The organism is Sphaerochaeta sp., assembly GCA_022482495.1.
Classification (GTDB): Bacteria; Spirochaetota; Spirochaetia; order Sphaerochaetales; family Sphaerochaetaceae; genus RUG023.
Genome location: JAKVPA010000003.1, coordinates 115343 through 173013, shown reverse-complemented (window position 1 = coordinate 173013; position 57671 = coordinate 115343). Strand labels below are relative to the sequence as shown.

Annotated in this window: 56 protein-coding genes, 2 tRNA genes and 3 pseudogenes (2 of these 61 running past the window's edge); 44 read left to right on the top strand and 17 right to left on the bottom strand. The window is 56.1% G+C overall.

Translation table 11 applies throughout. The annotated features are described in order from the left end of the window. The 4 genes and pseudogenes from LKE28_04945 to rsmA form a co-directional block, all read left to right on the top strand. Positions 1–1272: the 3' portion of a phospho-sugar mutase gene (locus tag LKE28_04945; protein ID MCH3907595.1), read on the top strand. 429 nt of this gene lie to the left of the window's left edge; 1272 of the gene's 1701 nt are visible here — the last part of the coding sequence; the start codon falls outside the window, past its left edge; its stop codon occupies positions 1270–1272. Then, complete coding sequence (locus LKE28_04940; GenBank protein MCH3907594.1) at positions 1272–2024, top strand: hypothetical protein; 753 nt, start codon at positions 1272–1274, stop codon at positions 2022–2024. Before LKE28_04945 ends, LKE28_04940 begins: the two co-directional genes overlap by 1 nt. A 770-nt stretch (positions 2025–2794) precedes the next feature. After that, a pseudogene (locus tag LKE28_04935) lies at positions 2795–3424 on the top strand (ComEC/Rec2 family competence protein). Between the two features lie 142 nt (positions 3425–3566). Beyond that, positions 3567–4460, top strand: coding sequence for a 16S rRNA (adenine(1518)-N(6)/adenine(1519)-N(6))-dimethyltransferase RsmA (gene rsmA, locus LKE28_04930; protein MCH3907593.1), 894 nt, complete (start codon positions 3567–3569; stop codon positions 4458–4460). On the opposite strand, the gene LKE28_04925 is transcribed toward rsmA, so the two are convergent. Both LKE28_04925 and pta read right to left on the bottom strand, forming a co-directional pair. Further along, a complete protein-coding gene (locus LKE28_04925) occupies positions 4402–5790 on the bottom strand; it encodes an MATE family efflux transporter (protein MCH3907592.1) in 1389 nt (462 codons plus the stop codon). The genes rsmA and LKE28_04925 overlap by 59 nt on opposite strands. An 88-nt stretch (positions 5791–5878) precedes the next feature. Then, entirely contained in the window at positions 5879–6880 is a 1002-nt protein-coding gene (pta, locus tag LKE28_04920; GenBank protein ID MCH3907591.1) for a phosphate acetyltransferase, read from the bottom strand. Positions 6881–6999: 119 nt separating this feature from the next. On the opposite strand from pta, the gene LKE28_04915 reads away from it, so the two are divergent. Genes LKE28_04915 through LKE28_04905 form a run of 3 tightly spaced genes read left to right on the top strand, consistent with a single transcriptional unit; the run spans position 7000 to position 9075 of the window. After that, positions 7000–7731, top strand: coding sequence for a prephenate dehydrogenase/arogenate dehydrogenase family protein (locus LKE28_04915; GenBank protein MCH3907590.1), 732 nt, complete (start codon positions 7000–7002; stop codon positions 7729–7731). Then, complete coding sequence (locus tag LKE28_04910; protein ID MCH3907589.1) at positions 7728–8303, top strand: hypothetical protein; 576 nt, start codon at positions 7728–7730, stop codon at positions 8301–8303. The genes LKE28_04915 and LKE28_04910 overlap by 4 nt, the downstream gene beginning before the upstream one ends. After that, positions 8215–9075 (top strand): radical SAM protein, encoded by an 861-nt coding sequence (locus LKE28_04905; protein ID MCH3907588.1) that lies wholly within the window; start codon positions 8215–8217, stop codon positions 9073–9075. The genes LKE28_04910 and LKE28_04905 overlap by 89 nt, the downstream gene beginning before the upstream one ends. Here LKE28_04905 and LKE28_04900 read toward each other — a convergent pair. Together LKE28_04900 and LKE28_04895 are read right to left on the bottom strand one after the other, a co-directional pair. Next, positions 9027–9950 carry a serine O-acetyltransferase gene (locus LKE28_04900; protein ID MCH3907587.1) on the bottom strand — a complete coding sequence of 308 codons (924 nt, stop codon included), beginning with the start codon at positions 9948–9950 and terminating at the stop codon, positions 9027–9029. The two genes, LKE28_04905 and LKE28_04900, sit on opposite strands and share 49 nt — an antisense overlap. A 32-nt stretch (positions 9951–9982) precedes the next feature. Then, positions 9983–10516, bottom strand: a complete 534-nt coding sequence (locus LKE28_04895) for a biotin transporter BioY (GenBank protein MCH3907586.1) — start codon at positions 10514–10516, stop codon at positions 9983–9985. A 73-nt stretch (positions 10517–10589) separates the two neighbouring features. Here LKE28_04895 and LKE28_04890 point away from each other — a divergent pair, with 73 nt between their 5' ends. Both LKE28_04890 and argS read left to right on the top strand, forming a co-directional pair. After that, positions 10590–11612, top strand: a complete 1023-nt coding sequence (locus LKE28_04890) for a biotin--[acetyl-CoA-carboxylase] ligase (GenBank protein MCH3907585.1) — start codon at positions 10590–10592, stop codon at positions 11610–11612. Next, entirely contained in the window at positions 11605–13425 is a 1821-nt protein-coding gene (gene argS, locus LKE28_04885; protein MCH3907584.1) for an arginine--tRNA ligase, read from the top strand. The genes LKE28_04890 and argS overlap by 8 nt, the downstream gene beginning before the upstream one ends. On the opposite strand, the gene LKE28_04880 is transcribed toward argS, so the two are convergent. Then, entirely contained in the window at positions 13394–14560 is a 1167-nt protein-coding gene (locus LKE28_04880; protein ID MCH3907583.1) for an AraC family transcriptional regulator, read from the bottom strand. The genes argS and LKE28_04880 overlap by 32 nt on opposite strands. Positions 14561–14578: 18 nt before the next feature. Here LKE28_04880 and LKE28_04875 point away from each other — a divergent pair, with 18 nt between their 5' ends. From LKE28_04875 to LKE28_04855, 5 genes are all read left to right on the top strand, one after another. After that, positions 14579–15043 (top strand): hypothetical protein, encoded by a 465-nt coding sequence (locus tag LKE28_04875; protein ID MCH3907582.1) that lies wholly within the window; start codon positions 14579–14581, stop codon positions 15041–15043. Positions 15044–15053: 10 nt separating this feature from the next. Then, the gene (locus tag LKE28_04870; GenBank protein MCH3907581.1) at positions 15054–16211 is read left to right on the top strand and encodes an extracellular solute-binding protein; all 1158 of its coding nucleotides are present in this window, start codon (positions 15054–15056) and stop codon (positions 16209–16211) included. Between the two features lie 154 nt (positions 16212–16365). Further along, positions 16366–17250, top strand: a complete 885-nt coding sequence (locus LKE28_04865; GenBank protein ID MCH3907580.1) for a sugar ABC transporter permease — start codon at positions 16366–16368, stop codon at positions 17248–17250. After that, complete coding sequence (locus LKE28_04860) at positions 17235–18056, top strand: carbohydrate ABC transporter permease (protein MCH3907579.1); 822 nt, start codon at positions 17235–17237, stop codon at positions 18054–18056. Before LKE28_04865 ends, LKE28_04860 begins: the two co-directional genes overlap by 16 nt. Positions 18057–18061: 5 nt before the next feature. After that, on the top strand, positions 18062–18688 hold the full coding sequence (locus LKE28_04855; protein MCH3907578.1) for a hypothetical protein: 627 nt from the start codon (positions 18062–18064) through the stop codon (positions 18686–18688). 9 nt (positions 18689–18697) lie between these two features. Here the strand turns inward: LKE28_04855 and LKE28_04850 are convergent, their stop codons facing one another. After that, positions 18698–19270 (bottom strand): TetR/AcrR family transcriptional regulator, encoded by a 573-nt coding sequence (locus LKE28_04850; GenBank protein MCH3907577.1) that lies wholly within the window; start codon positions 19268–19270, stop codon positions 18698–18700. A 135-nt stretch (positions 19271–19405) separates the two neighbouring features. Between LKE28_04850 and rplU the strand changes: the two genes are divergently transcribed. Genes rplU through rsfS form a run of 7 tightly spaced genes read left to right on the top strand, consistent with a single transcriptional unit; the run spans position 19406 to position 23187 of the window. Then, a complete protein-coding gene (gene rplU / locus LKE28_04845) occupies positions 19406–19723 on the top strand; it encodes a 50S ribosomal protein L21 (protein MCH3907576.1) in 318 nt (105 codons plus the stop codon). 12 nt (positions 19724–19735) lie between these two features. Then, positions 19736–20029, top strand: a complete 294-nt coding sequence (gene rpmA / locus LKE28_04840; GenBank protein ID MCH3907575.1) for a 50S ribosomal protein L27 — start codon at positions 19736–19738, stop codon at positions 20027–20029. 16 nt (positions 20030–20045) lie between these two features. Continuing rightward, positions 20046–21101 (top strand): GTPase ObgE, encoded by a 1056-nt coding sequence (gene obgE, locus LKE28_04835; GenBank protein ID MCH3907574.1) that lies wholly within the window; start codon positions 20046–20048, stop codon positions 21099–21101. Between the two features lies 1 nt (position 21102). Continuing rightward, positions 21103–21735, top strand: a complete 633-nt coding sequence (gene nadD / locus LKE28_04830) for a nicotinate (nicotinamide) nucleotide adenylyltransferase (GenBank protein MCH3907573.1) — start codon at positions 21103–21105, stop codon at positions 21733–21735. Next, complete coding sequence (locus tag LKE28_04825; GenBank protein ID MCH3907572.1) at positions 21704–22288, top strand: HD domain-containing protein; 585 nt, start codon at positions 21704–21706, stop codon at positions 22286–22288. The genes nadD and LKE28_04825 overlap by 32 nt, the downstream gene beginning before the upstream one ends. Continuing rightward, complete coding sequence (locus LKE28_04820; GenBank protein MCH3907571.1) at positions 22285–22839, top strand: hypothetical protein; 555 nt, start codon at positions 22285–22287, stop codon at positions 22837–22839. Before LKE28_04825 ends, LKE28_04820 begins: the two co-directional genes overlap by 4 nt. A gap of 3 nt (positions 22840–22842) precedes the next feature. Beyond that, positions 22843–23187 carry a ribosome silencing factor gene (gene rsfS / locus LKE28_04815; GenBank protein MCH3907570.1) on the top strand — a complete coding sequence of 115 codons (345 nt, stop codon included), beginning with the start codon at positions 22843–22845 and terminating at the stop codon, positions 23185–23187. Here rsfS and LKE28_04810 read toward each other — a convergent pair whose 3' ends face one another. The 6 genes from LKE28_04810 to LKE28_04785 all read right to left on the bottom strand — a co-directional run bounded on the left by LKE28_04810 (position 23188) and on the right by LKE28_04785 (position 28833). Beyond that, positions 23188–24513 (bottom strand): MATE family efflux transporter, encoded by a 1326-nt coding sequence (locus LKE28_04810; GenBank protein ID MCH3907569.1) that lies wholly within the window; start codon positions 24511–24513, stop codon positions 23188–23190. It abuts the gene before it with no gap. A 28-nt stretch (positions 24514–24541) separates the two neighbouring features. Next, a complete protein-coding gene (locus LKE28_04805; GenBank protein ID MCH3907568.1) occupies positions 24542–25333 on the bottom strand; it encodes an ATP-binding cassette domain-containing protein in 792 nt (263 codons plus the stop codon). Continuing rightward, complete coding sequence (locus tag LKE28_04800; GenBank protein MCH3907567.1) at positions 25333–26283, bottom strand: ABC transporter permease; 951 nt, start codon at positions 26281–26283, stop codon at positions 25333–25335. The genes LKE28_04805 and LKE28_04800 overlap by 1 nt, the downstream gene beginning before the upstream one ends. A gap of 72 nt (positions 26284–26355) precedes the next feature. Then, positions 26356–27345, bottom strand: a complete 990-nt coding sequence (locus LKE28_04795; protein MCH3907566.1) for an ABC transporter substrate-binding protein — start codon at positions 27343–27345, stop codon at positions 26356–26358. 101 nt (positions 27346–27446) lie between these two features. Further along, entirely contained in the window at positions 27447–28457 is a 1011-nt protein-coding gene (locus LKE28_04790) for an ABC transporter substrate-binding protein (GenBank protein MCH3907565.1), read from the bottom strand. 94 nt (positions 28458–28551) lie between these two features. Further along, positions 28552–28833, bottom strand: coding sequence for a hypothetical protein (locus LKE28_04785; protein ID MCH3907564.1), 282 nt, complete (start codon positions 28831–28833; stop codon positions 28552–28554). 105 nt (positions 28834–28938) lie between these two features. Here LKE28_04785 and LKE28_04780 point away from each other — a divergent pair, with 105 nt between their 5' ends. The 10 genes and pseudogenes from LKE28_04780 to tyrS all read left to right on the top strand — a co-directional run bounded on the left by LKE28_04780 (position 28939) and on the right by tyrS (position 39164). Further along, positions 28939–30078 (top strand): hypothetical protein, encoded by a 1140-nt coding sequence (locus LKE28_04780; GenBank protein MCH3907563.1) that lies wholly within the window; start codon positions 28939–28941, stop codon positions 30076–30078. Positions 30079–30086: 8 nt separating this feature from the next. Continuing rightward, complete coding sequence (locus tag LKE28_04775) at positions 30087–30632, top strand: cob(I)yrinic acid a,c-diamide adenosyltransferase (GenBank protein MCH3907562.1); 546 nt, start codon at positions 30087–30089, stop codon at positions 30630–30632. 101 nt (positions 30633–30733) lie between these two features. Beyond that, positions 30734–31372 carry a capsule biosynthesis protein CapC gene (locus LKE28_04770; GenBank protein MCH3907561.1) on the top strand — a complete coding sequence of 213 codons (639 nt, stop codon included), beginning with the start codon at positions 30734–30736 and terminating at the stop codon, positions 31370–31372. Between the two features lie 9 nt (positions 31373–31381). Beyond that, positions 31382–32632, top strand: a complete 1251-nt coding sequence (locus tag LKE28_04765; GenBank protein MCH3907560.1) for an ATP-binding protein — start codon at positions 31382–31384, stop codon at positions 32630–32632. A 2-nt stretch (positions 32633–32634) separates the two neighbouring features. Further along, positions 32635–33264 (top strand): RloB family protein, encoded by a 630-nt coding sequence (locus LKE28_04760; protein MCH3907559.1) that lies wholly within the window; start codon positions 32635–32637, stop codon positions 33262–33264. A gap of 4 nt (positions 33265–33268) precedes the next feature. Further along, a complete protein-coding gene (locus tag LKE28_04755) occupies positions 33269–34162 on the top strand; it encodes a helix-turn-helix transcriptional regulator (GenBank protein ID MCH3907558.1) in 894 nt (297 codons plus the stop codon). A 9-nt stretch (positions 34163–34171) separates the two neighbouring features. Further along, positions 34172–35026 carry an alpha/beta fold hydrolase gene (locus tag LKE28_04750; GenBank protein MCH3907557.1) on the top strand — a complete coding sequence of 285 codons (855 nt, stop codon included), beginning with the start codon at positions 34172–34174 and terminating at the stop codon, positions 35024–35026. A gap of 73 nt (positions 35027–35099) precedes the next feature. Further along, positions 35100–36575, top strand: coding sequence for a glutamate--tRNA ligase (gene gltX / locus LKE28_04745; protein ID MCH3907556.1), 1476 nt, complete (start codon positions 35100–35102; stop codon positions 36573–36575). A 12-nt stretch (positions 36576–36587) separates the two neighbouring features. Next, a pseudogene (locus tag LKE28_04740) lies at positions 36588–37911 on the top strand (glycine--tRNA ligase). Between the two features lie 2 nt (positions 37912–37913). Next, complete coding sequence (tyrS, locus tag LKE28_04735) at positions 37914–39164, top strand: tyrosine--tRNA ligase (GenBank protein MCH3907555.1); 1251 nt, start codon at positions 37914–37916, stop codon at positions 39162–39164. 116 nt (positions 39165–39280) lie between these two features. On the opposite strand, the gene gdhA is transcribed toward tyrS, so the two are convergent. Both gdhA and LKE28_04725 read right to left on the bottom strand, forming a co-directional pair. Beyond that, positions 39281–40642: an NADP-specific glutamate dehydrogenase gene (gene gdhA / locus LKE28_04730; GenBank protein MCH3907554.1), complete on the bottom strand. Its 1362-nt coding sequence runs from the start codon at positions 40640–40642 to the stop codon at positions 39281–39283. Between the two features lie 219 nt (positions 40643–40861). Beyond that, positions 40862–42148, bottom strand: a complete 1287-nt coding sequence (locus LKE28_04725; GenBank protein MCH3907553.1) for an amidohydrolase — start codon at positions 42146–42148, stop codon at positions 40862–40864. Positions 42149–42210: 62 nt separating this feature from the next. Between LKE28_04725 and LKE28_04720 the strand changes: the two genes are divergently transcribed. The 10 genes and pseudogenes from LKE28_04720 to udk all read left to right on the top strand — a co-directional run bounded on the left by LKE28_04720 (position 42211) and on the right by udk (position 52119). Further along, positions 42211–42984 carry a single-stranded DNA-binding protein gene (locus tag LKE28_04720; protein ID MCH3907552.1) on the top strand — a complete coding sequence of 258 codons (774 nt, stop codon included), beginning with the start codon at positions 42211–42213 and terminating at the stop codon, positions 42982–42984. Between the two features lie 12 nt (positions 42985–42996). Continuing rightward, a complete protein-coding gene (gene ispE / locus LKE28_04715; GenBank protein MCH3907551.1) occupies positions 42997–43878 on the top strand; it encodes a 4-(cytidine 5'-diphospho)-2-C-methyl-D-erythritol kinase in 882 nt (293 codons plus the stop codon). 50 nt (positions 43879–43928) lie between these two features. Further along, positions 43929–44000, top strand: a tRNA-Gln gene (locus LKE28_04710). An 87-nt stretch (positions 44001–44087) separates the two neighbouring features. Continuing rightward, complete coding sequence (locus LKE28_04705; protein ID MCH3907550.1) at positions 44088–44774, top strand: 50S ribosomal protein L25; 687 nt, start codon at positions 44088–44090, stop codon at positions 44772–44774. Beyond that, positions 44774–45335: pseudogene (pth, locus tag LKE28_04700) on the top strand (aminoacyl-tRNA hydrolase). Before LKE28_04705 ends, pth begins: the two are co-directional and overlap by 1 nt. Continuing rightward, positions 45307–46629 (top strand): tRNA lysidine(34) synthetase TilS, encoded by a 1323-nt coding sequence (gene tilS / locus LKE28_04695; GenBank protein MCH3907549.1) that lies wholly within the window; start codon positions 45307–45309, stop codon positions 46627–46629. Before pth ends, tilS begins: the two are co-directional and overlap by 29 nt. Before the next feature lie 155 nt (positions 46630–46784). Continuing rightward, positions 46785–48623 carry an ATP-dependent zinc metalloprotease FtsH gene (ftsH, locus tag LKE28_04690; protein MCH3907548.1) on the top strand — a complete coding sequence of 613 codons (1839 nt, stop codon included), beginning with the start codon at positions 46785–46787 and terminating at the stop codon, positions 48621–48623. Between the two features lie 31 nt (positions 48624–48654). Then, positions 48655–50472 (top strand): translation elongation factor 4, encoded by a 1818-nt coding sequence (gene lepA, locus LKE28_04685; protein MCH3907547.1) that lies wholly within the window; start codon positions 48655–48657, stop codon positions 50470–50472. A gap of 11 nt (positions 50473–50483) precedes the next feature. Continuing rightward, positions 50484–51500: a galactose mutarotase gene (locus LKE28_04680; protein MCH3907546.1), complete on the top strand. Its 1017-nt coding sequence runs from the start codon at positions 50484–50486 to the stop codon at positions 51498–51500. A gap of 4 nt (positions 51501–51504) precedes the next feature. Beyond that, positions 51505–52119 (top strand): uridine kinase, encoded by a 615-nt coding sequence (gene udk, locus LKE28_04675; protein ID MCH3907545.1) that lies wholly within the window; start codon positions 51505–51507, stop codon positions 52117–52119. Here the strand turns inward: udk and yidD are convergent. Then, entirely contained in the window at positions 52106–52381 is a 276-nt protein-coding gene (gene yidD / locus LKE28_04670; protein ID MCH3907544.1) for a membrane protein insertion efficiency factor YidD, read from the bottom strand. The two genes, udk and yidD, sit on opposite strands and share 14 nt — an antisense overlap. A gap of 118 nt (positions 52382–52499) precedes the next feature. Between yidD and LKE28_04665 the strand changes: the two genes are divergently transcribed. From LKE28_04665 to LKE28_04655, 3 genes are all read left to right on the top strand, one after another. Then, positions 52500–52670, top strand: a complete 171-nt coding sequence (locus LKE28_04665) for a hypothetical protein (protein MCH3907543.1) — start codon at positions 52500–52502, stop codon at positions 52668–52670. Positions 52671–52815: 145 nt separating this feature from the next. Further along, positions 52816–55590 carry a 5'-nucleotidase C-terminal domain-containing protein gene (locus LKE28_04660; protein ID MCH3907542.1) on the top strand — a complete coding sequence of 925 codons (2775 nt, stop codon included), beginning with the start codon at positions 52816–52818 and terminating at the stop codon, positions 55588–55590. Between the two features lie 194 nt (positions 55591–55784). Continuing rightward, a tRNA-Asn gene (locus LKE28_04655) sits at positions 55785–55857 on the top strand. A 47-nt stretch (positions 55858–55904) separates the two neighbouring features. On the opposite strand, the gene LKE28_04650 is transcribed toward LKE28_04655, so the two are convergent. Beyond that, positions 55905–56930 carry a 2-hydroxyacid dehydrogenase gene (locus LKE28_04650; GenBank protein MCH3907541.1) on the bottom strand — a complete coding sequence of 342 codons (1026 nt, stop codon included), beginning with the start codon at positions 56928–56930 and terminating at the stop codon, positions 55905–55907. A 181-nt stretch (positions 56931–57111) separates the two neighbouring features. Then, positions 57112–57671: the 3' portion of a UDP-glucose 4-epimerase GalE gene (galE, locus tag LKE28_04645; GenBank protein ID MCH3907540.1), read on the bottom strand. 430 nt of this gene lie beyond the right edge of the window; only the last 560 of its 990 coding nucleotides appear in the window; its start codon lies off the right edge, out of view; it ends in the stop codon at positions 57112–57114.

Genomic DNA, 57671 nt, shown 5'->3' with positions numbered 1-57671 from the left:
ATCGTCATCACGGCAAGCCATAATCCCGCCATCTACAACGGATACAAGGTGTACTACAGCGACGGGGGACAGGTGACGCCGCCCCATGACACCGGCATCGCCACACGTGCCAATGCCGTGACGGCTGATCAGATCAAGCGGATCAGTGAAGCGGAAGCGCGAAGCACCAAGATGTTGAAAAGCGTCTCCCCCAAGGTTGATCAGGCATACTACCACATGGCGCTTGCCAGCCTCCGTAGGCCCGCCTTGGTTCAGGGGAGCCCCATTACCGTGGCGTATACCCCGTTGCATGGCACCGGCAATGTTCCGGTCACCCACTTGCTTTCCCTGTTGGGGATCCGGACGGTGGTGGTCAAGGAACAGCAGCTCCCCGATGGCGCGTTTCCTACGGTGAAGCTTCCCAATCCGGAGAGCGCCGAAGCGATGAGCCGTGTCATCCAGCTGGCCAAAAAGGAAAAGGCGGATATTGTCATCGGCACCGATCCGGACGCTGACCGGATGGGGTTGGCAATCCCAAAGAACAAGGAAAAGACGGAGTACCAGCTGCTTACCGGAAACCAGATCGGTGTGTTGCTCTGCGACTATCTGATCCATACCGCCAAGGAACTCCACAAGGATAGCCGTACCCCGATGGTGGTCAAGAGCATCGTGACGACCGATCTGATCAAACGCATCACTGAGGCGAATGGTGGCGTGGAGAAGGATGTGCTGACCGGATTCAAGTACATTGCCGAGCAGATCGACCATCTGGAGAATCCCCGGAGCAAGGATCGCTATTTCCTGTTCGGATGTGAGGAGAGCTATGGCTTCCTCACCGTTCCGTCCGTCCGGGACAAGGACGCTGTCTCCAGTTCGTTGGCCGCGGTGGAGATGATGTGTTATTACGCCCGCAAAGGAATGACGTTGCAGGATCGCCTGAACGAGATCTACCAGGAATACGGGTACAGCGCCGAAGCGGTGTTCAATCGGGACTATCCGGGACAGGAAGGAAAGGAAACGATGAAGGGAATCATGGCGGGGATGCGGGCGCTGAAGGACGGCGACCAGATCGCCGGCCGGAATATCTTGCGGATGACCGATCTGCTTGCCGACGGCACCGGGCTTCCCAAGAGTGATGTGGTGATCATCCACTTCAAGAGCGGGGAGAAACTGGTGGTGCGTCCGTCGGGAACCGAACCGAAGATCAAATACTACCTGTTCCTCTCCGGCAAGCGGGAAGAGCTGGAGCCAAACGTCGAAGTGATCAAGGCGGAATTTGAGAGGGCGCTCTGATGCGTGCCTACCGTATCCTTCGCGACAATGGAGAGGCGATGTACGTCACCCCGTATCTGGGGGAAGGCAAGGTGGACGCCACCGAGGCGGTGACCATCCAGAGCGACGCGCCGCTTTCTCCTATGGAGAAGGATAAGGCGAGCATCGCCCTGTTCGCCGACATTGACTGGTCGGTGGAGACGTGGATCATGGAGAAGCGATACGTGCCTCGTCTCCTCTTGACCGCCGGGGTGTTCCTCATCGTCTACTTCATCGGTGCGCTCGCCGTCCGGGACCCCATTCCGATGGTGGATGAGCTGGTGGTCAGCCTGGTCATCTCCATTCTGTTCTGGAGGTTCCTCTCCCGCAGGGACGTGGCCTCCGCATTGGCACGCAAGGAAAAGAACGAACTGAAGGAGAAAGCATCTTCGGCGACGGTGGTCATCGACTCCACGTTGATCGTCGTGGAGAACTTCCTCACCACGCTGGGCGGGATGGATCATGATGATCTGGCCGATGCCATCATCCAGGGAAAACTTCGGTTTTCCTGGCCGGAACCGGAGCTGAAACCCCTGATGATCGCCTACGCTTCCGTCCATCAAAAAGAAACGTATGATTGGCTTGAGCGGTTGGGCGGAAAACTTCGTAAGCCGGAACTGCAGGCGATCCGCCTTTCCGATGCCATTCTGGGAAAGAAGGTCGATGGCCCGCTCTTGGGTCTTTTGGTAGCCATCCCTGCCACAGAAACCAAGTTGGGAAGGATCCCTTCCTAGAAAATCCGTACGGCATACACTCTTTGATCACGATCACCAGAGATCGGGACGATGTCCTCATTCTATACATCACATGACTTATCCAAACGATATATTTCCAAATAGAACATCAAACCGGAAAAATGTTACCGTTGTTGATACAATGATGAGGATTTCCTGGTATGCTCGTTATGAGCTGTTGGGTCCTTGGGGTCGCCACGCCTGTCGTCATTGCGTTGGGTGTCTTTCTCGCTTTCGTAGCCAGTCCGCTCCTGGGACATCCGTTCGTCCTGTGCTGTGGATTTCTGGCGCTCCTTTCGTTGGGATTTCTTCTTGCACCGCGTCTTCGTCGAACGATGACGGTCGGCGCGTTTCTCTGCTACAGCCTGTATGTGACGCTCTCCTGGGCGGACGCCCAGGGACAGCTTTCCCTAGGCTTGCCGCAGGTGGAGGTGGTTGCCCTCACCGGGATTCTTGAGGATGACAGCAGTCTTACCCGTTCTGGAGGCCAGGTGCTTCGGGTTCGCCTGGTTGATTGTTCCGGCAGATGGGGCCAGACGGCATCCGCCAAAGGGTTGGTTTCGGTGATGATCCCCCAGGATACCACGCTTCCCTATGGGACGACGCTGAATGTCAGGGGAAGCTTCAAGGATCCCGCCTTCTTTGTGGCGAAGCAAACCCAGGTGCTTCGCATTCCCCGCTTTGGGGAAAAGCGTCATACCCTGATGCGACGTGTCGGTTTGGCGCTTTCTCGTCGGGTGCCGGACCCTCGCTCCCGATCGCTGGCCGGGATGCTGCTCCTCGGACAGAGCGACAGCGCTTCGTTTCCGTTGAAAGACCTTGCCCTGAAGAGCGGATGCAGCCATATCCTGGCTCTCTCCGGCATGCATCTGGGCTTCGTCATCGCCTTGGGAAGCGCGCTGTTGGGAAGGATCTTCGGGTATCGGATCGGGAGGATCGCGGGCTTGGCGTTGGCGGCGGGGTTTTTGGTGGTGGTTGGGCCGAAACCCTCGTTGATGCGGGCCGCGCTCCTCTCGGGATCGCTTGCCGTCATCGGGAAACGGAAGTTTGCCGTGGTATACGGTTGGTGGGCTTCCTTGGTCTTGCAGGCTTGGTTGTTTCCGTGTTCCGTCAAGACGCTGGGGTTCGTGCTGAGTCATCAGGCATTCGGAGCGTTGGTCGCCGCCCGCTTCCTTGCCCCGTTGTTCCATCCATTCCTCGCTCCGATTTTCAGGGGGATGATGGCGGTGGCGTTCACCGCTCCTGTCACGCTGGTTGTCATGGGGAACGCCAATCTTCTTTCCGTCGTGCTGACCGATCCCACGTCGTTGTTGATCAAACTGATCCTGTATTTGTCCCTGTTCTCCTTGACTCCGCTTCCTGGAGTTCCGTGGGTGTTGCAACAGGCCACCAACCTCCTGGTGCGGATGCTCTCCTGGGGAGTAGTGGTGGGCGGGGCCATCGATTGGAACGGGTACGGAGTGTTCCTCGGGGTTCTGTTGACCTGTTTTCCGCTCCTCGGCTATGCTAAGCTGATTGTAGAGAAGGTGAGGAAACAACGGTATGATCTGGAACTTCAATTACGATTCCCCTGGGGCGATCAAGCTGCTCTTGGAAGCCCAGGATCTGGCGATGTGCAAGAAGTTCGGGCAGAATTTCCTCACTTCGGCGTCCATTCGAAGAAAAATCGCCGACGCGCTCGTCATTGGGGAAGGAATGAAGGTGTGGGAAGTCGGCCCGGGCATCGGGTCGCTGACCAAGGAACTGCTTGACCGTGGGGCGTCGGTGACGGCCTTTGAGATCGACCATGGGTTCTGCCGGGTGCTTCGGGAATTCGCGTTTCCCGGAGAGGATCGGTTCGAACTGGTGGAAGGGGATGTCCTGAAGACAATGGGGGAGCGGACGGATGTCCCCCAGCGGATCTGCGGAAACCTGCCGTACAACATCGGGTCGGTGCTGCTTGCCCAGGTGATGGAAAGTCCGCTGCGTCCTGATCTGATGGTCTTCACGTTGCAGAAGGAAGTGGCGGAGCGGATCTGTGCCGCCCCCGGTTCAAAAGAATGGTCATCCCTTTCGTTGCTCTGTCAGATGGACTATCAGCCATCGGTGCTGTTTGCCATCAAACCGGGGAGTTTTTATCCCGAACCCAACGTGCAGAGCAGCGTGCTTTCGTTCCGGCGCAGACCGGAAGGACGCATTCCCGCCGAATTGAAAGCGACGTTCCTGATGCTGGTCCGGGACTTGTTTGCCCAACGGAGGAAGACGGTCCGGAACAATCTGCTTCAGGGAAAATGTGGTGGGATGATCCTCTCCGGTGGCGTATCCGCCGTGTTGGAGAGAAGCAGCATCGCCCCGTCCCGTCGCGCCGAAGAGCTGGGATGGGACGAGTTGCTCTCCCTTACCCGGACGTTTTCCACCTACGTTTCCAGCTCCCCTTCCGATAGTACACCCAGCTGACGATCCCACGGACCGTCATGTCGGTCATCATGGCGATCCAGATCGCTTTCAGTCCCAACCCTGTGGTTTTCAACAGAATCGCCGCGAAGGGGATACGCACCACCCACATGCCAAGCAGGGAGATCAAAAAGGGGATTCTGGTATCCCCGGCGCCACGGAGGACGCCGAAGATCAACTGTGAGAGGCCGAATCCCGGCTCTCCGAACGCTTCGATGCGCAGCACGGTGGCTCCCAGGAGGATCACCGCGGCATCGGTGGTGAAAATACCGATCAATTGCGGGGCGAAGACAAACATCAACGCGCCCATGGTGGTCATCAGAATGAAACCCCACCGCACACAGGTGTCAGCATAGCGTTTGGCAAGGGATTCGTTGTTCGCTCCAAGGGCCTGGGCCACCAACGTGGTGGCCGCCGTGGCGAAGCCGGAGGGTGGCAGGAACGTGATCTGCTCGGCGGTGTTGGCCAGGTAGTGGGCGGCGAGCGCCGTGATGCCAAGCCGTGTGATCATCGCCGTCAAGGCGATCTGTCCCAGACTCAACGTTGACCGCTCCAGCGCGATGGGCAACGAGAGGATGATGGCGGTTTTCTGCACCACCGGGTCGAATCTCCAGCTTCCTTTTTCCAGATGGATGTTCCGCTGGGGCTGTTTCAGCGAGGCGAACAGCAAGATCGCCGTGATGGTCGCCGCGATGGAGGTGGCCATCGCCGCGCCGGCGACGCCTTTGCCCAGACCGGGGACGAAGAATCCGAACAGATGGAAGCCAGGGAAGATGAAGAACAGGTTCAGGATGATGTTGCACAGGTTGTTCAACGCGTTGAGGTACAGCGGTGTCCTGGTATCCCCGGAGAGGCGCAGCATGGCGCTCAGACCGATCATCAGCATGGTGGGGAGGTACCCCGCGGCGATCCACCGCATGTATCCGGTCGCCTCGGCCTGGATGGCCGGATCGGCATGCAGCCAGGAAGGAAGGTACCGGGCGATGACCAGCATGATCAGTGAGATACCCAGACCGAACAGGCTCTGGCAGGCCAAGGCCTGGCGCACCACGCTCTTGGCGATCCCCCGGTTTCCCGCTCCCAGATGGCGTGCCATCAGGACGGCGAAGCCGATGGCGAGGGCGTTCATCAGGCCGTTGATCAACCAAATGGTGGAGGAATTGACCGAGATGGCGGCGGTCTCCGCCGCCCCCAGGGAGCCGACCATCGCCGAGTCAACGTAATTGACCATCACTTGGAGCACTTGCTCCAAAATGGCAGGCCAGGCCAACGACCAGATGATGCTCCCGATCGGCTTGGTCGTATCCAGCACGTTGACTTCATGTACCTTCATGGTGACCATCCTAGCGAAAAAGCATGTTCGTGGCTAGGACAAAAAAGGCCGTACCGAGAGGGTACGGCCCGATGGGTTTGGTATGTGGTTATTTCGCCGCGGCTTGGCTGAGCGTGATGGCGCTGGTGACGACGATGTCGTCCACAGAGCATCCACGGGACAGGTCGGAGCACGGTTTGGCGAAGCCCTGGAGCACGGGACCATAGGCTTCCGCACCGGCAAGGCGCTGCACCAGTTTGTAACCGATGTTTCCCGCCTGCAGGTCGGGGAAGATCAACGTGTTGGCGTGTCCGGCAACCTTACTGCCCGGAGCCTTCTTGGCTGCGACCGTCGGCACGATGGAGGCGTCAAGCTGCAGTTCTCCGTCGACGTTCAGATCGGGGTCCTTCTCCTTCAGCATGGCCAGAGCGCCGGTGACCTTGTCGATCAACTCTCCTTTGGCGGAGCCTTTGGTGGAATAGGAAAGCAGCGCGATGCACGGCTCCACTTCCAGGAAGGTGCGGCAGGATACGGCTGATTCCTCGGCAATGTCCGCCAGCTGTTCACTGGTCGGGTTGGGGATGGTGGCGCAGTCACCAAAGATGAAGGAACCGTTGGCTCCATACTCCTTCTTGTCCGTCACCATGACGAAGCAGGAAGAGGCATACTTGACGCCCGGTTTGCATTTGATGATGGTGAATGCGGCGCGAAGCAGGTCGGCCGTGGTGGATTCAGCGCCGCTTACCAGCGCGTCCCCGTCTCCCAGGCGAACCATCATGGCACCCCAGCGAAGGATGTCCTGGATGTCGGTATGCGCCTGCTCCGGAGTCATCCCCTTGGCTTTGCGCAGTTCGTAGTACTCGTTTGCGTAGGCGTCCAGTTTGGGGCTGGTCGCCGGATCAACGATCTCCATGTCATCAACCGACACGTTGACCTTCTTGGCGGCTTCTTTCACCGCTTCCACGTTGCCTACCAGAATCACGCTCTTGGCGATCTTCTGGTCCTTGATTTTCCGGGCGGCCTGCAAGGTCCTCGGCTCGGTCCCTTCGGCCAACACCAACCGTTTCTGGGCGGCGACGGCTTTCTTGATCATTTTTTCCGCAAAAGTCATGTTTTTCTCCTCACAAAATATGGGCAACCCTTTGCAGGGTATAGCACTCACGTTTCCCCAAAAGTGTAGCACGATTCTGTTCGTTGATAAATAGTCGCGTTATCGTGTAGAATGTGCCCATGCGCGTAGGGGTATATGGATTGGGGCGCTTCGGCGCCTTCTGGGCACGGCAACTGGCCATGCAGAACCTGGATGTCTGTGGGTACAGCCTCCATCAGAAACCTCCCATCGAGGGAGTGGAGATGGTGGACGAGGATACCGTGCTCTCCTGTGAGACGATTTTCTTCTGCGTCGCCATTTCCAGTTTTTCCGAGGTGATCGAACGGGTCAAGGACCGGATCAAGCCGGGAACGTTGGTAATGGATACCTGCTCGGTGAAACTGTACCCCGCCGATGTGATGGACAAGAAGCTCAGCAAGGCGGTCTATACCATCGCCACCCATCCGATGTTCGGCCCGGACTCCGGCAAGCACGGCATCAAGGGGCTTCCCATGGTGGTCTGCCCGCTCTCCTGCCCGGTGGTCATCGTCAACAAATGGCTTGCCTTGTTCAAGAAATGGGGGTTGGATGTCATCCGCATGACCTGTGACGAACATGACAAGGAAGCGGCCTGGAGCCAAGGAGTCACCCACTTTGTCGGCCGGACGTTGGATCAATTGCACCTGAAGGACACCCGGTTGGCTACCACCGGATACAAACTGCTGATGTCCATCGTCGAACAGACCTGCAATGACCCCATCCAGTTGTTCTATGATCTGCAACGGTACAACCCGTACGCCAAAGAGATGCGGATGAGCCTGAAGAGCGCCCTGGATGTCGTCATGCAGGAACTGAAAGAACAGGAAACATGAGACTGTTGGTATACACGCTGGGATGCCGTCTGAACCAGGCGGAAAGCGAGGCGGTGGCCGACGCGTTCGGCAAGGCGGGATTCTCCATCGTTCCGGAAGGTGAGGATGCTGACCTGTACATCGTCAACACCTGTACGGTGACCAGCAAGGCAGAGCAGAAGTGCCGGCGGATGATCCGGAAGTTCGCCCAGACGGCTCCGGTGGTAGCCACCGGCTGTTACGCCCAGCTGAACGCTGATGAACTCTCCTCATTGTCCCCCAATGTCGTCGTCTACTCGTTGGACCGCAAGGCAAGTCTGCTTGAGCTTCCTTCCTACGTGGAAAACGCGATGGACGAAGGAACGGACCTGCTTGCCGCCCTTACGTTCCTATCATGGAGGAGAGACGGACCGCTTCGCGTTCGATGCCAACTCATTTTCCTATCACAGCAGGGCCTACCTGAAGATCCAGGATGGGTGCGACAATGCCTGTGCCTACTGCAGGGTGCATGTCGCCCGGGGCAGGGCGATGGATCTGGATGCCGATACGGTGGTGAAGCGGGCGTTGCAATTGGAGGAGGAAGGGTTCCATGAGATCATGCTGACCGGGGTGAACCTGACGATGTACGATCATCGGGGCGAAGGCTTGGGCGCGTTGGTGGAAAAACTGCTCTCCCGCCTGGGACCGGACATCCGCCTGCGTCTCAGCTCAATGGAACCGGACCATGTGGACGACCGCCTGTTGGATACGTTCGCCGACTACCGGATGCAACCGCATTTTCACCTTCCGATCCAGTCTGCCAGCCGGACGGTGCTCCGCCGGGTCAACCGGTACAACGACATGGATCGGATCGGCACGATCATCGCCACCCTTCGAAAGATGAAGGATGATCCGTTCATCGCCGCCGATGTGATCACCGGACTTCCCGCCGAAGGGGAGAAGGAATTCCAGGAAACGTACGATTTCTTCCAGAACTACGATTTCTCCATGCTGCACGTCTTCCCGTTCTCTCCCCGTCCGGACACCCCATTGTTCACGGCCAAGGACCGGGTTCCCGAATCGGTGCGGGACGAACGGGCGAAAATCCTCAGGGAACTGGCAGAGCGGCACCATGCCGCCTATCTGCTTCGGCAGGCCGGCCGCCATGGGGAAGTGATTCTGGAACAGCGCAAAGGTGGGTATTGGTACGGAACGACGGGTAATTACTTGGAGGTAAAAGTCCTCGACGCACCATCGTTCTCACGAAAAGGAGATCTTCTTCCCATCATCTTCCAGGAAGGCGGCACGACAGTCCGGCTGGATCCCTTCCGTTCCCCTCAGCTGATGTCCGGCTGGCCCGTTTTCCGTTTGGAAAGATCCCGATAGGTGATCTTCGGGGGATCGAGCATCGCCATGGTGTCCGGCGGTACGTCATTCTTGATCCATACCCCGGCGCCGATGACGGCGTTCTTCCCGATGGTGATGTCCCCCAGAATCGTCGCGTGGGAGTAAATCGTCACGTTGTCCTGGATGGTGGGATGCCGTTTGGTTCCCCGGATCAACAGTCCGCAGGCATCCCGGGGGAAGCTCAACGCTCCCAGCGTGACGCCTTGGTACATCTTCACATGGTTGCCGATGATCGTCGTTTCCCCGATGACCACGCCGGTGCCATGATCGATGAAGAATGATTCTCCGATCTGCGCGCCGGGGTTGATGTCGATGCCGGTCTCGGCATGGGCAAGTTCGGTCAGCATGCGGGGGATCAACGGGACTTTCCGGATATACAGGACGTGTGCCACCCGGTAGATGGTCAGCGCTTTCATGCATGGATAGCTGAGGATCACCTCCCGCACCGATCCGGCTGCGGGATCCCCTTCATACCCTGCGACGGCGTCCAGCTTGAGCATCCTGCGGATGGACGGCAACGCTTCGCACAGCGCGATGACATCTTCTTTCGCTTTTGCCCGGTGGCTGGCTTCATCTTCTTCCGGCTTGTCGTAGGTGTACGCGATGGCAATCTGTTCCAGCAGGATGTCACAGACTTCGGCAAGTTCCCTCCGGACGACGGAATCCAACGTACAATCCTCCGGACAATCTCCACTTCTGCCGGGGAACATCAGTTCCATGATGTCCTTGGAGAGCAAGCGCATCAGCTTCATTTCCGGGATGCGCTTCAGGAGATAGTACTGGGCCTGTCCTTTCGCGCGGTTGTACGTGGAAAGCAGGTTGTCGGCGTAGGACGTGCTGTCAAAGTCACTCATGCCTCGAGTATATCCACAGTGGTACAACTCTGTCATCTGGTCGAGGAGAATTCCTCGATCCGTCCCCGGAACGCCTTGGCCAGGAGAATAGCGACGGTCGCTTTTAACGCGTCTCCCGGCAGGAAGGGAAGCATGCCGGCTTTGAACGCCGTCCCCCATTCCATGCTCCGCTGGTACTTCAGGTAGCTGATGCCGATGGCATAAATGACCATTTCTCCGACGACGACGGCCAGAATATCCCATCCCAAGCCCCTGCGGTTCGGCCTCATGGCGATCAGGGAGATGATCGGAGCGGCGACGGCCATGCCGAACAGGAACCCCCCGGTCGGACCGAGCAACGCTCCCAGGCCTCCGCCGCCGGTGAATACCGGCAACCCGATGGCTCCCAGGAACAGATACAACACCATCGTCTCCAGGGAGACGCTCCAGCTGGTGGTCAACCCAAGCATCAGGACGAACATCGTCTGAAGCGTGATGGGGACCGGAGGAAGGGGAAAACGGATATAGGCGCCTACCGTCATCAAGGCGCAGTACAGCGCCACCACAAGGATCTTTTTCGTCTGCATGCCCAGAGGCTACCAGATTTTCTTCTCAAATGTAAACATTGTAGAGGTTGACAATTTGCGGTATGATGCGGCTATGCGTACACAGGAACGGGTCGTGGAATATTTACGGAAGAAGGAAGGACAGTTCGTCTCCGGCGAACAGTTGTCCCGGAACCTTGGCGTGAGCCGGTCAGCCATCTGGAAAGCGGTGGAGAAACTGAGGGATGACGGGTATGTCATCCAGGCAAAAACCCACAACGGATATCGGTTTGATGACCGAGATGGAAGACTCTCGGGAACCAAACTGTCAGGACTGCTTCCCAACCTTTCCGTAACGGTGTTGGAAGAGGTGGACAGCACCAATCGTCTGGCAAAGGAAAAGGCGGCCTCCGGTTGTCCTGACGGCACGCTGATCGTCGCCCGAAGGCAGACCGGGGGGCGGGGCCGTCTGGGGCGTCCGTTCTCCAGTCCCCATGGCGGCATCTATCTTTCCCTTGTGCTGCGTCCCCGGTGGGAGATGGCGGACGCGCTCCTTGTCACCAGCGCGGCGGCGGTCGCCACGGCACAGGCCATCCAGGAGGAGACCGGCCTTTCCTGTGGCATCAAATGGGTCAATGACCTGTACTACCAGAACAAAAAGGTGGTGGGGATCCTCACCGAAGGAGTGATGGACATGGAGAACGGGAGACTTTCCGCCGTGGTGGTGGGGATCGGCATCAACTTCTGTACCCAGCAGCAGGATTTTCCTCCTGAGTTCCGGTCCATCGCCGGATCCCTGTATGCCGGTCCGTCCCAGGTGCCGGATGGGGTCGATCAAAACCGGCTGGTCGCTTCTTTGGCAAGCCGGCTTCTGGCCTCTTCCCACCACTTGTCCGGCCGGGCGTTCCTGGAGGAATACCGGAAGCGGTGTATCGTCATCGGAAAGGACGTGTCCGTATTCCAAGGTGGGATGCTGACCGACCAAGGGACTGCCACCGGGGTGGACGAGAACGCCCACTTGGTTTTGCGGCGTGGCGATGGTTCTTCCCTCGTGTTGGGCACCGGTGAGATTTCCATCCGTCTTGCCCAGAGCCCGATGAATCAGTATCATCAGCACGGAGGAGAAACGAATGCTTGACGATGTGAGACAGGAATGGAAATCCTTGCTGGAGACGGAACTGGGGAAAATGGCCAAGGAGACCGTGGGGGACGTTCAGATGCCTTCCTTGGTGGTGCAGACTCCTCCAAAACCGGAAATGGGGGACATCGCGTTCCCGCTGTTCGCATTCGCCAAAGTGTTTCACATGGCGCCTCCCATCCTTGCGGGAAAGCTGAAGGAACGGATCGAACAGCAGGAAGGCCGGCCTGACGGGGAGATGCTGGTCGCCGGTCCTTATCTGAACATCCGGCTGGACATGGCCAATATGGCGGACAACCTGTACACCGCCATCACCCAACTGGGCGGCACGTACGGGAATAATGACTCGTTGGAAGGCAAACGCATCATGGTGGAGTTCAGCTGCCCCAACACCAACAAGCCGCTTCATCTGGGACATATGCGCAACGATTCCATCGGCAGCGCGGTCAGCGCCATCCTGAAAGCCAACGGCGCCCAAGTGAAGAAAGTCAATTTGATCAACAACCGAGGGGTGCACATCTGCAAGTCGATGCTCGCCTACCAGAAGTTTGGTGGTGGGGAGACGCCTCAGTCCACTCATATGAAAGGCGACCACTTTGTCGGCAAGTACTATGTCCGGTTCGCCACCTGGGAGAAAGAGGCGTTCGCCGCTTACCAGGCCGCCGGCGGTCCGCTGGATGAGGACGCCTGGAAGGCAACGCCGGATTCCCCGGACGCCCAGGCGCAGGCGATGCTGGAAAAGTGGGAGAAAGGGGATCCTGAGGTCCTCCGGTTGTGGAACCTGATGAATGGCTGGACGCTGCAGGGGCTTGAGGAAAGCTACCGGACGATGGGCATCAGCTTCGACAAGTATTATTATGAATCGGACACCTACAAACTGGGCAAGGCGGAAGTGCTCAAAGGGCTGGAGCAGGGGGTGTTCTACCGGGAGCAGGATGGTTCGGTCTGGGTGGACCTTGCTCCGATCGGACTGGACAAGAAAGTGTTGCTTCGCAAAGACGGCACCTCATTGTACATGACCCAGGACATCGGAACCGCCATCACCCGGCACAAGGATTGGCCGTTTGACAGCCTGATCTACGTGGTGGCCAGCGAGCAGCAGTACCATTTCAAGGTGCTGTTCTATGTGCTGGGTAAGCTTGGCTATCCATGGGCAAAGGAACTGCATCATCTCTCCTATGGTATGGTCAACCTGCCCGAGGGGAAGATGAAGAGCAGGGAAGGCACCGTGGTCGATGCCGATGATCTGGTGGAGCAGCTTTCCACGTTGGCGGGCGAGGAGATCGCGGAGAAAGGCCGTGAAGAGGAAGTGGGGGACGTGAAGGGAACCAGCGCCGCCATCGCGTTGGGGGCGTTGAACTACTACCTGCTGCAGGTCTCTCCGGAACGGGATATGGTGTTCAATCCCAAGGAGAGCATCAGTTTCAGCGGAAACACCGGTCCATACCTGCAGTACATGGGAGCCCGTATCTCCTCCATCCTGCGTAAGTTCGACGAAACGAAGGATGCATATACGGATGTTCCGTTTGATGGAAGACTGCTTTCCCAGGCGCAGGAACGGGAGATGGTGGGATTGCTGGCCAAGTACCCATCCATCGTCGCCAAGGCAGGGGCCACCTACGATCCCTCGTTGATCTGTTCCTACCTGTACGACCTGTCCAAGCTGTTCAGTTCCTGGTACCACGACAATCCGGTGCTTCGCGCTTCGAGCAAAGACCTGGTCGTCGCCCGGGTGGCGCTGTGCAGCATGGTGGTGACGGTCTTCCAGAACGCGTTCACCCTCATCGGGGTGCCGTTTCTGGAGAAGATGTAACCTCTGACATTCTTTCGCCGTTTTGCGTCATGTGGGTTCGGTATGTCTTGGGGGACATACCAACCACATGGGTGAATGCGGTGGTGAAATTGGCGGCGGAACTGTAGCCGATGAGATTGGCGATTTCCTTGATGGTCATGGAGGAATTGATCAAAAGCTGTTTTGCTTGATCCATTTTCAAACTTCTGACCATTTCTCCCGGTCCCTTTTGGTACAATGCGAGACACAGACGGGAAAGGTGCGGTCTGCTGATGCCTGCTTCCTTGCAAAGGTCAGGGACGCTCCATGGCTCCCCAATCCTGCTTGTCACGCTTTCCCAAAGGGGGAGAATCCTGCTTCGGTTGTATCGGATATCCAGAGCTTCGGTGACGCCGAGAGCCCGTTCCAAATAGAGTAAGAATAATTGTTCGAACAAATCCACCGCCTGTGGTGAGCGGGTGTCTGAATACACTTCCTCCTTCATCAAAGAAAGAAACAGTGTCTTTAACAACGGACCATTGGTGAACGGGATGATCTCATAATCCTGACAATGAGGAAGGAAATCTGGGGTTTCTTCTTTCCAAATGGTCAGCCAGATCATTTCCCAAGGTGCCGGTCCAATGGTTTCTTCCCGATGTCCTTGACCCATGGCGTTGCTGATGAAGGCTTGTCCTGGAGCGGATGTCAACACGGTTCCGTCCTCCATATAGTATCTTCCTTTTCCGGAAAGTGTCAGAACGATGACATGAAACCCACGTTGAGGAGTGCGTTGCACCCAGAAGGTTTCATCAAGAATCCCATATCCCCCTTGTTTGATCCGCGCCATGGCAAAGGTTGGCGCGTTGATGGCGGCGGACGTCAAATGCCGTTTGTCGTATCGTTTCGGTTCATGCACGATTTCCCGTATGAATTTCATGCAAACATGGTATGTCATCATCGTCTTGCTTGAAAAGAAAAAAGAATGAGACAAATTCAAATGTTTTGCCCTTTCCCTTTTTCTCGAGAAAAGGAACCATACAAAACAACAATGATGGTTGATACGTAGGAGGTGTCCATGGCATACGCATACGACCCGTGGCAGAAATGCAAGACTATCAGTGGGCTGGCCGCTGACGAGGTGATTTCCGCGTTGCAAAAGGAAATCCGGAGAAATCATCCAGAGAACGCTGCAGTGTTGGCGTATGAAATGATGATCACCAGCGATGATATGGAAGAATATCTCTGGTATCGGTTGCGGACGATCAGCGTCGAAGATGTCGGGATGGCTAATCCCATCGCGCCGATTTTGATCAACAGCCTGGATCAGATGCGGCGCCTGGTTCCCAAACATGATGGTGACAGACGGCTTCTGGCCATTCATGCGGTGCGATACCTGTGCCAAAGCCTGAAGGACCGATCCAGTGACGAGATGCTCAATTGGATCATCAAGGAATATGATGCCGGTAATCTTCGGCCTCATATTCCTCCCTATGCGCTGGACAAGCATACGCTGGCTGGGCAAAAGAAAGGATTGGACGAACAAAATTTCTATGATGTGGCTTCACAAGTGTCCCCGGAATGGGAAGGCAGGGACAGGACATATCGTGACCGGATCGTGAAGATTCTTGCGGAATGCAGGAAATCCGGCACGCAAGCGTAAGGAGTCTGCTATGAAACGGAACCTGTTGATTGCTGTCGTGACGTTTTTCGCAACCGCTATGGCCTTTCCCGCTGGTTCGAAGGAATCGGGAAACACCCAGCGTGTGGTGACGACTGTTTGCCGCGCATCATACGCCAATGAGGCATGGTACACCAAAATGAATGCCGATTTTGAAGCGGAAACGGGAATTCATGTCGATGTGACGCCTACCCCGGGAAATGATGATGATCATGACGCAAAGGTGAACATCGATCTCCTTGCCGGTGGAACGGTGGATGTTGTGGAATCCTTGGGAGCAAAAAACTACACCATCCGGAATGAAGGTGGATTTTTTATGCCTTTGAGCAAACTGGTTGCGGGATCTGGTGTTGATGCAGAGACGCTCTGGGGTGTGAATCTTCCCAAGAACGCACAAGGCGAGTATTACGGGATTCCGTTCAAACAGGAAATGTGGTGCGTCTACTACAACAAGGATCTGTTTGACGCGGCCGGGGTCCCCTATCCCTCTGGTTCGTGGACATGGGACGATTACATCGCCACGGCGAAGAAATTGACGGATGCTACCAAGGGTGTGTATGGTTCCTTCATGCAGGCTGATACCCAATACATGTATCTTCCTGCCCGTCAGAAAAACGTGCCGTTCTACAAAGTGGACGGAACCTCAAATTTCGATGATCCCGCGTTTGCTGAAGCGATTACGTGGTACAAGAAACTTGCCTCGGTGCAGGGAATCCAGATGTCAGTTTCGGATCTGAATGCAGAAGGCGCCAGCTGGAACTATTACGCGTTGGCTGGCGATCATCTGGCGATGTTCCCCCAGGGAAACTGGTTCGTCCGGTTGCTGAACAGCCAGAAGGATTATCCCCGTTCCTGGAAGTATGGCGTCACGCAGTTGCCAAGTACCGGTGCGGATGGCAACAACAATCTGGTGTCCCAAGCATATGTTTCCATCAACAAGAATGCGGCCCATCCCCAGGAGGCGTTGACCTATATGCTGTGGGTCGCGCAGAACCAATGGCGGTATGAGGGCGGAATCCCCGCGCTCGCGACGCTTACGCCGGAGCAGCAGAACGCCGCGTTCTCTGCTGTTGCGTCTGCCTCTGACGGACAGGTGACGGTTTCAAACCTGTATGACGCCATGCTTGACAACGGCATGGGGAGTCGTTGATTCGATATCGTCGGAACTGCCGGCAACTGAATACAACAATATCGTGAAGGAGGAGGTCTCTTCCTTCTGCATGGATCTGCAGTCTCTGGAAGACACGATTGCTCACATCGTTTCCAGAGTGAACGACGCCATCAAGAGCGCTCGGTAAGGGGCGATGGATCGTCGTTGCAAAGGCGAGGAACGGACGGCGTGGTTGTTCATCACGCCGTTCCTCGTCATGTTCGCCATCTTCAAACTCTATCCCATCCTCTATGGTTTCTTGGTGAGCTTTTGGAACAGGAACGCCGCTTCGAGGATGATGGATCGTTCCTTTGTCGGTTTGGCGAACTATCTGAAAGTGTTGCAGAGCGCTTCGTTTTGGGCTGCGTTCGGACGTTCCCTGGAGTTCTCATTGGTGTATACCGTTACCATCATGGTGCTTGGTGTAATGTTGGCGGTGCTCCTCAACCGACGTTTCCCTGGCAGAACATTTGTCCGCACCTGCTGGTACATTCCGTATGTCACCAACATGATCGCCATTGGAATCGTCTTCCGGTATCTGCTCAATCCGTCCAAAGGCCCGGTCAATGCCCTGTGGCGGGTGTTTGGAACTTCCGGGCCGCAATGGCTGAACGATCCCCATCTGGCGCTGCCCGTTTCCGCCGTAATCGGCGCTTGGGTGGCGCTTGCGTTCACCATCATCACGATTCTCGCGGGATTGCAGGATATTCCGAAAGAATGGTATGAGGTAGCGGATTTGGAAGGAGCGACGTTTTGGCAGCGTTTGGTCTATGTAACCTTGCCTGCATTGGTTCCAACGCTCTTCTTGATGCTTACCATTGCGATTATCAATTCCTTCCGCAGTTATACCACCATTGTCGGGTTGACCAACGGAGGTCCCGGGACGGCTTCAATGGTGCTTTCCCTTCAGATTTATAATGATGCGTTCCTGTATCAAAAATTTTCCATTGCGTCTGCAGAAGGTGTTTTGTTCACCGCTTTCATTGTGCTGATCAACCAGATGGTGGTGTTTGGGAGGGGACGATGGGAAAAAGACTGACAAAACGGGAATATGTGTTCATTGCGGTGATGTGGTGTCTGGCCATCTGCTCTTTGTATCCGTTTGTCATGATGGTCGTGATCGGGTTCCGTCCGGCAGGACTGGCGTACCGTCCTTTGTTCACTCCGGTGAAACCGGTGCTGGACAGCTATCGTCAGGTTTTGGGCAATCGGTATTTTGGCGCGTGGTATCGCAATACGGCCATCACGGTGTGTGTGACGATTGTCCTGCGGTTGCTGGTTACGTTTCCCGCGGCGTATGCGCTGAGCCGGTTACGTTTCCGCGGGAGGCGGCTGATCATGGGGGGGCTGATGACCACTCTGATGGTGCCGGGAGAAACCACGATGGTTCCTCGGTATCTGTTTTTCCGACAGATGCACCTGTTGGATTCCCTGTGGGTCATCATTCTCCCGGAAGTAAGCGAGGTATTGTATCTGATGGTGCTCACCGAATTCTTTCATCAGATTCCTGAAGACTTTTCAGAAGCCGCGACGATTGATGGAGCCTGGCATGGTACCATTCTCACCAGGATTTTTCTTCCATTGTCCGGGCCGTCCATCACCACGGTGGTGCTTTTCAGTTTCATCAATATCTGGAACAACTTCCTGGATCCGTATTTGTTCATCAATACCGTCGGGAATCAGTTGGTTACCCCCGCATTGAAATATTTTCAGGAGCATGGAGGAGCAAACATTCCCATGCAATTGGCAGGCGCGACGCTTGCCGTCATGCCCGTCGTCTTTCTTTTTGTGTTTACCCAAAAGTATTTCGTTGCCGGCGTTTCCGCGTCCGGCATCAAAGGATAAAGGTTATGAGTGTATTCATGTCGTATGATCCGTGGTCGAATGTCACCACCCGTAATGGGATTCCTGGCGATGAAATCATTTCCATGTTGCAGAAATCAATCCGTCGTGGATTGGAACATAATGCGTTGTGTGCCGCCTATGAGATGTATATCACCAGTCCGCAGTTTGAAGACAAGATGTGGAGAAGATTGTTATCCATCAGCGTGGAAGATATTGGTTTTGGTGATGTGCACGCCCCGGAATTGATCTATACGCTGTACTGCATGCGCAAGGAGTTCCTGTATCAGGATGGAGACCGCCCTATGTTCTTCGTCCATGCCATCCGCTACCTGTGTCGTCAAAAGAAGGAACGGTCCAGTGACAACATCAAGAACATGGTCATCAAGGACTTCGCCCATGGCAGGACGTTGCAGGTCCCTGAATACGCGTATGACCTGCATACACGCAAGGGGCGCGAGATGGGGAAGACGGAATTGGATTTCCTCACCGATTCCAGCAAGGTCATCCCCCAGTTGGAAGGGGAGGACATCAAGAATATCTATCAGGAATATCTGGATTACTGCAAACATGAAAAGGAAGATACAGGGAAGCCTGACGTACAGCCGTTTGAATATAACAGCTGGCAATACTGAACGCACGCATCATTGTCGTGGCATGAAGGTCCGGCAGAACCTGCTGACCATGCGGGATAGTTGCCAGTCTTCCTGATCGTTTTCCGTGATGTTCTCCTCATCAATGAAGCTTTCTGCCGCGCTGGCGAACAGCGTGGTGGCTAGGTCGAGGTCAGGGATGTCCAGTCTTCCCGTGTCGGAGAGCGTCTCCAGTACCGCCTGGGTCTGAGCCAGGAACATGTTGTGGATGGCTCGGGCGCGTGAGGCGGCCCGTGGGTCGGTGAACCGCATCTGGAACACCACCCGCCATGCCCAACGCATCGGGGTGGTGGTGTAGGCGGCCACCCAATGGCGGACCGTCGTCTGCAATACCGTCTCTGCTTCTCCGGACAAGCTTACGGATTCCGCTCCGGAGAAGGAGTCGATGAGGTGGTACATTGCGTCCACCAACGCTTCCTTGCTGACGAAATGGCTGTACAGTGTCGCTTTCCTGATGCCCGCGGCTTCCGCAAGGTCGGAAAGAGAGAGGTTGTCCAACCCCCGTTCGGAGGCGATCTGGAGGGCAAGCAGGGTGATTTGCTGGTTGGTCTGTTGGGGGCTCATGCCATTATCCTAGCGAACGATCGGTAGGTTTTCAAGTGGGTTTTTCTTGATTTGCAAGCATTTGCTTGTAAAAACAGGTTGTCATTTTTTTTAAAACAGGGCAGGATGGTGGCATCTTGGAGAAAGGATAGGTACATGTACGCACTTGTAGAGATTCTCGGAAAGCAGTACAAGGCCATCGAAGGTGAAACCATTCAGATCGATCACATCAATCTGGATAAGAAAGCCGGAGACCAGCTGGAGTACACTTCTGTCCTCGCCATCGTAGACGAGAACAACGCCAAGTTCGGGACTCCGTACGTGGAAGGCGCCAAAGTGCAGGCTTCCTACGTCGGCGACAAGCTTGGCGATAAGGTACGTGTGTTCAAGTATGAACGCCGTAAGGGGTATCGCAGGACGCAGGGACACCGCGAGCAATATTCACTGATCAAGATTGATCACGTGATCGCATAAGGAGAGAGAATTATGGCACATAAGAAAGGTGGCGGAAGCTCCAGAAATGGTCGTGATTCCAATTCCCAGCGACTCGGCGTGAAGCGCTTTGGCGGTCAGGTCGTCAAGGCGGGTGAGATCATCGTTCGCCAGCATGGAACCAAATTCCATCCCGGACGCAATGTCGGCATGGGCACGGACTACACGATTTTCGCGAAGGTTCCCGGTACGGTGCTGTTCCATCAGCGGATGAACCGCACCTACATCAGCATCCAGCCCGTCGAAGCGCCTGCACAAGCAGCGCCTGCCGCCGAGCAGGGCAAGTAAGGAAGCGGCCTGGCATATGGTCGGGTTCGCTGACGAAACCTACATCGACGTTGCCTCCGGAAACGGGGGCAACGGTTGTGTTTCTTTCCGTAGGGAAAAATTTGTTCCCAAAGGTGGTCCGGACGGTGGTGATGGAGGCCGGGGAGGCGATGTCGTCTTCGTGGTCAAGTCAAACCTCCGGACGCTTGGTCGTCTGAAAATGATCCGTACGTTCCGCGCGGAAAACGGGCAGAACGGCGGAGGCGCCCGTTGTTTTGGGCGCGATGGCAAGAATGTGGAGATCGAGGTGCCGCCTGGCACGGTGCTGAAGAACGCCGAGACGGGGGAGGTCCTTCAGGATTTGACAGGGATGGACCGCTTCGTCTTCCTGAAGGGTGGCAAAGGCGGATTGGGAAACTGGCATTTCCGTTCCTCCACCCGTCAGACCCCACGCTTCGCACAACCAGGACAGAAGGGTGTTTCCATGCGGGTCGGCGTGGAACTGCAGATCATCGCGGACATCGGTTTGGTCGGCTATCCCAATGCCGGCAAGAGCACGCTGCTCAACGCGTTGACCAATGCCCAGGCGAAAGTCGCGGGGTATCCGTTCACCACCAAGATCCCCCAATTGGGGATGATGCGCTATGATGATCAGGATGTGGTGATCGCCGACATCCCCGGCTTGATCGACGGGGCCAGCGAAGGCGCCGGCATGGGGATCAAATTCCTCCGGCATATCACCCGCACCCAGGGGCTTGCCTTTTTGATCGATCTTTCCGATCCTCGGTATTTGACGGCGTATGACGCGCTGTGCAAGGAACTGGCCGCGTTTGAACCGACCCTTCCGGACAAACCTCAGGTGATCATCGGCACGCATCTGGACGAACCGGATGCTCCCGCACATCTGGAGGAACTGAAGGCAAAGTATCCCGACCACCAGGTCATTGGGATTTGCGCGTTCCTGGAAGAAGGGATCGCGGATGTACGCAAGGCGTTCATCCATTTGGTCAGCCTTTCCGGCAAGAAGCCGGATGACGCTTCGTCGTTCACCGCTCGTGTGGACAAGGATGCGGAGTATCGACAGGAGCCGTAAGGTGGAATCCAGACGTACGGCAATGGTCGGCGGAAGTTTTGACCCGGTGCATCTGGGCCATCTGCATCTGATCCACACCGTTCTGAACCGGACGGATTATCGGAGGATCATTCTGGTTCCCGTCGCGCACAACAACTTCAAGAGAGACCAACGACCGGCTCCCGCAGATGATCGTCTTGCCATGCTCCGTCTTGCCGTTGAGGCGTACGCTTCCCTGTATCCGGATGATCCCCCGCGGGAGATTGTGGTGGATGACTGCGAACTGGTCCGTGGCGGGGTCTCCTATACGGCCGATACGGCGCGGGATATCAAAGAGCGGTACGCGCTTGAGGGAAAACTTGGTGTGGTGATGGGTGATGATCTGGTCTCCGGATTGCCGGCGTGGCACGCGTTTGACGAACTGAAACGGATGGTGGCGTTTGTCGTCATTCGGAGGCAGTCCGTCACACCGGTGGTTCCCCAAGGCGTGGACATCCAGTTCGTCGGGGGGGATGTGTTTGAGGACAGTTCCTCGGAGATACGTGCCCAGCTTGCCTCGTTGGGGCCTGACGAGCCGATGCCGGAAGAGACAAAGGCCTTGATGCCGAAGGGGGTGGCGGAGTATGTCGAAGCGCATCGATTGTACCGCGATTGAAGCGGAAATCCGGAAATTGGAAAGTCCCCACCGCGCAGAGCACAGCATCAGCGTGGCTGAGACCAACCTGATGCTCGCCCATCGGTATCACGAGGATTTGGATGACACCGTGCTGGAAGCCACCGGGCTTCTGCATGACTACTGCAGGGAGTGGGGCACACAGCGGTTGTACACGTTCTGCGATATCCATCATGTGGCGCTTGAGGAAGAGGAGAAAGCGTGTCCGTGGCTGCTCCACGGCCCGGTGGCGGCACAGTTGTTCCGTGAGCAGGGATATCCTGAGCCGATGTGCCTGGCCATCCGCTGGCACACGCTCGGTTCGGTGTCCATGGGACGCCTGGGTCTGGTGGTGTTCGTCAGTGATTACCTGGAGCCGAGGCGGACCCATATCACCGAACTGGAACGGCAACAGTTGCTCCAACCAACGACGCTGGACGATGTCTGCCTGGCGGTCCTTCGGATGCAGGATGCTTATTTTGCCCGGAAGGGGAGGAAAAACGCCGCGACGACCGATCGGTTGGAACAGCTCCTTGCTGGCGGAGGGCGGGTGTGAGACGGTTCCCGTTCCTTGTCCTTTTCGCTTCGTTGGCGCTGCTTTCCTGTTCCCGTCCCGCGGCGCACGCCGACTATCTCTATTTTGGAAACGAAGCGGTGGTGATGGTCACCCAAGGGAATCTCCTCGTGGTGGTGGATGTCCCAGCTTCCGTGACGGTCGGATACGCCAAAGCGAAGGGGTTGGAGGTGTCCCAGGCGCTTCCTGGGTTGTTCGGCCTTCCGGTCGGAACCGTCGCGGGTGGGTCAGCGGAGAACCTTCACGAAATCCGTGACCTGCTTGATGCTATCGGACAGGAGACGGATATGGCCGATGGCGTGTTGGCGCTGCGCACCCAGGTGGGGGCTTTGCGCCATACGTCGTTTGGTGCTACGCTTGACCGGCTTGCCGGTTGGGCGGGATTGTGGGATATGATGGTGGACAAATCCGTGTGGCGCCATTATGATGTGGCTCGTTTCCTTGATTCGGAAACGCTGGATTGGACAGGTATGGAGGCATACTTCCGAGTATGGCTTTCGGGTGCCTTGGAAGAAGGCGGAAGGAGAAATTGAACGATGATGCCGGAAAAGACGGCGGAGAACGCCAAGAAGATCGCGCAGTTCCTGACGGACAGCAAGTGTCAGGACGTGGAGATCCTGGATGTGAATCCGGAATGCAGCTGGGCCGATTGTTTCATCATCGGCACGGTGAACAGCATGGGACACCTTGCCGGTGTCGTCCATGAACTCTGGGGTGAGCTGACCTCGCTCCATCTGTCGGTGAACAACCGTCACAAGAGTCCCGCAGGGGATGGCTGGACGTTGGTCGACTGCGGCGACATCGTCATCCATTTGATGAGCGCCGAGCTGCGGGAGTTCTACTCGTTGGAGAAACTCTGGGCGAAGAAGGTGGACGGCTGATCAGATCAGCCGTTTCTCCTGCCATTTGCCGCCACGGAACCGGTGGATGAAACATCCTGCCCGGAAGATCCAGTCAATGTACATTCCCATCCAGATTCCGTTCAATCCCAACCCCAACACGGTGGAAAGGAAATAGGCGAACACCACACGGAACCCCCACATGCTGATCATGGAGATCAACATGGTGTATTTTGCGTCCCCGGCGGCCCGAAGACTGTTGGGAAGCTCAAAGGACGCCGGCCAGATCAAAGCGGTGAACAGCATGCACTGCTTCAGAACGCTCACCGCGATATCCATTGCTTCCTGGCTGAGTTTGAACCAGCTGACGATGGTAGGGGAGAACGCGTAGATGGCAAGCGATGTGATCCCCATGTACAGGTACGTCCTTCCCAAAAGCCGCTTGGAATACGAGGACGCTTGTTCCGGCTGTCCGGCACCGATGCACTGTCCGACGACGGTGATGGCCGCCAGCCCCATGGCGTTGCCGGGAATGTTGGCGAAACCTGCCACCGAGTTGCAGATGGCGTTCGCCGCCAGGCTTGCCGTTCCCAGACCCGCGATGAAATTCTGCACCAGCAGCTTGCCGATCTGGAAGACGGAGTTCTCCACGCCGCTGGGAATGCCCACTTGGAGAATTTTGGATATGATCTGTTTCTTCCACCGGAACGGGAACATGTCAGACAGGAAAATATCATTCTTTTTGTTTTGCAGGAGTATCGTCATGGCGATGGCGCTGACCGCCCGGCTGGCGAGCGTGGCGATGCCTGCTCCGGCGACTCCCATGTGCATCACATAGATCAATACGGCGTTTCCGCCGATGTTGATGACGTTCATCAGAATACTTACCTGCAGGGATACTTTGCTGTTGCCCATGGAGCGGAACAATGCCGCGCAACTGTTGTAGACTGCCAGAAACGGAAAACTCAGCAGAATCCAGAAGAAATAGGTGGACGCGTTGTCCATCACGCCTTGCTCGATACGCCCGAACAACCAAGCAAGGAATGGTCTGCGGATGGGAAGGAGCAAAATGACCAACGCCGAACCGACCACCAAGGAGAGGCTGTACAGTTGTCTGCCGGCGTCACACGCGCTGGCGCGGTCCTGGTTGCCCAGGTATTGGCTGGAGACGACGGCGCCGCCTGTGGCAAACGCGGCGAACAGGGCGATCATCAACTGGGAAAACGCGTCCACCAGGCTGATGCCGGAGACGGCCATCTCCCCGTTGACGGCGACCATCACGGTATCCGCCATGCCGATGGTCACGGCAAGAAATGATTCCCCCACCAAAGGGAGAATCAACCGCCTGAGATAGGCGTTTGAAAACATCAGTGGCTGCGGATTCGTTTCCACGTTTTCAGTCGGTGGTGAGCAACCCCTCGTCGTTGCTGAATTCCTTGTTCTTGATGTCCTTGAACAGCTTGACCAGTCCTTCGACCGTCATCCGCTGTTTGGCGACCCCGGAGAGGTCCAACACGATCTGGCCTTCATCCATCATGATCAACCGGTTGCCATAGTCAATGGCGAACTGCATGTTGTGGGTGACCATCATGGCGGTGAGGTGATACTGCTGGATATAGTTGGTCGTCAGATCCATCACCGTCTGGGCGTTGCGGGGGTCCAACGCGGCGGTATGCTCATCAAGGAGCACCATCTGCGGTTTGCTCATGACGGTCATCAACAGGGTAAGCGCCTGCCGCTGTCCGCCGGAGAGAAGCCCTACGTTGTCCTTCAGCCGATCCTGCAAACCGATCGGTTTGAGAAGTTCACGGAACTCAGCACGTTTCTCGTTGTTCAGGCTGATGCGTAGCCCCTTCCTTCCTTTGGTGGACGCCGTGATCATGTTGTCCTCGATGGACATGCTGGCCGCCGTCCCCTTGGTGGGATCCTGGAATATCCGGCCGATGGTGAAGGCCCGCTTGTATTCCGGCATCTTGGTGATGTCCTTGCCGTTGACCATGATGGTTCCGCTGGTCACCGGGAAGGTGCCGGAGATCAAATTGAACAACGTGGTTTTCCCGCTTCCGTTGGAACCGATGATGCAGATCACGTCTCCATCCTGCACCTTGAGGTTCAGATCCTCGATGGCGATTTTCTCGTTGACCGTGCCAGGATAGAAAACTTTGGTGACATGGGATAATTCAAGCATCACTTCGCCTCCACGTTCAGATGGGTGTTCTGACGCTCGGCGTTGCGCGCCAGCGCTTTCTTCTTCGCGTCATTGTTGGAGGCCTTGCTCCGGGTGGACGCGACGAACAGGCTGATGATGACGAGAATGCCGGTCAACAGCTTGAAGTCATTCGGCGTGATGTGGATCAAATAGCCGTACTTGCGGCCGAAGAACATCAACGCCTTGTACATGATGGCGCCAAAGACGGCACGTAGGGTGATCAGATAGATTTTGTTGCTGGAGAACAGGAACTCACCCAACATGATGCCGGCAAGCCCTTGGACGACCATGCCCTGTCCCAGGTTGGCGTCAGCGAAGCCTTGGTACTGGGCGAGCATTCCGCCGGAGAGGGCGATCAAGCCGTTGGAAACACCAAGACCGAGCAGTTTCAGATGTTCCGGGTTCATCCCCTGGCTGATGACCATCTGTTCGTTGGATCCCATCGCTCCGATGGCGATGCCAAGATCACAGCGGAAGAACAGGTCGAAGATCCCTTTGATCAACAGCACGACGAGAAGGGTGCCCAGCAAGCTTGCCCATTCCTCTGGAAGGAACGAGAAGACTTGGGGAAGCCGGGTGTACAGCGTCGTGACCCTGAGCAGCGGCAGGTTGGCCTTGTTGCCAAGAATCCTCAGGTTGATGGAATACAGCATCGTCATGGTGAGGATGGACGCAAGCAACGCGGGAATGTGCAGCTTGTTGTGAATCTCAGCCGTGACCATCCCGCACAGCACCCCGCTGATGAACGCGATCAGCAACGCGACGAAAATCGATGTGCCATGAGTGATGCAGACCGCCGTCACCGCCGCCCCGGTCGCCACCGAGCCATCACAGGTGAGGTCTGCCATGTCCATGATTCTGAAGGAGATCAGAATCCCCAGCACCATGATGGCGAAGATCAATCCGTCAACAAAAATACCCTCAATCATCAGTGAACCCCTTACAGAAAAAACCGTCGGCGCGAAGCCGACGGTGTACCTACAAACCGGCTCGGTTATCGATCACTTCGTAATCTTTTTGCCATCCTGGACCAGGACAGCGGCCATATCAATGTACGACTGATCGATAGTATAGCCAAGCTTCTTGGCTGTATCAAGATTAAACCAGAGCTCAAAATCCTTCGGATCGGTGAGGTAGACGATTCCGACATCCTTCGGAGATACGCCCTTGATGACCTGCTCGACCGCTTTGCCGGTCGCCGTTCCGACACTGTAGTAGTTGAATCCCCAAGCGATCAGGAAGTTCAGTCCGTCAACACCGCTGGGATCCGCGCTGAACAGCGCCTTACCCGCTTTGGTGCAGACATCATCGATGGAAGGAAGCGCGGAAATGACGGTGTTGTCCGTTGAGATATACACGGCATCCACACGGTCGATGATCGACTGGGCGGCCATCTTCACTTCGCTGGTGTTGCTCACCGCGACCGTGACGAAATTCACGCCGAGTTTCTCACAGGCCGCTTTTGCGGCTTCCATCAACACGACGCCGTTGGCTTCGCCAGAGGCGTAGATGTTTCCGATGGTCTTGCAGCCGGTCACGTCAATCAGCAGCTTGATTTGGCTTTCCACCGGGTTGGCGTCGGAGACACCGCAGACGTTGTCGGCGGTAAGTCCCGCGCTGACCGGATCGGTGATCGCGGAATAGACCACCGGGATGTCGGAGAACACGTTGGCCAGAGCCTGAGCGGACGGGGTGGCGATGCCGACGACGACATCATCCTTGTCGCTCTTGAATTTCTGGGCGATGGACGCAGCCGTGGAGATGTCTCCGTTGGCGTTCTGCTGGTCGAAGGTGACCTTCAGACCGGTGGTGGCCAGGTAATCCATCATGCCCTTCTCCGCGGCGTCAAGCGCCGGATGGGGCAGAAGCTTAGAAATACCAATCTTGTACACCTTTTCCGTCGAGGCGGCAGGAGCCTCTTTGGCTCCCTGCGCGCAGAGCGGCAAGGCCAGCAACAGGACGACGAGCAACGTTGAGCAAACTTTTTTCATGAGATTCCTCCAGAATGTGCTTGACCGTAACTATAACGGAAAGACATCCATTTGTAAATCTGATTATGCACGATGTTGAATATTAATTCAGCTAATATGCACTACTTGTTTGATACTTTTACGTTGTCTTTGACCAGATACGAGGCTTTCTTCAGCATCTCGTCGCTGATGTCGATGCCCAGGTATTTGGCGCTGTCCAGGTTGAACATCAGATCGAACTGGGACGGATCATTGAAGAAGATCGCTCCGATGTCCCTCGGTTTCTCTCCCTTGATCACCCGCTCGATCACCTTTCCGGTCTCCACACCGACGGTGTAGTAGTTGAAGCCCCAGCTCATGAAGAAGTGGGTGTTCTCGCTGGATGTGGTGTCCGTGTTGAACAACGGTTTCTTCGCTTTGTAGCACACTTCATCCACACTGGCGATGGCGGAAACGACGGTGTTGTCGATGGCCACATACATGCCGTCCACGCGGTCGATGATGGACAGCGCCGCGGTCTTCACTTCGGCTGAGTTGCTGACCGCCGCGGAGATGAACTCGACTCCGTTGTCGGCGCACACCTGTTTGGCGACTTCCATCTGCGCCACGCCGTTTGCTTCTCCGGATGTGTAGACCATGCCGAGTTTCTTGATGTGGGCCACTTCAAAGAAGGTCTTCAGCTGCAGGTCGATCGGGTTCATGTCGGAGACGCCGCAGACATTGGTGTCTTCCGTCTTGTCATAGTTGGAGACCAGGCCGGCGGCCAACGGGTCGCTGATGGCTCCGAAGATCACCGGGCGATCCTTGAAAACCAACGCCAGCGCCTGGGCGGGGGGAGTGGCGATGCCGACGACGATGTCATCGTTGTCACTCTTGAACTTCTGGGCGATGGACGCTGCGGTGGAAACTTCTCCATTGCAGTTCTGGAAATCGTACTTCACCGGAATTCCCGTGGTGGCCATATAATCCTGCATGCCTTGTTCAATGGCGTCCAACGCCGGATGGGACACCATTTTCGAAACTCCGATGGTATACGTTTTTTGCGGTGCCGCCGTGGTTTCCGTCTGGGGTTGCGCGAACGCGGCGGTCATGATCAGACAAAGGGAAATGACGAGCAAGTTGATTCTTTTCATAGTAACAATCTCCTGATGATGCTACTTTACATAGTAACAATAGGGTTGTCAAGATACTTTTGAGAGAAACATGCGATTTTTTAAGAGGATACGGTTAATTGTCGGTATCGTCGGCGTCGTCGACCTGTTCGAACATTTTCTCTTCCGTGGCGTCCGTTTCGTCCCGGAGCACGTCATCTTCTTCTTCTTGTTCGTCCGCGTCGGAGTCGTCGGCCAGCATCAAGTTATCCGCCGTTTCAGGATCCTTCAAGGGGTCATCCACCGTTTGGGCCCGCCATTCCAGCTTTTCATCTTCCTCATCGTCAATGGTATTGAAATAGCGGTCCTCTTCTGGATTGCACTCGTCATCAATCAGCGCGCTATGCGTTTTTCTCATGCCAATCTCCCCGTCAGCATCACCATAGGGAAATGAGTCTGGCTTGTCAACGGTTTTCTTCTGGTGGTATTCTTGCAGAAGGAGTAAGGGAAAAGGGAGTAGAATATGAAGAAACAGAAATGGTTCGGATGGCTTGTCCTGGCGTTGGTTGTCATGCTCGCCTCCTGCCAAAGCACGGTGACGGTACGGCATCTCGTCCCCGCCGGGGTGAATATGGGCTCGTATCGGACGATTGCCGTCGCCTCCACCAGCCTCAGTGCTCCCGCGCTGAACTATTACCCGACATGGAGCATCAACTTTGATGACTTTGGGTATCGTCTCTCCACCGGGTATGAGCGCAACGCGGCAAAGAATGCTGCGGAACTGGCAACCAAGACATTCACCAGCACGTTGCAGAGTTCCGGTTTCTTCACCGTGCTCCCTCCCGAGCAGACAGACAAGTACTTGGCGTTGGGGGATGATGGTGTCGCTTTGTTGAAGCAGAAGGGCGTCAAGGCGATCGTCACCAGTTCGATCTCCTATCTGGATCTGGATGAGCGCCCCTTCACGGAAGACATCGTGGAGAATCAACTGGATCCCACCACCAAGAAAAACAAACAGGTGGTGACCGGAAAGAAGTATTATGTCTCCCAACGGGTGACTTTGACCTTCTCGTACCTGGTCAGGGACATTGAGAGCGGAACAATCCTGGCCAGCAATTCCTTTACCGACCGGCGAAGCCGGGATACGGAGATCGCCCGTCGCGTCTACCGTGGCTCGTCGTTCGTTGACGAACGCAGGTACGCCTTTGCTTACGCGCCGTCGGTAACCAGCATGATCTCCTCCATTCTGGACGCGTTCCAGAACAAAATCGCGCAGCAACTGATGCCAACGTGGAAGTATACCACCCTGGCGTTGATGCCGAACAAACCGAAGGAGGCAAACGTACAGGATGCCTATCGGATGGCCGACGCTGGTCAGGTCGAGCAGGCGTACGCCCTGTTCCGCGCCCAGTGGGACGCCACCGGGCATCTACCTTCCGGGTATAACGCCGCGTTGATGCAGGAAGCGATGGGCAATCTTTCCGACGCGTTGACGCTGATGAACCAAGTTGCCAGCAGGACGGGGGATGTGAAGGCTTCGGCGGCGGTGCACCGGATGCTGGCCGCGCAGAAGGCGCAGCAGGAAGCGCATAACCAGATCAACGGAACGACTTCGGTCGGAGAGTCCAAGGTGACGACCACACAGATCATCACAGGGAGCTGAAGAAAGATATGAAAGGAACAGGGAATCCGCAGATCATCGTGTATACCGGGGACGGCAAGGGGAAAACCACTGCCGCCATGGGGCAGATGCTCCGCGCGTTGGGCCACGGCGGCAAGTGCGCCGTCATCCAGTTCATCAAACAGGATCCCTCCAAACTGGATTGCGGGGAATGGAAGGAAGCGCAGCAACTGGGCGTCTTGTGGAAGAGTTTTGGTTCCGGCTTCAGTTGGGAAGGGGACAACAAGGAAACCAACAAGGCCTTCTGCATCCAGGGCTGGGAACAGGCGAAACGATGGATTTCCTCTGGGGATTTCGACCTCCTGGTGTTGGATGAATTCACCTATGCGTTCACCTTCGGCTATCTGGATCCTCTGCAGATTGCGTTGTGGCTGGATGACCATCATGGGAAAAAAGGGTTCCCCAACCTGGTCATTACTGGGCGAGGATGCCCTGACGCATTGGTTTCCATCGCCGATATCGTCAGTGAAGTGAAGGAAATCAAGCACTCGTTTGCCCAAAAGGGTCGCGAACCGCTTCCCATGATTGAATTTTAGGCCATCAAATCCAAGATGATAGCCTCAACCCGCAACGGTTGTTGATTATTCTTTGCCATTTACGCTATTCTGGGTATAATTAAGAGCAAGGAGCGGGGAACATGGGGTTGTTTGATCTTCACTGCCATCTGCTTCCGGATATTGATGACGGCAAAGTGCCGGCAGAAGGTCTTCCTCGGGTTCTCCAGATTTATAAAGAAAGTGGTTTTGATGGGCTTGCGTTCACGCCGCATATCTTCAACCCGTATGTGACGACGAAGACGGAACGGCTTCGGGAGGCGTGGAACCAAGGGAAAAGAATTGGGGAGGCAATGGGGTTGAGGATGCATCTGGGGAGCGAATTGTTTCTCGGCTCCCAACAGGAAATCATCTCCATTCCCATCGCCGGCAGATACGCGTTGTGTGAGTTTCCCACGACGCTTCCGCTGGCGGGTTGGTTTGAGAAACTGGAGACGTTGGTCTCCCAGAGGTTGGTGCCGCTGGTCGCTCATGTGGAGCGGTATCGGTGGTTGACGGTGGAAAGTGTTGATTTCCAACGGATCAAAGCATTGGGTTGCTTGATCCAAGTGAATGTCAGCGCGGCGTTGGATGGATCGGCGTTGCCATATCTTGAAGCTGATGTGGTGGATGTGATGGCGACGGACAACCATGGGTTGGATGATGAAACACCAGCCCAGCTGGTGATGCAAATGACGAAATGGCCAAAAGTGTTTGCGCGTATGGAAGCACTTGGGCTTTAGGAGGATAGCATGTTAGTGGACATGACGATTGCCAACTTCAAATCCGTGAAAGAGGCCCAGACGATTTCGTTTGAGGCGGTTCGGGACAGCAGGTTGGACGAGTCGAAGACGGTTGTCGTGAATGAGAAGCTCAGGCTGATCAGAACGGCGGCCATCATCGGGCCGAACGGGGCGGGAAAAAGCTCGTTCGTCAGAGCGCTTGAGGCGCTGAAGTTCATTGTGACGGCGCCGGATGACCAGGAGAACCCGCTTCGTATCCTCGCCGGTACAGCGTTCGCCTATGATCCCGAGTCCAAGACGGAACCGGCGACCATCATCATCCGCGTCGTGCTGGACAAAGGGACGGGGAATGATGATTCCGTCATCGCCCAATACAAGCTGGTGGCGGATAACAGCCGGATTTACGAGGAAAGCCTGTATCATATCATCGGTCGGTCAAAGAAGCTGATGTTCCAGCGCAAGGCGGATGAAGCCGCTGTGCTGGCTGGCTCTTCGGACATCACCTATACGTACCGTTGGGGCAAAATGTACCGTGGCGAGAAGAAGCGCCTGGTGGGAAAGCTGGATGGCACGCATACCTTCCTTGGCGCTTCGGCGCACAAAGGTGGGGAAACCAGTTCCCAGCTGTATGGGTGGATTGATGTGACGCTCAACCTGCTTCCGATGGGAGTTTCCCAGTCCAGTGAGAAGTATTTGATCGAACAGATCACGGCGCATCCCGGTTGGGTTGAGCAATTGAAGAATTTCCTGTGGAGCATGGATATCACCGATATTCGTGACATCGTGGTGAAGAATGATCGGTTGATCTTCATCCATACCAATGTCACCCAGCATTACGCTTCCTATTTCAGCACGGAGAGCCTCTCACTGCGCAGACTTTGCCTGATGGGCGTCGCGTTCTTTGAGAGCTTCACCCAGGGTCGGACGCTGGTCATTGATGATTTCGGCATGCTGCTGCATCCCAATGTCCTGTGCCACGTCGTGGATATCTTCGAGGAATGCGACCAGACATTTGGTTCCCAGATGTTGGTTGTCGACTGCAATCCCAGTCTGCTTCAGCCCGGATTGCTTCGACGGGATGGTGTTTACTTCGCTGAGAAGAACGGAGAAAGCGCCACAGTGTACTACTCGTTGGCCAACTACAAGTTTTCCCGCAGCAAGGACAAAACTCCCGCGCAGTACATGGCCGGCGCGTTCGGCGCGCTTCCGCTGCTCAGCGAATTCCATTTCGTTGACGCAGAGAAAGGCAAGGAGGTCTGATTATGGCAAGGAAAAAAATTACGGTGAGTCCTCTCAACACCATTCTGATCGTTACGTCCAACCAGGCGAACGCGTTGTATTTTTCCCAGATGCGCAAGGACTGCCGCTTTTCCAACATGAACGTGGAATATGAGCCTGCGGCGAAGAATCTGGAAGATTTCATCCAGAAGACGGCGCGACGGAGGAACCTCGGGGGATTCACCGTCGCGTGGGCCGTCTTTGATTTCGCCGACCTGCAGGTGACTGCTGATCAGGTGAAGGAAGCGATGCCGCTTGCCCAGCAGAAGAAGGTGGGGTTGGCGTGGAACAACCCGTCCCAGAGCCTGTGGTACCTGCTGCACTTCCAGAGTCCTCGTGGCGTGGTCACCGATCCCAAGGTATTGGAGAGCGCGGTGGCTCATCTGATCCCCGGGTTCTCTGATACGCCGGAGTATCTGCTCTCTGATGGCCTGACGTTGCATCTTTCCTTGTTCGCCAGCAAGGCAACGGCGGCGAACAACGCCAGCGCGTACAACATGCTGGCCGAGCGGGAGACCGGTGTGGCCGCGGCGAACATGATTCCGTTGATCAACGACATCACACGAGTGTGTGGACAGGCGGACATCACGCATAACCAGCGGCAACTGAAGTAGCCTTGTGAACGGTATCATCCTGTTCATTTACATGCTGGCCTTTGCCTTGGGTTGCATGACCCTGGCATTGGCCGTTGTGTATCAGATTCAGAAACCGCATTCCTGGACCCAGTTGTTCATCGTCTGCATTTCCAGCCTGATGGGATGCATGATGCTCTCTGCGCTCCAGATGATCGCCAGCGTGTTTATGAAAAGTGATTTCGCCAAGCGGATCGTCTCCATCATCATCCAATCCATCCTGACGGCCAACGTGGTGTTCCTCGTCTCGTTCATCCCGTACTTCATCACCTGGGTCATCGGGCATCCGTGGCGGAATCCGTACAAGACGTTCTTCTTCACCCTCTCCGGGGTGTATCTGGTCTCCGGGGTGCTGAACATCATCAGGCCGAAGATCGTCTACTCCAACCTGATGGAGATCCTGTTCGTCGTCGTCATCGGTTTCTGTTTGATCGTCTTGACGAAGAACCTCAATTCCATCGAGGAGAAGGATGTCCGCGCTGTCTGCATCACCATCATGATCGTCAGTGTCGCCATGCTTCCCGCCATCGGCGCCACGTTGGTCTTCCCCAAGGTGCGTACCCTGATGTACGGCATTTATTTTCTGGCATTCTCCATTACCGTGATGAGTTATCTGTTCGTATATTTCGCCCAAACGGGTAAGGAAGCCAAGGCGGGACGAAACAAAGAGCTTTCCTTACAGGATCTTTCTGAGTACCATATAACAGAGCGCGAGTTAGCCATCATCAAGTTGATCTCCCGTGGATTGACCAACAAGGAGATCGCCGCTGATCTGGACATCAGTGTCAACACGGTGAACAACCACGTGGCGAACATTTTCGCGAAAACCAAGGTACGGAGCAGGATCGACCTTCTCAACCTGCTGAAGCAGCCGTGGTGAGGAGGATTGATGCATATTTCGTATGATGTACCCGACTGGTCAGCCGGGTGGTATCAGGATAAGGCGCCGGTGCGGAGGTGCGCCCGGCCTTGGAAGATGGTCCACGACGCCCCGAGCGACGTGGCCGTTCTTTTATGTCACGGATATACCGGTTATCCTGGTGAGTTGATCCGGCCGGGCATTGATCTGTACGATGCCGGTTTCGATTGCTACGCCGTCCGGTATCCTGGACACGGCACCAGCGGGGACGATTTCCAGCGTTCCGGACGGGAAGACTGGCTGGGTACGGCGGAAAACGCTTACCAGGATCTTGCGTCCCGTTATCATGAAGTCTATCTGGTGGGACACTCCATGGGAGGCTCGGTCGCCGTGTTGCTCTCTTCACGTCACCCGGAAGTGAAGAAAATGGCGTTGATCGCCCCGGCGTTGGTGATGAAATCCCTTGCCACAGGATGGCGGAAATTCCAATTGACCTTCGCCCAGGTGTTTTCCCCCAAGAAGATCGCCGTTCCTTGGAACAGGGATCCCGGTTACCACTTCCTGTATGAAGGGGATCCGGACGATGACGCGTATTTGGGTTCCCAGTACTGGTCATGGCTGTTCCCCCGAAAGGTGTGGGACCTGCACCGGATGTGCGTCGAAGCGGTCAAAGCGCTTGATGCCGTCAAGGCGGATACGCTGGTGCTGACCGGTGGCAAGGATGATGCGGTTGACCGCAAGGCGGGAGAGATGGTCGCCGCCAAACCGCTGGGGAAGAATCGGCACGTCCATCTGCCCAACGCCACCCATCTGATTCCCTATGACAAGGACAAGGCTTCGCAGGATCAGGGGATGGGGGAGATCGTGACGTGGTTCACCACGTAAAGCCTTGCTTGTTGTTGCTTTTACCGAGGTTTTCGGGTACAACTACCACACAAGGTGAAGGAGATTTCCCAAGATGGAAGTTCGTGTGAGATACGCGCCTTCTCCGACCGGTTTGCAGCATATCGGCGGAATCCGGACGGCGCTGTTCAATTATTTCTTTGCCCGCGCAAACGGGGGCAAGTTCATCCTTCGCATCGAGGACACTGACCGCGAACGGTATTCCGATGCGTCGCTTCAGGATTTGTACGATACGTTGGCATGGCTTGGCATCACCTGGGACGAAGGTCCGGTAGTGGGTGGCCCGTACGGTCCGTACATCCAAAGCGAGCGGACGGCCATCTACCAGAAATACGCCAAAATGTTGGTTGATATGGGCAAGGCCTACTACTGCTACTGCACACCCGAGCGCTTGGAAGCGCTCAGGGAGGAGCAGACCGCCAGCCACAGCCAGTACCAGGGCTATGACCGGCACTGCCTGCATCTCTCCCAAGCGGAGCGGGACGAGGCGATCGCCAAAGGCATCAGGCCGGTGATCCGCCTGATCGTCCCCACCGAAGGAAAGACGACGTTCCATGATGTGTTGATGGGGGACATCACCCGCAAAAACAGGGATGTCTCTCCTGATCCCATTTTGTTGAAGAGCGATGGGTTCCCGACCTATCACCTGGCCAATGTGATCGATGACCATCTGATGGGCATCACCCACATCATGCGCGCCCAGGAATGGATTCCTTCCGGCCCGTTGCACATCCTGCTGTACCAGGCGTTCGGATGGGAGCCTCCGGTATACTGCCATCTTCCGATGGTGATGGGCAAGGACGGCCAGAAACTGTCCAAGCGCCATGGTTCCACCGCGGTCCGCGATTTCCGGGAGAAAGGGTATCTGCCCGAAGCGTTGATCAACTACGTCAGTCTGGTTGGCTGGTCATACGATGGACAGAAAGAGTTCTTCTCCAAGGAAGAGCTGGAGAAACTGTTCAGCCTGGAGAAGATCAACAAGGCGCCTGGCATCTTCGATTACAAGAAACTTGACTGGTTCAACGGACAGTACATCCGCATGTGCGATGACACGCGCCTGAAAGGATTGCTTGTCCCGTATCTGGAGAAAGCAGGCTTCTTCTCCAATCCTCCGACGGCGGAGCAGCAGCACAAGCTGGATATCCTTACGCCGGTGGTCAAGGAACGGATGAAGGTGCTCTCCGATGTGGTGGAGTTGTCCCGATTCCTGTTCACCGACATCACCTACACGGACAAAGAAACGTTCTGCGGCAAAGGCGTGGATATTCCCGCCACCATTACGGCGTTGGAGCAAGGCACCGTTATTTTGGAAGCGGGATTGAAGGCGGGGAAGAAGGATGAGGAGATCGAACAGGAGCTGACCGATCTTGCCGGTCGTCTCCAGGTCAAGGTCAACGGCGTGTTCATGCCGATCCGGGTCGCCATCACCGGCAGCCAGGTAAGCCTGCCGTTGTTTGATTCGATCCGCTTGCTTGGGCAAGAGAAAACATGTACAAGACTGGGGAACGCGTTGGCGTTCCTGAAAAACTAAGAGAGGTTGGGTATGGCGGAAGTAACATTGGACAAAATCGTATCACTCTGCAAACGACGTGGATTCATTTTCCCGTCAAGCGAGATTTATGGAGGGCTCAATGGCGCCTATGACTATGGTCCTCTCGGAGTCAATCTGAAAAACAACATCAGGGATTTCTGGTGGCGTGAGATGACCCAGATCCACGATGACATCGTCGGCATCGACGCTTCCATTCTGATGAACAGCCAGGTGTGGAAAGCGTCCGGACATGTGAGCAACTTCACCGATCCGATGGTGGACTGCAAGGTCTGCCACGCCCGTTTCCGCGCCGACCAGATCGACCTGAACGGGCCCTGCCCGAACTGCGGCAACAAAGGAAGTTTCACCGCCCCCCGGAACTTCAACCTGATGTTCGTCACCCATATCGGTCCGACAGGCCGATGACGCCAGCACCGTCTACCTTCGCCCGGAAACCGCCCAGGGCATCTACGTGAACTTCAAGAACGTGGTGACCAGCGCCCGGATGAAAGTGCCGTTCGGCATCGCCCAGGTGGGCAAGTCGTTCCGCAACGAGATCACGACGAAGAACTTCATCTTCCGCTCCTGTGAGTTCGAGCAGATGGAGATGCAGTGGTTCTGCAAACCGGGTACGGACGACAAATGGTTCCCGTACTGGAGGGAGCAGCGGATGGCGTTCTACGGAAAAATGGGCATTCAGATGGATCATCTGCGCTGGCACCAGCATGGACCGGACGAACTGGCCTTCTACGCCAAGGACGCCTATGACATCCAGTACCTGTTCCCGATGGGTTGGCAGGAGCTGGAGGGTGTGCATGACCGTACCGATTATGACCTCACCCAGCATCAGAAGTTCAGCGGCAAGGATATGAGCTACCTGGATCCGATGACCAACGAGAAGTACATCCCGTACATCGTCGAGACGTCAGCCGGTCTGACCCGCAACGTGTTGATGGTCCTCAGCGACGCCTACGAGGAGCAGCAGCTTGCCGATGACACCCGTGTGGTGCTCCACCTGCATCCGGCCATCGCTCCGATCAAAGTGGCGGTGCTGCCGCTTCAGAAGAAGGATGGCTTGGCCGAGTTCGCCAGCAAGCTGGAGCATGACCTGCGCCATTACTTTGTCACCGACTACGATGTCAGCGGCGCTATTGGCCGCAGATATCGCCGGCAGGATGAGGTGGGGACACCGTACTGCATCACCGTTGACTATGACACGCTGAACGACAACACGGTGACGATCCGTTACCGTGACAGCATGGAGCAGAAACGGATCAAGATCCAGGATATTCCCGCGGAAGTCGCCAAGGCGGACGCCGAGTACAAGAGGGCGTAACGATGAACCAGGCGCTCCAAACACTTCAGCAGCGGGGGTTCATCAAGGACTGCACCGATTTCGATGGCTTGTCCGATCTGATGGATCATGAGAAGGTGACGTTCTACGTCGGGGTCGACCCGACGGGACCGTCGTTGCATATCGGCCACATGGTGCCGTTCTTCGCCATGCATCACCTGCAGATGGCCGGCCACAAGCCCATCGCGCTGGTCGGCGGCGGCACCGGCTTGATCGGGGATCCCTCCGGCAAGACGGAGATGCGCAAGATGCTGACGCTGGAGCAGATCCAGGAAAACTGCAAGCACATCAAGCAACAACTGGCCACCGTGGTCGATTTCAGCAATCCTCCCAAACCCGGCATGGGACTTGCGAAGATGCTGAACAACGCCGATTGGCTGATCGGGCTGAACTACATCCAGTTTCTCCGGGACATCGGACAGTATTTCTCCGTCAACAAGATGCTGACTTACGAAGGGACCAAGCAACGGCTGGAACGGGGATTGTCGTTCATCGAGTTCAACTACCAGCTCCTGCAGAGCTATGACTTCTACATGCTGAACAAGAATGAAGGATGCCGCCTGCAGCTCGGTGGAGCTGACCAATGGGGCAACATCACGGCGGGCATTGATCTGATCAAACGGATGGACGGGCCGCAGTGCTACGGCCTGACCTTCAATCTGATCACCCGTGCCGACGGCAAGAAGATGGGGAAGAGCGAGAACGGCGCCGTGTTCCTGGACAAGACGATGTACCCGGTCTACGACTACTACCAGTATTGGAGAAATGTCGCCGACGCCGATGTCATCCGGTTCATGAAGCTGTTCACCTTCATGAGCATGGATGAGATCGCCACCTACGAGGATCCGAAGGTCAACATCAACGACGCCAAGGAAAAACTGGCCTTTGAGCAGACCAAGATCGTCCATGGCGAGGAAGAGGCGGAAAAGGCACGGGATGCCGCGAAGGCGTTGTTCTCCGTCGGTGGGGAAGCCAGCCGGGACGGCATGAAGAGCATCACCATCGACAAGGCGAAGCTCCAGACCGGATACCCGGTGTTGGAACTGTTTTCCGCCACCGATCTCGCCTCGACCAACAGCGACGCGAGAAGGCTGGTGCAGGGCGGAGGAGCGTCCATCAACGGCAGGAAGGTGGATGACCCGAAGATGCTCATTGATGCTTCCTGGCTGGATGAACAGGGTGAGTTGATCCTCAAGGCCGGCAAGAAGCGGTTCTTCCGCGTGCTGGTCCGTTGATCACAGATCGAAAAAGCAAAGAACAAAACGTAATAAAAAAGAAAGATAAAAAGGTAAGAAGAAAGAAAAGGAACAAAGAGATTGAAGGCCGGCATCATGCCGGCCTTCATCGTATCTTACACGTATCCTTGGGCCAGCATGGCGTCGGACACCTTGAGGAACGCCGCGATGTTGGCGCCATCGACGAAGTCGTTCTTTTCGGAATACTTCACGGCGCACTCGCTCATGTTCCGGTAGATGTCCCGCATGATGTGCTGCAGCCTCTGGTCAACCTCTTCCCGGCTCCAGGAGAGCCGTTCGCTATTCTGGCTCATCTCCAGTCCGGAAACCGCGACGCCGCCGGCATTCGCCGCCTTGGAAGGAATGTGCAGCATGCCAGCTTCCCGGTACACCTGCTGCGCCTCGATGGTGGAGGGCATGTTGGCGCCTTCGGCGACCATCTTCACGCCATTCTTTGCAAGGTGCTGGGCGTCTTCCTTGTTGATCTCGTTCTGCGTTGCTGCGGGGAACGCGTAATCAGCAGGGACATCCCACAGGGGATTGCTGGTGGCGTTCCCGTCGTGGGGGATGTAGGTGCATTTCGGATATTTCTCCGCGTATTCCTTGATGCGGCCCCGTTTGACGTTCTTCAGCGTCTTGACGAACGCCAGTTTCTCCTCGTCGAAGCCTTCCGGATCGATCATCACGCCACTGGAATCGGAAAGGGTAAGCACCTTGGCTCCCATCTGCAGCAGCTTTTCCGTGGTGAACTGCGCCACATTCCCGCTGCCGGAAACCAGACAGCGCTTTCCCTTCAGACTCATGCCTTCCCCTTCCAGGACGGCATCAGCGATGTACACCAGCCCGTAACCGGTGGCTTCCGGACGGATGTTCGAGCCTCCGAAGCTCTTGCCTTTTCCCGTCAGTACGCCGGAGAACGTGTTGGTCAGCCGTTTGTACTCCCCGAACAGATAGCCGACTTCCCGTCCCCCGACTCCGATGTCGCCGGCGGGTACGTCGGTATCCGGTCCGATGTGCCGGTACAGCTCCGACATGAAACTCTGGCAGAAGCGCATCACTTCTCCCTCACTCTTCCCTTTGGGGTTGAAGTCCGATCCTCCCTTCGCGCCTCCCATGGGAAGCCCGGTCAGGCTGTTCTTGAAGGTCTGTTCGAATGCCAGGAACTTCAGGATGGAAAGGTTCACCGACGGGTGGAACCGAAGACCGCCTTTGTACGGGCCGAGTGCGCTGTTCATCTGGATCCGGTAGCCGCGGTTCAGCTGAAGGACGCCGTCATCATCGATCCAGGGAACACGGAACATCACGACTCGTTCCGGTTCCACGATCCGATCGAGGATTTTGTGGTAGACGATCTCTGGCATGTCGTCGACGACTTTGTCGATGGACCGCATGAAGGTGACAACCGCCTGATGGAACTCAGGCTGGTGTGGATCCTGTTGGATCACACGATTCACAATGGTTTCTGTTGCTTGATGCATGTTGGGTACTCCTAATTTTTGTATAAAAATACAAAAATATGCATGAATTATATAAAGAAGTACCATCCGAGGTAAAGAGAGGAAATGGTCCGATCAGAAGGGGAGGATTTCAATTTTCTGAGTGTTTATGCGTATGTACAACAGATTTGATGGAAAGAAACGCAATCGTCGGATGGATGATTGCGTCTTTTGATAAATATATAAAAATATTGATATCAGTTATCGTCTTTTGATGTCTTCCCACCGTTCATTGGTTTTCCGCATCGTTTCTTCCAAATCCAGACCGGTGATACGACGATGTTCCATCACCATCTCACCCTGGCAGAAGACGGTATCCACGTCACTTGCCTGCGCGGCGTAGACCAACGCGGAGAACGGATCGTTCAGCGGCGTCAGGTGGGGTTTGTGGATGTCAACGATGATCAGGTCGGCTTCCTTTCCCGGTTGGATCGTCCCAATTTGGGGGAATCCCAATGCATCAGCACCGTTTTTCGTCGCCATTTCCAGCACCCGGTACGGGGGAAGGGAAGTGATGTCCATCGTGGAGACGGTACTGACCAGACTCGCCACATGCATCTCCTCAAACAGGTTCTGGTTGTTGTTGCTGGAAGATCCATCCGTACCGATGCAGAGTTTGACGCCTGCCTTGCCCAGTTTGCCAAGCGGAGCCACACCGCTAGCCAGCTTGCAGTTGCTGGTGGGGTTGGTGGCCACTGCCGCGTCAAACTGGGAAAGACGGGATATCTCGCTGTCCGTCAGATGGACGCAGTGGGCCAGAAGGTGTTTGGTGTCGTCGAAATATCCCATTCCGTCCAGATAGTCCAGAGGAGTTTGCCCATGGGCTTTGACGCAGTCATCCACTTCCCCTTTGGTTTCAGACAGGTGGGTGTGCAGAACGGCGGCATGCTCTTTCGCCCAGTCATGGGCGTAACGATAGGTCACTTCGGTACAGGTGTAGATGGCATGGGGCGCGACGGCCAGCTTGATCCTTCCATTGCTTTTCTCCACTTCCGGCGCACAGTTTTTCGGTTTCTCCGCAAGGCGTTTCCGGGTGTCATCGATGTCCCCGAACAACGTCAGGCCGATGGATGCCCGGATGCCGCCTTCGTTTGCCGCCCGCGCCGTCATGTGTTCGTTGAAATACATGTCGTTGAACAGCGTGCAGCCGCTTTGGATCAACTCACAGACTCCCAATCGGGAAGCCCAGAGGATGTCCTCGTCGTTCAGTTTGGCTTCGATCGGCCAGATTTGGGACAGCCAGGCCATCAGATTGGGTTCGGTGTCCTTGTAGTTACGCATCAGTTCCATCGCCAGATGAGTGTGGGCGTTGACCAGTGCCGGCATGACGATCGAGCCGTTTGCGTCGATCACACGGTCGGGATGGAACGATGCGGGAGTTTGCCCTACGAAGACGATTTCTTTTCCGTTGATACCGATGTTTCCTTGGATGGTGTACCCTTCTTTGGTCATCGGGATGACCAAGGCGTTGGTGATCAAAGTATTCATGGTTTCACCATACCACGTCTCTGCGAGGCGGAGCAATCTCTGCTTGTCGGAATGCTTCCTTCATGGTAGTGTTTCTCCGGATGGAGATGGATATGGAGGATGTGCGGCAACTGGTGCGGCGGACGGAACAACTTCGGGATGATGTTGCACGACTGTCGTTTGATCCCGCTTTGTATGTGTACAATCCCCTCCAGTACGCCTGGGAACCCCATCGGATATATCTGGAGACGTGGTGCGACCATCCGGTCGACCTGTTGCTCCTGGGGATGAATCCCGGTCCGTTCGGCATGGCCCAGACCGGGGTTCCGTTCGGAGAGGTGAATGCCGTACGTGACTTCTTGGGCATCCAGGCTCCGGTAGGACAGCCATCACGAATGCATCCCAAACGCCCTGTGCTGGGCTTTTCCTGTACCCGGAGCGAAGTGAGTGGCCGGAGGCTCTGGGGCTTTTTACAGAACCGATACCATACCGCTTCCGCTTGCTTTTCCCAATTGTGCGTGATGAACTACTGTCCGCTGGCGTTTGTCGACCCTGGTCCGATGGGGAAGAACATCACGCCGGACCATCTGGATCGGTCTGAGCGCCAACGTCTGGACGCCATCTGCGACGCCTATCTGGAGGATGTCATCGCTTATTTCCAACCGAAAGCGTTGGTGGGTGTGGGGCAGTATGCCAAGGCGAAGCTTGCACCTTTCTCCCAAGGACGGGTGCTTTCCTCGATCATCCACCCCAGTCCGGGAAACCCCCAGGCCAATCACGGATGGGCGGAGAAAACGGAAATTACGTTCCAGGAAATTTTTGAAGCCATTGGCTTTGGGAAGGAAGATATCCAATGAAGGAAACGTGGAATGACGTGCGGATTTCCTGCCCCCGCCAAGATTAATCTCCATCTGGCCGTCGGGAACAAACAGCCGGATGGATTCCATGAGATTTCTTCTGTGTTCTGCACGACGGGGCTTTGCGATACGGTGCGCGTGCGGTATCAGCCTGCGTCCGTTCCCTCGGTGACGGTGACCGGGGTGGAGGCATACTGCGCTCCTGGCTCGGATACGATGGCCAAAGCTGCGCTTGCCTGGATGGGGGAAAGCGGGGTTTCGTTGAAAGTAACAGTGGATTGCGTCAAGCGGATTCCCGTCCAGGCGGGGCTGGGTGGTGGAAGCTCTGACGCCGCCGCGGTGCTCCGCGCGTTGGATCGCTTCCATCCCATCGGTGAGGATCGCTTGGCAACCGTGGCCTGCGCTGTCGGCTCCGATGTTTCCTTCTTTGTGTCCGGGTATCCTTGCGCTTACGTGACCGGTCGGGGCGAGCGGGTTGAGCCTCTTTCCTCCAGAGCATGGCATGTCTGCCTGGTAATGCCACGGAACCTGTCTGTTTCCACCGGTCTGGCCTATCGCGCGTTGGATGCGGTATCCCGTCCCGCGTTGCCTTCTCGGAAAGCGGTGCTTGCGGCGTTAGCCAAAGGCCTGAACACGTGGGACGGTATTTTCCGCAATGATTTTCTCTCTGTTGTTGATGGTCGTCTGGTGTATCAACAACTGGCGGAACTGCAGCAAGGGCTTGATGGATATGGTTCGCTTTCCGGGAGCGGCGCCTGTTGGTTTTTCCTCAGTGAGAAGAAGGATCAGGTAGATGCGTTCTGCCGGCGGGTGACTGAAGTGATGCCATGTTCCGTGGACACCTGGGTGGTTTCCGCGGGAAGCGCAGTCGTGACTGAAACGGACAGTGTGTAGGAACGCTGGACAAACCGACCATTTTACGCTAGGCTTCATAGCGTTTCAATTGGGAAGTAGCCAAGTGGTTAAGGCTCTGGTTTTTGGTGCCGGCATCGGGGGTCCGAATCCCTCCTTCCCAGTCGTTTGAAAGGGTGTTGTGAGGATATCGTTGATGTCCTGCCCATGGTAATTGGCTCTTGGCCAATGAGAGTAGTAAGGAGTCTCACATGACAAAAGAAGAGAAACAACTGAGCGCCCAGCTGAGGACCGAAGATTTCGGTTCCGCGGGGAGCCGCCGTGTGGTTCGCGCGGGAAGAATCCCCGCCGTCATCTACGGCAAGAACAGACCGGTCCATATCACGCTTGATGCGAAGGAATTCAACCTGAAGATGCGCCATTTCACCGAGACGGCGCTGTTGGTCATCAAGGTGGGCGACAAGGAATATGAATGCCTGATGAAGGATTATCAGGATAACCTGCTGAAGGGCATCGTCCAGCATGTGGACTTCTACGAAGTCACTCGTGGCCAGCTCCTGCGCACATTCGTCACCATCACGCTGGAAGGCAATCCTGCCGGTTGCCGCGACGGTGGTGTTCTGGATCAGGTCATGTACGAAGTGGAAATCGAGAGTTTGCCGAAAGACCTGCCTGAGACGTTGGTCTGCAATGTCGCGGACATGCAGCTCAACACCGTCAAGCATCTTTCCGACATCAAGATTCCCGCTGGTGTCAAGATTCTGGATGACCTGAACAAGACGATCGCGTCCGTCAGAACGGTGAAGGAAGAGGTCGTTGCGACTCCTGCCGCAGCTACGACTGAGGCTGCCGCCGCACCCGCCGCTGATGGCGCTGCCGCTCCTGCCGCTGGCGTCGCTCCCGCTGCCGGTGCAACGGACGGAAAAGACAAGAAGTGATGCCGTTGGTGCTTGGATTGGGAAATCCAGGAACCAAGTACGACCATACGCGGCATAACGCCGGGTTTGACGTGGTCGATCGATGCGCAGCGTTTTTTCAGGTTCGCCTGAGAAAACGCTGTTTTCGTTTGTATCGTTCGGCCTCGGTCACGGTAGTGGATCGTCCTTGGCTCTTGGTGGAGCCGTTGACGTTCATGAACAACAGCGGGGATATCGCCCCTGATTTCACCGCTGAGGATCCCGCAGCGATGATTGTGGTGTGTGACCAGATGGATCTTCCCGTGGGTACGATACGTATCCGCAAAGGAGGATCTTCGGCAGGGCACAACGGACTGAAGTCCGTCATTGCCGGGATTCGGATCCAGTGACTTCACCCGGCTGTATGTCGGAACCGGTCGTCCCCGGCCCGGGGAGACGGTGGTGGATCATGTGCTGACGCGGGAGACCGATCCCCGCTATGCGGAGGGTCTTGACCGCGCCGCCCAGGCCCTTCGCGCCCTGATGAGTGGCACTCCTTTGAGCGAGGTGGAATGTGCGTACAATCGTCGCCTCGATTCGTAAGTTGATCCCTGTTGGCACTCCGCTTGTCGTCGCCTTCAGCGGCGGGGCGGACAGCCTGGCCTTGCTGTGCGCGTTGTCCGGGAGGAAAAGCCCGGTCTGGCCGGTCTATGTGAACCATCACATCCGGACGGAAATGGAATTACAGGCGGAAATCGCGCTGAATCAAAAAAACTGCAGGACGCTTGGTTTTACGCTTGTGGTGAAGGATGTTGACCCCAAACGGTTGGCAGGGGATGCCAAACGGGTGGGGACGGAGCAGGCCGCGCGAAGCCAGCGGTACGAGCTGTTGCTCTCGTTCGCCAAGGAACATAACGCGGTTTTGGTGACGGCCCATACGGCGGATGACCAACTGGAGACCATGGTGATGCGTCTCTGCCAGGGGTCCCCCTGCCATCGGCTGGCCATCGCCCCGCGTGTCGTGATGGATGGCGTCACGGTGCTCCATCCGTTGCTTTCCTTCTCCCACCTTCAGCTGTGTGCCTTGTTGGAGGAGCAGAGCTTTTCCTGGTCGGAGGATTCCACCAACGCCAATGACGCGTATCTGCGCAACCGGGTGCGTCATCAGATCATTCCCACGCTGAAGTCCGTGTTTCCCCAGGCGCTTGACGCCGTGGCAAGGACGGCGGAAAGCGGTGGGGAATTGTCCCGGTATCTGGATAACCTGGCGTCGATGGTCTCCGTATCCCCGCTTTCCCGTAGCGCCTTCCTCGCCTGTCCACCACCTGCCCGGGATGGCGTGATCCTGCGGTTGCTTGACGCTGACCGACGGGTTCGCTCTGCTGGCGTCAAACGGATCAGGGAAGCGGTGGAAAAGGGAGGGGATTGGCGCATCCGGGCCAATGGAAAGGTGATCCGATGCTCCGGGGATCTGGTGATCGCCGAACCGGAACGGAAGGAGCAGGGGTTTGTGCTCTCCGTGAATGGCTTGAAGCCGGGAGATGTGGTGCCATTGGATGACCAGTTGGAACTCCGGGTGCTCTCCGATGGGCCGGAGGTCGACCCGTTGTTGCTCCGTCTGCCGGTGGTGTTGCTTTCCCACGCGGTGTTGCGTTCTCAGCTCTCTGGTGATGTGTTGGATGCCGTTGATGGTCCGGTACGGATCCGTGATTTGGCGTCAGACTGGAAAGTGTCGCCTTCTCGGCGGTTCCGTATCCCTGTCTTGGAGGGCGGTACCGGCGTGCTTGCCGTCTTCGGGCGGTGGTGCGGAGGGCATGACCGCTTGTCCGTTTCCTGTAAATCCCTTGCCCCGCGGGATGCAATTGTTTATAGTATCGGAGAAAGGAAACCAGTGTGATTTTGTTTAACCAATCAAAAGATAACCCGGATTCCGGGAATGACCATCGCGAGGATAACAACCATTTCTTCGGAGGTGGCGATCGTCCGTCGATGAAAAAGCCTTGGGATCCGAAGAACCGGTTCGCGTTCATCGTCTTCGTGATTCTGATCATCATGTTCCTGTACATGCTGTTCGATTCCTCCGGTTCGAACCGTCCGGGAAGCGTGCCATATACTACCTTCCTTCAGTACGTCCAGGCGGGACAGGTCTCCAGCGCGGAGATCAAGGAACAGAGCCAGATTGATTTCATCCTGACCAATGGGACACAGGCGCGGACACGGATTCCCTATTTTGACGAGCAATTGCTGACCATTCTGAAAGAGAACAATGTGACGGTCAGCGGTTCGGTACAGGAGATATCCGCGTTGCAGGTAATCCTCCAGCTGGTTCCTTGGATCATTTTCATCGTGTTCACCATCATGCTGTACCGACAGTCCAGCGGACTGAACAACAAGATGATGAGCAATCTGGGCAAGAGCCGGGCGAAGGAATACATGGACAGCGACGTACATATCACGTTCGCTGACGTCGCCGGACAAGCGGAGGCGAAGTACGAGCTCCAGGAGGTGGTAGAGTTTCTCAAACATCCGGAGCACTTCACCAAGGTCGGCGCGAAGATTCCTCGTGGCGTGCTGCTTGTCGGTCCTCCGGGAACGGGAAAAACCCTGCTTGCCAAAGCGGTGGCCGGGGAAAGTGGCGTTTCGTTCTTCCATACCAGTGGTTCTGATTTTGTCGAGATGTTCGTCGGTATGGGCGCAGCGCGGGTGCGTGACCTGTTCGATCAAGCGCGCAAACACGCTCCCTGCATTTTGTTCATCGATGAGCTGGATGCCGTAGGCCGGACCCGTGGTGGTGGGCTTGGCGGTGGAAACGACGAACGGGAACAGACGCTCAACCAGATTCTGGTGGAGATGGATGGGTTTGAAACGACCAATGGCGTCATCGTCATGGCTGCGACCAACCGTCCGGACGTCCTGGATCCCGCGTTGCTTCGTCCGGGTCGGTTCGACCGCCAGGTGGTGGTGGATCTGCCAGACATCGAAGAACGTGAGGCGATCCTGAGAATTCACTGCAAACCGTTGAAACTGGCGCCGGATGTTGACCTGAAACGGCTAGCCCGCGGCACGGCGGGAACCAGTGGCGCCGATCTGGCCAACCTGGTCAACGAAGCTGCGTTGTTCGCGGCCCGAGCCAACAAGCTGACCGTCAACATGGATGACATGGAACAGGCGCGCGACAAGGTGCTCCTTGGTGTGGCGCGCAAGAGCCATGTGATGACGGACGATGAGAAGAAGGCGACGGCGTACCATGAATCGGGACATACACTGCTGCACTATTATCTGAAGAACCTGGATCCGCTGCACAAGGTGACCATCATTCCGCATGGCCGGGCGTTGGGGCTTACCGTCTCGCTCCCTGAGCGGGATCCGTATACCAAGAATCGGTCGATGCTGACTGATTGGATCAAAGTTTGCATGGGTGGCTATGTCGCCGAAGAGTTGATCTACGGGGAAACGACCACCGGGACCAGCAACGATATCAAGCAGGCCACTGACTTGGCCCGCAGAATGGTCACGGAATGGGGCATGAGCGAACTGGGCTTCATGAATCTGGCAGATGAGGACGAACCGCTGTTCCTGGGCAGGGAGATCACCCAGCACAAGGATTACAGTGAGGCGACGGCCAAACGGATCGACGAAGCGGTGGAGAAGATTCTGGACGATTGCCTGGATGAGACGCGGAAGATCCTCACCGAGCACCGCGACCAGTTGGACAAGCTGGCTCTGGCGTTGACGGAGAAGGAAACGCTGGATGACGCTCAGGTCCGCCAGCTGTTGGGCTTCCCGACGCTTGACCAGGAACCGGATGACGAGAAGGCCGCTGAAGAAGGCAATGCCGCCAAAGCGGAAATGCCGCAAGCGGATGCGCCAGACCGAAGGCTCTGCCGCTGAACCGACCGCTCCCCAGGAAGGGAAGTGACCGATGGATCGTCATTCCGAACTGACCAGGAACTTCTGCATCATCGCCCACATCGACCACGGCAAGTCGACACTGGCCGACCGGTTTATTGAAAAAGCCCGTCTGGTGACGACCCGTGGGCAGATGCAGACGCAGATCATGGACAACATGGACATCGAGCGGGAACGGGGCATCACCATCAAAAGCCAGGCGGTGACCATTCCCTACACGGCAAAGGATGGGAAAACCTACAACCTGAATCTGGTTGATACCCCGGGCCACGTGGATTTTTCCTACGAGGTCTCCCGCGCCATCTCCAGCTGTGAAGGGGCTCTCCTGTTGATCGACGCGTCCCAAGGTGTGGAGGCGCAGACCATCGCCAACCTGTATCTTGCCATGGAACACAACCTGACGATCATTCCGGTGATCAACAAGATCGACTTGCCTTCGGCGGATATTCCGATGTGTCTGGAACAGATCGACCACGAACTGGGGCTGGATTCCAAAGAAACCATCAAGGTCAGCGCCAAGACGGGGGAGAACGTCGATGCCCTGTATGACGCCATCGTGGAGAAAATTCCCGCTCCCTCCGGCTCCGACGAAGAGCCGCTTGCCGCGTTGATCTTTGATTCCCACTACGATGCCTACCGGGGCGTCATCGTCCATGTCCGCCTGTTTGACGGAGTGATCAAAGCGGGGGATTCCATCAAATTCATGCACAGCGGCGCCGTCTACAAGGTGGAAGAAGTGGGCATCTTTCAGCTGGAGCTGAAAAAACAGGAAGAGTTGCATGATGGGGATGTGGGGTATGTGATTGCCGGCATCAAGACGATCAGCGACATCCGGGTCGGGGATACCGTCACCCATCCGGAGAACCCTGCGAAACAAGCGCTTTCAGGATTCAAACCACTCAAGCCTGTGGTTTTTTCCTCCATCTACCCGGTGGATTCCAACGATTACGAAGAGTTGCAGGAGTCCATCGAGCGGCTGAAGCTGAACGATGCCTCCCTGATCTACGAGAAGGACAGTTCCGCCGCCCTTGGCTTCGGATTCCGGTGTGGCTTCCTTGGCATGCTGCATCTGGAAGTGGTGCAGGAACGGTTGGAGACGGAATACGGGCTTTCGCTGGTGTTCACCAGCCCATCCGTCCGATACCACCTCCATATGAAGAACGGCGAGGAGCTTGAGGTGGACAACCCGATGGAGTATCCTGATCCGTCGCGCATCGAAAGCGCCGAAGAACCATACATCCGCGCCAACATCATCACACCGACCCAGTATGTCGGACCCGTGATGACGCTTTGCATGGAGAAGCGGGGCTCCCAGACGGGGATGAACTATCTGGATGAGAAGCGGGTGGAGCTTGTCTATTCCATGCCGCTCTCCGAAGTCCTGTTTGATTTTTATGATCGGTTGAAGTCGATCAGCAGAGGATACGCCTCCTTCGATTACGAGGTGGAGGAGTACAAGCCGACCGAACTGGTCAGAATGGATATTCTGGTCAACGGCGAGCCGGTGGACGCGCTTTCCCAGCTGGTGTTCAAGGCGAACGCCCAGAGCAGAGGACGGCAGATCTGTGAACGGCTGAAGGACGAACTGCCCCGCCAGCAGTTCAAGATCGCCATTCAGGCTGCGTTGGGCAGCACGATCATCGCCCGTGAGACGGTCAGTCCGTACCGCAAGGATGTCATCGCCAAATGCTATGGCGGCGACATCAGCAGGAAACGGAAACTACTGGAAAAACAAAAGGAAGGCAAGAAACGGATGCAGATGGTGGGGAACGTAGAGATTCCCCAGCATGCCTATCTTGCCGTGTTGAAGACCAAGGAGTCGGACAACTAAGGGAGGGGAGTATGGTTGAGCGCAAGGTGTTGGATGTTTCGTTTGAAGGCAAACCGGTTGAGGAAGCGACCATCAAGAGTGGAAAGTATCAGGCAAAAATCCTTTCGTTGGGCGCGATTCTTTCCGATCTTCAGGTGCCGGACGGCAACGGAAAGCCCCAACGGGTCATCGCCCGGATGGATGATGTGCTTGCCAATCTGACCAGCCCTCATTACGGGCAGGTGATCGGGCGATTCGCCAACCGGATTACCGATGGCAAGTTCACCCTGCATGGAAAGACGTACCAGATGGAAAAGAACGACCATGGGGTCAACGCTTTGCATAACGGGGCAAGTGATTTCGGTCTGCACCAGTGGACGTTCCGTCATGCTTCCCCGACGGGGAACGCGGTGACGTTGGCCTACCACAGCCCGGACGGGGATGGCGGCATGCCTGGGAACTTGGAGGTGACGGTCACCTACACGCTTACCGAAGCAGGCGCGCTTTCCCTGGAGTATCGCGCCACCTCGGACAAGGATACGCCGCTGAACCTCACCAATCACACCTATTTCAATTTCTCTGGGAGTGGAACGATCGAGAATCATCTGGTCCGGTTGGATTGTCCGTACATCCTGGAGGTCGACGACCTGTTGATCCCCACCGGACGGCGCATCGCCGTGGCGGGGGGACCGTTCGATTTCTCCACGGAGAAACGGGTCGGCGCCGATATCGGATCGGTGGGCATGGGGTATGACCACTGCTATATTCTGGCTGATGCCTCCCGAAACCTGAAACCGTTCGGCGAAGTGTATGACCCGAAGAGCGGTATCATGATGCGGATGTCCACCACGCTTCCCGCCGTCCAGTTCTATACGGGGAATTTTCTGGATGGTTCGGTCAAATGCAATGGGTTCGGTCGGCATGAGGGAATGTGCTTCGAGACGCAGTTCTATCCGGACAGTCCCAACCATGCCGATTTTCCGTCCTGCATCCTGAAAGCGGGTGATACGTTCCACAGCACGACCGTCTATGCGTTTGGAGTCCGCTGAACTGATGAAGGAGGTGCGGATCATTGGCATCACCGGAGGTTCCGGATCTGGAAAGTCGACGATTGTCCGGAAGATCGGGGAAGTGTGCAGTGATTTTGTCTTCATTCCCCAGGACAACTATTATCGGTCGGCTTCCTATTTCAACAACGACAACATCACGGCGTTCAATTTCGATCATCCGGACGCGTTCGATACGACATTGTTGTACAAGCATTTGGCAGACCTCAAAGCGGGGAAACCCATTGATATGCCCCAGTATGACTTCGTCCACAGTGTCCGGTTGCCCCAGACGGTGCACATCGAGCCTAAGCCGCTGGTCATCATTGAGGGCTTGATGGTCCTGTACGACAAACGTATCCGTGATCTGCTGGACCTGAAGCTGTACGTGGACACTCCCAGTGACATCCGGTTCATCCGGCGTCTGAAACGGGACATCAATGAGCGGGGAAGGACGGTGGACAGCGTCATCACCCAGTATCTTGAGGTTGTCCGTCCGGGGCATATGAATTTCATTGAGCCAACGAAGAAATACGCCGATTTGATCATCCCGGAAGGCGGGTACAACGAGAGCGCCCTCTCCGTGTTGATCTCCTTCGTCAAGGAACTCAGCGCCTCTTGAAGATCGTGTAGCCTTCCTTGATCTGTTTCCACGACCAGGTCTCCGGGACGGGGTCGGGGCCGCCCATGAACCAGCGGTTGCACCGGAACACCCGGGCCAGTCCCATGATGGTTCCTTTGCCGATGCCAAAGCGGCGCACCGCTGTCAGAAAATAGGTTGAGCAGGTGGGTTGGTACAGGCATACCCCATGGGAGAACAGCGGAGCCAGCACGGTCCGATACAGATGGACGGGAAGCAAAAACAGTTCTCTGAGGATACGCATATCCGTATTGTACCCCCGGAAAATTAAAAAATGCCAGAGGGGTTTGACTTTTCCGGCTTGAATCCGCTATAGTAGTCATGTTTCGACGAATCTTATACCTGTATGGAGGGTTAACAATATGGCTGGAGGAGTTTCCAAAAACGCGCACCATGGCAACGCGAAGGTCCTGATGAGCCGATGGGGCGGTGCCATCAAGATGAAGACGGTTTTCGAGAATGGCAAACTGCATCAGGTCGCGTATTGCGAGAAGACGGGTAATACGGCGCGCAAGCCCAAAGATCTGATGTAATCGTTTTCCGTGAAAAACGGTAAATGGAGCCTGTAGTTGCGTACTATAGGCTCTCTTTTTGTGTCAAAACCATGTGCTTTTTTGTATCCATGGACTGCCTCTTTGTGTTATAGTGAGTGCGAACGTTTGGGAAATTATGAGGAGGATGAACGTGAAACGTCTGTCGGAATCTGTTTTGACAGTAATTGTCGCTGTCATGTTGGCCGTCGCGTTGGTTGGTTGCCAGACCACCGCGAAGAAAGCGGAGGCTATTCCGCCGGCTCCAGTCATTGAAGTTGCCCCGGCACCCGCAGCTCCCGCAAAGGCGGAGACTGTTGCGCCTGCCGCTGTCGTTGAGGCGCCTGCCAAGGTTGAAGCGCCCGCGCCTGCCGCTGTCGTTGAGGCACCTGCCAAGGCTGAGACTGCGGCTCCTGCCGCGGTAGCGGAGACTGCGCCAGCCAAAGTCGTGGAAGCGACGCCTGCGCCAGCGAAAGTAGCGGAAACCGCACCTGCCAAGGTGGAAGCAACAGCTCCTGCCAAAACGGTTGCGGCTGCTCCGAAGAGCGAGTATCCCTATGGTGTCAACACCACGGTGAAAAACGCTCGTGGAGACAAAGAATTTGATCTGTTCGTCGTTCATACCAATGATATCGACGGCGCGTTCTCCGGTGAGGCTGGTGGTATGAGTCTGGCCCAGCTGGCGACGCTCGCAAAAATCGGTGCCGGCGTGACGGACAACTGGTTGCTGTTCAATACCGGATCCATTGGTGATCTGGATGACACGACCGCGTTGCAAGTCGCCAAGGCGTTCGATGAGATCGGATACAGCGCCTATACTCCTCAATCTATACAACTTGCTTCTGGTGTTACCGGAACTTCCAAGGCCGTCGCGCTGAGCGCCAATGCGCTTGACGCCAATGGATACCTGCTGGAGACTCCGTACCAGGTGTACTCCTTCAACGGATTCAAGGTTGCCGTTGTCGGCCTGACCGCGCCGAAAGACGTGCCGGGTGTCTCCTTCACCAGTGACATTATTCTTGCCAATGCTCAGGCAGCCATCGATATGGCCCGCAAACTGGTCGATTATGTGATCGTCATCGCCGATACTGGTGATGAGGGTCAGTTCTCCAGCGAGTACATCTGCAAGAACCTCAATGGAATTGACCTGTTCGTCGCTGCGGGTGGTGACGCGGAAGCGAAAACCGTCAACGGCGCGAAGATTGTCCGTGCGGATTCCAAGCTTCGCAGCATCGGTGTTGTCCAGTTGCATGTGAAGGACGGAAAGGTCACGGCGACCTATCCGATGACCGTTCCCGCTGACGCGGTGACGGATCCTGCCGACAGCAAGCTGGTCAAGCAGTATGCTTCGTACATCACCGCCTATGGCTACAGCGCTACGGCCCCTGTTCCTGAGGATCCCGCGGTTTCCGCGTTGCTGCCGTATCCGTACGGTGTGAAGATGGTGGAGAAGAACACCGCTGGTACCAAGACGTTCGATCTGATCGTCGTCCATACCAACGATGTGCACGCCCGCATCGTCCCCGCCGATGGTGGCATGGGCTATGCCAAACTCGCCACGTTGCTGAAGATGGGTCGTTCCATTACGGACAACATCCTGGTGCTTGATGCCGGTGATGTCTCCCATGGAACCAACCTGGCCAACCTGTTCCAGGGTGAGCCGGTCGGCGTGCTGCTCGACATGCTCGGCTATGATGCCGTCGCTCCGGGCAACCACGACTTCAACTATGGTTCCGCTCGTCTGATCGAAGAGGCGAAGCTCGCCGAGAAGTATTCCAACGTACGGGTGCTTTCCGCCAACTTCACCACGGATGATGGACAGCTCGTCCTGCAGCCGTACCAGCTGTATGACTTCAACGGCTTCAAGGTCGGTGTCATCGGGCTTACCACCCCGGATACCAAGACGATGAGCCATCCGAAGAATACGGAAGGGTACAGCTTCAATCCGGACACGCTGTATGAGCGGACGCAGAAGATGGTGAACATCGTGAAGAAGTACGCTGACTTCGTCATCGTCCTTGGCCACATCGGCGTGGATGAGACGGGTGCCAACGGCATCACTTCCATCAAGATCGCCCAGAACGTCAAGGGCATTGACCTCTTCGTGGATGGTCACAGCCACACCGAACTTCCTCAGGGCAAGCAGGTCGGAGACACGTTGATCGTCCAGACCGGCGAGTATCTGAAGAATGTCGGAGTCGTGGATGTCCTGGTGAAGGATGGCAAGGTGGATTCCAAGACCGCCATGCTGGTTCCTGCCAAGGATGTGCTTGATCCTGCTAAGAGTGATCTCGCCAAGAAGTACGGTATCACCTCCATTCCTGATGATCCGGAAGTGACCGCCTACGTCAAGAGCGTCAATGACAAGCTGGCCGAGCAGATGAACCAGGTGATCGCCACGATCCCGACGGATCTCGACGGTCAACGGGAGCATGTGCGCACCAGACAGACCAACCTGTCCAAGCTGATCACCGCCGCAATGACGGAGAGCAGCGGTGCTGATTTCACCATCACCAATGGCGGTGGCATCCGTGCCTCTCTGAAGGCCGGCAACGTCACCAAGGGTGATGTGATCAACGTCCTGCCGTTCACCAACATCATCACCGTCTGTGAGATGAAGGGTTCCGATGTCTATGCCGCCCTTGAGCATGGATATGAGAAACTCCCCGTCACGGATGGCCGCTACGCGCAGAGTGATCTGCAGGTGGTGTACAACCGCTTCGCTCAACCGGGCAAGCGTATCCTCCGCGTCCTGCTCAATGGCAAGCTCATTGACAAGAACGCGACCTATAAGGTAGCCACCAATGACTTCATGGCCGCCGGTGGTGATGGATACACGATGTTCGGAAAGAAGCTCTCCGAGGGCTCGCTGCTCAGCGATGTCTTCATGGACTATCTGACCAAGCACTTCCCGGTGAAATAACCGGCTCGTGATCTGAAAACCGAGGGGTTGCCGGAGACGGCAACCCCTTTTCAATTGTAACTGGATATGAGAATAAACCTCTCAGTGTGAGGAAAGAAGATGCCATCGGAAAACTCTCGAAAAAACCGTTGGTTGTTCCTCTTTTTTGATATTGACAGGTACGCAAGAAAAACGGTATCTTACCTAATGTTCATTCGGCTATAGCTCAGTCGGTAGAGCAGGTGGCTGTTAACCACCCTGTCGGGGGTTCAAATCCCTCTGGCCGAGCGACGAGAAGGCGGTTCCGTGAGGGACCGCCTTCTGTTTTCTTTCGATTACTTGGATGGATGCTTCAGCGGCATTCCCTGTTCCTTGCAATCCACACACACCTCATTGACCAAGTCTTTGCCATCCTTCCAGTCCTTGACGTTCTGCAACGTGGTTCTGGCGATGTTCTCCAACGCGTCATTGGTCAGGAACGCCTGATGGCTGGTGACCAGGACGTTGGGCATGCTGATCAAAAGCGCCAGGGTGGCGTCTTCCATGATTTTGGTGGAGTTGTCCTGGTAGAACAGGTCCTTTTCCTCTTCATATACATCCAGCGCGGCACCTCCGAGCTTCTTCGACCGGAGCGCGTCCAAGAGCGCCTGACTGTCCACCAAGGCTCCGCGGCTGGTGTTGATGATGATCGCGCCATCCTTCATCTGTCCGATACGCTGGGCGTTGATCAAATGGCGGGTTTCCGGGGTCAACGGGCAGTGCAGGCTGATGATGTCACTTTCCTTGAGCAATTGATCCAGCGTCACATAAGTAACGTTCAGATCTTTCCTCGGGTAGGCGTCGTAGGCAAGCACCCGCATGCCGAAGCCGCCAGCGATCGTGGCGAACACCCCTCCGATCTTCCCGGTCCCCACCACACCAATCGTCTTGCCGTGCAAGTCAAAGCCGACAAGCCCTTCCAGGGAGAAGTTGAATTCCCTTGTCCGTACATAGGCGTGGTTGGTTTTGCGGACCAGCGTAAGCAGGAGCGCCATGGCGTGCTCTGCGATGGCATACGGCGAATACGCGGGAACCCGCACCACATGGAGTTTGCCGCAGGTCTCCTGGATGTCCACGTTGTTGTATCCGGCGCACCGCATGGCGAGCAGCTTGGTACCTCCCGCGACCAGCTTGCCAATGACCGGTTTGTTCACCGTGGCGTTGACGAACGCGCACACCACCTCGTATCCGTTTGCCATGGTCACCGTCTGCTCGTTCAATTCCACGCTGACGTAGGTGATGTCCACATCAAACGCTTTTTTCAGTTGGTCGAAATACAGCTTGTCATATGATTTCGTATCGTAGAATAACATACGTGTCATTATCGTTTCTCCTCTCGCTTGATAATATACAGAAGAAACGTGTTATCGAAAAGTACTCCTCAAGTATTGGAAGAATATTATGAATGACTTCACAATAACATATGTATAATAGCGTTTATTTCTCAAAAAAAATTCCCCTTCGTCCGTAAGAGCGGGGAAGGGGACAGGGAAAACAAAAGGCTCAGATTTTTCCGAACTTGCGCATGTTCTCCTCATATACCGCCCAGGTGGAGCTGATGATGGTGTTCAGGTCGCTGCGGCCCGCTTCCCATCCGAGCAGTTTGTGGGCCAGTTTGCTGGTGGCCACCAGTTTGGCAGGATCGCCGGCGCGACGGGCGACGTACTGGGCCGGGATCGGGCGACCGGTGATGCGACGGGCGGCGTCCAGAATCTGCTGGACGGAAAGTCCGGTCTCCGAGCCGAGGTTCACCACCAGGTTCTCTCCGTTCTTCAGCAGGTAGTCCGCCGCCATCACATGGGCGTCGGCAAGGTCGCTGACGTGCACGTAATCACGTACTCCGGTGCCATCCTCGGTGGGATAGTCGTTGCCGTATACCAGCAGATTGGGGCGTTTGCCCTCGGCGACTTCCATCACGACGGGGATCAAATTGGCGGGGTTCCGTTCCAGACCGGTCATCCGGAGGTCACAGTCATAGCCTGCGGCATTGAAATACCGGAGCGCCGCGTACCTGAGTCCCTTCAGTTTGGAGTACCATTCCAGATTCTGCTCGATGCAGTACT

Bases quoted from the DNA above. Each gene is read 5' to 3' on its own strand.
- LKE28_04940 (MCH3907594.1), top strand. From the start codon at position 1,272: ATGCGTGCCTACCGTATCCTTCGCGACAATGGAGAGGCGATGTACGTC.
- rsmA (MCH3907593.1), top strand. From the start codon at position 3,567: ATGATCTGGAACTTCAATTACGATTCCCCTGGGGCGATCAAGCTGCTC.
- LKE28_04925 (MCH3907592.1), bottom strand. From the start codon at position 5,790: ATGAAGGTACATGAAGTCAACGTGCTGGATACGACCAAGCCGATCGGG.
- pta (MCH3907591.1), bottom strand. From the start codon at position 6,880: ATGACTTTTGCGGAAAAAATGATCAAGAAAGCCGTCGCCGCCCAGAAA.
- LKE28_04915 (MCH3907590.1), top strand. From the start codon at position 7,000: ATGCGCGTAGGGGTATATGGATTGGGGCGCTTCGGCGCCTTCTGGGCA.
- LKE28_04910 (MCH3907589.1), top strand. From the start codon at position 7,728: ATGAGACTGTTGGTATACACGCTGGGATGCCGTCTGAACCAGGCGGAA.
- LKE28_04900 (MCH3907587.1), bottom strand. From the start codon at position 9,950: ATGAGTGACTTTGACAGCACGTCCTACGCCGACAACCTGCTTTCCACG.
- LKE28_04895 (MCH3907586.1), bottom strand. From the start codon at position 10,516: ATGCAGACGAAAAAGATCCTTGTGGTGGCGCTGTACTGCGCCTTGATG.
- LKE28_04890 (MCH3907585.1), top strand. From the start codon at position 10,590: ATGCGTACACAGGAACGGGTCGTGGAATATTTACGGAAGAAGGAAGGA.
- argS (MCH3907584.1), top strand. From the start codon at position 11,605: ATGCTTGACGATGTGAGACAGGAATGGAAATCCTTGCTGGAGACGGAA.
- LKE28_04880 (MCH3907583.1), bottom strand. From the start codon at position 14,560: ATGATTTCTCCGGATTTCCTTTTGCAACGCGGAAATCACCTCGTCAGC.
- LKE28_04870 (MCH3907581.1), top strand. From the start codon at position 15,054: ATGAAACGGAACCTGTTGATTGCTGTCGTGACGTTTTTCGCAACCGCT.
- LKE28_04865 (MCH3907580.1), top strand. From the start codon at position 16,366: ATGGATCGTCGTTGCAAAGGCGAGGAACGGACGGCGTGGTTGTTCATC.
- LKE28_04860 (MCH3907579.1), top strand. From the start codon at position 17,235: ATGGGAAAAAGACTGACAAAACGGGAATATGTGTTCATTGCGGTGATG.
- LKE28_04855 (MCH3907578.1), top strand. From the start codon at position 18,062: ATGAGTGTATTCATGTCGTATGATCCGTGGTCGAATGTCACCACCCGT.
- LKE28_04850 (MCH3907577.1), bottom strand. From the start codon at position 19,270: ATGAGCCCCCAACAGACCAACCAGCAAATCACCCTGCTTGCCCTCCAG.
- rplU (MCH3907576.1), top strand. From the start codon at position 19,406: ATGTACGCACTTGTAGAGATTCTCGGAAAGCAGTACAAGGCCATCGAA.
- rpmA (MCH3907575.1), top strand. From the start codon at position 19,736: ATGGCACATAAGAAAGGTGGCGGAAGCTCCAGAAATGGTCGTGATTCC.
- obgE (MCH3907574.1), top strand. From the start codon at position 20,046: ATGGTCGGGTTCGCTGACGAAACCTACATCGACGTTGCCTCCGGAAAC.
- LKE28_04825 (MCH3907572.1), top strand. From the start codon at position 21,704: ATGTCGAAGCGCATCGATTGTACCGCGATTGAAGCGGAAATCCGGAAA.
- rsfS (MCH3907570.1), top strand. From the start codon at position 22,843: ATGATGCCGGAAAAGACGGCGGAGAACGCCAAGAAGATCGCGCAGTTC.
- LKE28_04810 (MCH3907569.1), bottom strand. From the start codon at position 24,513: ATGTTTTCAAACGCCTATCTCAGGCGGTTGATTCTCCCTTTGGTGGGG.
- LKE28_04805 (MCH3907568.1), bottom strand. From the start codon at position 25,333: ATGCTTGAATTATCCCATGTCACCAAAGTTTTCTATCCTGGCACGGTC.
- LKE28_04800 (MCH3907567.1), bottom strand. From the start codon at position 26,283: ATGATTGAGGGTATTTTTGTTGACGGATTGATCTTCGCCATCATGGTG.
- LKE28_04795 (MCH3907566.1), bottom strand. From the start codon at position 27,345: ATGAAAAAAGTTTGCTCAACGTTGCTCGTCGTCCTGTTGCTGGCCTTG.
- LKE28_04790 (MCH3907565.1), bottom strand. From the start codon at position 28,457: ATGAAAAGAATCAACTTGCTCGTCATTTCCCTTTGTCTGATCATGACC.
- LKE28_04785 (MCH3907564.1), bottom strand. From the start codon at position 28,833: ATGAGAAAAACGCATAGCGCGCTGATTGATGACGAGTGCAATCCAGAA.
- LKE28_04780 (MCH3907563.1), top strand. From the start codon at position 28,939: ATGAAGAAACAGAAATGGTTCGGATGGCTTGTCCTGGCGTTGGTTGTC.
- LKE28_04775 (MCH3907562.1), top strand. From the start codon at position 30,087: ATGAAAGGAACAGGGAATCCGCAGATCATCGTGTATACCGGGGACGGC.
- LKE28_04770 (MCH3907561.1), top strand. From the start codon at position 30,734: ATGGGGTTGTTTGATCTTCACTGCCATCTGCTTCCGGATATTGATGAC.
- LKE28_04765 (MCH3907560.1), top strand. From the start codon at position 31,382: ATGTTAGTGGACATGACGATTGCCAACTTCAAATCCGTGAAAGAGGCC.
- LKE28_04760 (MCH3907559.1), top strand. From the start codon at position 32,635: ATGGCAAGGAAAAAAATTACGGTGAGTCCTCTCAACACCATTCTGATC.
- LKE28_04750 (MCH3907557.1), top strand. From the start codon at position 34,172: ATGCATATTTCGTATGATGTACCCGACTGGTCAGCCGGGTGGTATCAG.
- gltX (MCH3907556.1), top strand. From the start codon at position 35,100: ATGGAAGTTCGTGTGAGATACGCGCCTTCTCCGACCGGTTTGCAGCAT.
- tyrS (MCH3907555.1), top strand. From the start codon at position 37,914: ATGAACCAGGCGCTCCAAACACTTCAGCAGCGGGGGTTCATCAAGGAC.
- gdhA (MCH3907554.1), bottom strand. From the start codon at position 40,642: ATGCATCAAGCAACAGAAACCATTGTGAATCGTGTGATCCAACAGGAT.
- LKE28_04725 (MCH3907553.1), bottom strand. From the start codon at position 42,148: ATGAATACTTTGATCACCAACGCCTTGGTCATCCCGATGACCAAAGAA.
- LKE28_04720 (MCH3907552.1), top strand. From the start codon at position 42,211: ATGGTAGTGTTTCTCCGGATGGAGATGGATATGGAGGATGTGCGGCAA.
- ispE (MCH3907551.1), top strand. From the start codon at position 42,997: ATGACGTGCGGATTTCCTGCCCCCGCCAAGATTAATCTCCATCTGGCC.
- LKE28_04705 (MCH3907550.1), top strand. From the start codon at position 44,088: ATGACAAAAGAAGAGAAACAACTGAGCGCCCAGCTGAGGACCGAAGAT.
- ftsH (MCH3907548.1), top strand. From the start codon at position 46,785: ATGTTCCTGTACATGCTGTTCGATTCCTCCGGTTCGAACCGTCCGGGA.
- lepA (MCH3907547.1), top strand. From the start codon at position 48,655: ATGGATCGTCATTCCGAACTGACCAGGAACTTCTGCATCATCGCCCAC.
- LKE28_04680 (MCH3907546.1), top strand. From the start codon at position 50,484: ATGGTTGAGCGCAAGGTGTTGGATGTTTCGTTTGAAGGCAAACCGGTT.
- udk (MCH3907545.1), top strand. From the start codon at position 51,505: ATGAAGGAGGTGCGGATCATTGGCATCACCGGAGGTTCCGGATCTGGA.
- yidD (MCH3907544.1), bottom strand. From the start codon at position 52,381: ATGCGTATCCTCAGAGAACTGTTTTTGCTTCCCGTCCATCTGTATCGG.
- LKE28_04665 (MCH3907543.1), top strand. From the start codon at position 52,500: ATGGCTGGAGGAGTTTCCAAAAACGCGCACCATGGCAACGCGAAGGTC.
- LKE28_04660 (MCH3907542.1), top strand. From the start codon at position 52,816: ATGAACGTGAAACGTCTGTCGGAATCTGTTTTGACAGTAATTGTCGCT.
- LKE28_04650 (MCH3907541.1), bottom strand. From the start codon at position 56,930: ATGACACGTATGTTATTCTACGATACGAAATCATATGACAAGCTGTAT.